Source organism: Streptomyces sp. NPDC025784 (genome assembly GCF_055558435.1).
Genome location: NZ_JBVHMN010000006.1, coordinates 1 through 56701, shown reverse-complemented (window position 1 = coordinate 56701; position 56701 = coordinate 1). Strand labels below are relative to the sequence as shown.

At 69.8% G+C, this 56701-nt stretch carries 49 protein-coding genes and 1 pseudogene (1 of these 50 cut by a window edge); 17 read left to right on the top strand and 33 right to left on the bottom strand.

Annotated features, from left to right (window positions below):
• Both ACZ4IF_RS15635 and ACZ4IF_RS15630 read left to right on the top strand, forming a co-directional pair.
• A protein-coding gene (locus ACZ4IF_RS15635; RefSeq protein ID WP_467563147.1) for a LysE family translocator crosses the window boundary here: on the top strand, positions 1 to 101 show its 3' portion. The gene continues 523 nt to the left of window position 1, outside the view; the window shows 101 of its 624 coding nt (coding positions 524-624); its start codon lies beyond the left edge, outside the window; the stop codon is at positions 99 to 101.
• A gap of 25 nt (positions 102 to 126) precedes the next feature.
• Positions 127 to 915, top strand: coding sequence for an alpha/beta fold hydrolase (locus ACZ4IF_RS15630; protein WP_467563145.1), 789 nt, complete (start codon positions 127 to 129; stop codon positions 913 to 915).
• Positions 916 to 1280: 365 nt separating this feature from the next.
• On the opposite strand, the gene ACZ4IF_RS15625 is transcribed toward ACZ4IF_RS15630, so the two are convergent.
• From ACZ4IF_RS15625 to dxs, 3 genes are all read right to left on the bottom strand, one after another.
• Entirely contained in the window at positions 1281 to 2732 is a 1452-nt protein-coding gene (locus ACZ4IF_RS15625; protein WP_467563143.1) for an FG-GAP and VCBS repeat-containing protein, read from the bottom strand.
• Between the two features lie 301 nt (positions 2733 to 3033).
• Complete coding sequence (locus ACZ4IF_RS15620; protein ID WP_467563141.1) at positions 3034 to 4593, bottom strand: SLAC1 family transporter; 1560 nt, start codon at positions 4591 to 4593, stop codon at positions 3034 to 3036.
• Between the two features lie 51 nt (positions 4594 to 4644).
• On the bottom strand, positions 4645 to 6594 hold the full coding sequence (gene dxs / locus ACZ4IF_RS15615) for a 1-deoxy-D-xylulose-5-phosphate synthase (protein ID WP_467563139.1): 1950 nt from the start codon (positions 6592 to 6594) through the stop codon (positions 4645 to 4647).
• Positions 6595 to 7109: 515 nt separating this feature from the next.
• Between dxs and ACZ4IF_RS15610 the strand changes: the two genes are divergently transcribed.
• Positions 7110 to 7514 carry a MarR family transcriptional regulator gene (locus ACZ4IF_RS15610; RefSeq protein WP_467563137.1) on the top strand — a complete coding sequence of 135 codons (405 nt, stop codon included), beginning with the start codon at positions 7110 to 7112 and terminating at the stop codon, positions 7512 to 7514.
• Between the two features lie 149 nt (positions 7515 to 7663).
• Here ACZ4IF_RS15610 and ACZ4IF_RS15605 read toward each other — a convergent pair whose 3' ends face one another.
• From ACZ4IF_RS15605 to ACZ4IF_RS15595, 3 genes are all read right to left on the bottom strand, one after another.
• Entirely contained in the window at positions 7664 to 8470 is an 807-nt protein-coding gene (locus ACZ4IF_RS15605; protein WP_467563135.1) for an SCO4651 family lipoprotein, read from the bottom strand.
• Between the two features lie 444 nt (positions 8471 to 8914).
• Entirely contained in the window at positions 8915 to 9445 is a 531-nt protein-coding gene (locus ACZ4IF_RS15600) for a hypothetical protein (protein WP_467563133.1), read from the bottom strand.
• Positions 9446 to 9794: 349 nt separating this feature from the next.
• The gene (locus tag ACZ4IF_RS15595) at positions 9795 to 10697 is read right to left on the bottom strand and encodes a helix-turn-helix domain-containing protein (RefSeq protein WP_467563687.1); all 903 of its coding nucleotides are present in this window, start codon (positions 10695 to 10697) and stop codon (positions 9795 to 9797) included.
• 112 nt (positions 10698 to 10809) lie between these two features.
• Between ACZ4IF_RS15595 and ACZ4IF_RS15590 the strand changes: the two genes are divergently transcribed.
• Positions 10810 to 12330, top strand: a complete 1521-nt coding sequence (locus ACZ4IF_RS15590; protein WP_467563131.1) for an alpha/beta hydrolase — start codon at positions 10810 to 10812, stop codon at positions 12328 to 12330.
• A 114-nt stretch (positions 12331 to 12444) separates the two neighbouring features.
• Here ACZ4IF_RS15590 and ACZ4IF_RS15585 read toward each other — a convergent pair whose 3' ends face one another.
• A complete protein-coding gene (locus ACZ4IF_RS15585) occupies positions 12445 to 14148 on the bottom strand; it encodes a GAF domain-containing sensor histidine kinase (protein ID WP_467563129.1) in 1704 nt (567 codons plus the stop codon).
• 339 nt (positions 14149 to 14487) lie between these two features.
• Between ACZ4IF_RS15585 and ppdK the strand changes: the two genes are divergently transcribed.
• Both ppdK and ACZ4IF_RS15575 read left to right on the top strand, forming a co-directional pair.
• Positions 14488 to 17175 (top strand): pyruvate, phosphate dikinase, encoded by a 2688-nt coding sequence (gene ppdK, locus ACZ4IF_RS15580; protein ID WP_467563127.1) that lies wholly within the window; start codon positions 14488 to 14490, stop codon positions 17173 to 17175.
• A gap of 634 nt (positions 17176 to 17809) precedes the next feature.
• Positions 17810 to 18274, top strand: coding sequence for a pyridoxamine 5'-phosphate oxidase family protein (locus tag ACZ4IF_RS15575; protein ID WP_467563125.1), 465 nt, complete (start codon positions 17810 to 17812; stop codon positions 18272 to 18274).
• A gap of 44 nt (positions 18275 to 18318) precedes the next feature.
• Here ACZ4IF_RS15575 and ACZ4IF_RS15570 read toward each other — a convergent pair whose 3' ends face one another.
• The 12 genes from ACZ4IF_RS15570 to ACZ4IF_RS15515 form a co-directional block, all read right to left on the bottom strand.
• The gene (locus ACZ4IF_RS15570) at positions 18319 to 19155 is read right to left on the bottom strand and encodes a universal stress protein (protein ID WP_467563123.1); all 837 of its coding nucleotides are present in this window, start codon (positions 19153 to 19155) and stop codon (positions 18319 to 18321) included.
• A gap of 115 nt (positions 19156 to 19270) precedes the next feature.
• Positions 19271 to 19894, bottom strand: coding sequence for a pyridoxamine 5'-phosphate oxidase family protein (locus tag ACZ4IF_RS15565; RefSeq protein ID WP_467563121.1), 624 nt, complete (start codon positions 19892 to 19894; stop codon positions 19271 to 19273).
• Between the two features lie 144 nt (positions 19895 to 20038).
• The gene (locus ACZ4IF_RS15560) at positions 20039 to 21109 is read right to left on the bottom strand and encodes a zinc-dependent alcohol dehydrogenase family protein (RefSeq protein WP_467563119.1); all 1071 of its coding nucleotides are present in this window, start codon (positions 21107 to 21109) and stop codon (positions 20039 to 20041) included.
• 423 nt (positions 21110 to 21532) lie between these two features.
• Positions 21533 to 22033, bottom strand: coding sequence for a flavodoxin domain-containing protein (locus ACZ4IF_RS15555; protein ID WP_467563117.1), 501 nt, complete (start codon positions 22031 to 22033; stop codon positions 21533 to 21535).
• A gap of 16 nt (positions 22034 to 22049) precedes the next feature.
• Positions 22050 to 22781: a CBS domain-containing protein gene (locus tag ACZ4IF_RS15550; RefSeq protein WP_467563115.1), complete on the bottom strand. Its 732-nt coding sequence runs from the start codon at positions 22779 to 22781 to the stop codon at positions 22050 to 22052.
• Positions 22778 to 23125: a hypothetical protein gene (locus ACZ4IF_RS15545; RefSeq protein ID WP_467563113.1), complete on the bottom strand. Its 348-nt coding sequence runs from the start codon at positions 23123 to 23125 to the stop codon at positions 22778 to 22780. Before ACZ4IF_RS15545 ends, ACZ4IF_RS15550 begins: the two co-directional genes overlap by 4 nt.
• Before the next feature lie 172 nt (positions 23126 to 23297).
• A complete protein-coding gene (gene gap / locus ACZ4IF_RS15540; protein WP_467563111.1) occupies positions 23298 to 24311 on the bottom strand; it encodes a type I glyceraldehyde-3-phosphate dehydrogenase in 1014 nt (337 codons plus the stop codon).
• Between the two features lie 31 nt (positions 24312 to 24342).
• Positions 24343 to 26724 (bottom strand): phosphoketolase family protein, encoded by a 2382-nt coding sequence (locus tag ACZ4IF_RS15535; protein WP_467563109.1) that lies wholly within the window; start codon positions 26722 to 26724, stop codon positions 24343 to 24345.
• A 164-nt stretch (positions 26725 to 26888) separates the two neighbouring features.
• Entirely contained in the window at positions 26889 to 27755 is an 867-nt protein-coding gene (locus ACZ4IF_RS15530; protein ID WP_467563107.1) for a universal stress protein, read from the bottom strand.
• A 5-nt stretch (positions 27756 to 27760) separates the two neighbouring features.
• The gene (gene adhP, locus ACZ4IF_RS15525) at positions 27761 to 28783 is read right to left on the bottom strand and encodes an alcohol dehydrogenase AdhP (protein WP_467563106.1); all 1023 of its coding nucleotides are present in this window, start codon (positions 28781 to 28783) and stop codon (positions 27761 to 27763) included.
• Between the two features lie 23 nt (positions 28784 to 28806).
• Positions 28807 to 29712: a universal stress protein gene (locus ACZ4IF_RS15520; protein ID WP_467563104.1), complete on the bottom strand. Its 906-nt coding sequence runs from the start codon at positions 29710 to 29712 to the stop codon at positions 28807 to 28809.
• A gap of 154 nt (positions 29713 to 29866) precedes the next feature.
• Entirely contained in the window at positions 29867 to 30490 is a 624-nt protein-coding gene (locus ACZ4IF_RS15515) for a hypothetical protein (RefSeq protein WP_467563102.1), read from the bottom strand.
• 478 nt (positions 30491 to 30968) lie between these two features.
• Here ACZ4IF_RS15515 and ACZ4IF_RS15510 point away from each other — a divergent pair, with 478 nt between their 5' ends.
• Positions 30969 to 31844, top strand: a complete 876-nt coding sequence (locus tag ACZ4IF_RS15510; protein ID WP_467563100.1) for an RNA-guided endonuclease InsQ/TnpB family protein — start codon at positions 30969 to 30971, stop codon at positions 31842 to 31844.
• A 25-nt stretch (positions 31845 to 31869) separates the two neighbouring features.
• Here ACZ4IF_RS15510 and ACZ4IF_RS15505 read toward each other — a convergent pair.
• A pseudogene (locus ACZ4IF_RS15505) lies at positions 31870 to 32022 on the bottom strand (pyruvate formate-lyase-activating protein); the annotation flags it as partial.
• Positions 32023 to 32117: 95 nt separating this feature from the next.
• On the bottom strand, positions 32118 to 32327 hold the full coding sequence (locus tag ACZ4IF_RS15500) for a hypothetical protein (protein WP_467563098.1): 210 nt from the start codon (positions 32325 to 32327) through the stop codon (positions 32118 to 32120).
• Positions 32328 to 32522: 195 nt separating this feature from the next.
• On the opposite strand from ACZ4IF_RS15500, the gene ACZ4IF_RS15495 reads away from it, so the two are divergent.
• The 3 genes from ACZ4IF_RS15495 to ACZ4IF_RS15485 all read left to right on the top strand — a co-directional run bounded on the left by ACZ4IF_RS15495 (position 32523) and on the right by ACZ4IF_RS15485 (position 35404).
• Entirely contained in the window at positions 32523 to 32987 is a 465-nt protein-coding gene (locus ACZ4IF_RS15495; RefSeq protein ID WP_467563096.1) for a Crp/Fnr family transcriptional regulator, read from the top strand.
• Positions 32988 to 33019: 32 nt separating this feature from the next.
• On the top strand, positions 33020 to 33727 hold the full coding sequence (locus tag ACZ4IF_RS15490; protein WP_467563094.1) for a CBS domain-containing protein: 708 nt from the start codon (positions 33020 to 33022) through the stop codon (positions 33725 to 33727).
• 486 nt (positions 33728 to 34213) lie between these two features.
• Positions 34214 to 35404: an IS110 family RNA-guided transposase gene (locus ACZ4IF_RS15485; RefSeq protein WP_467563092.1), complete on the top strand. Its 1191-nt coding sequence runs from the start codon at positions 34214 to 34216 to the stop codon at positions 35402 to 35404.
• Between the two features lie 398 nt (positions 35405 to 35802).
• On the opposite strand, the gene ACZ4IF_RS15480 is transcribed toward ACZ4IF_RS15485, so the two are convergent.
• Complete coding sequence (locus ACZ4IF_RS15480) at positions 35803 to 36390, bottom strand: Rv1733c family protein (protein ID WP_467563090.1); 588 nt, start codon at positions 36388 to 36390, stop codon at positions 35803 to 35805.
• A gap of 224 nt (positions 36391 to 36614) precedes the next feature.
• Here ACZ4IF_RS15480 and ACZ4IF_RS15475 point away from each other — a divergent pair, with 224 nt between their 5' ends.
• Both ACZ4IF_RS15475 and ACZ4IF_RS15470 read left to right on the top strand, forming a co-directional pair.
• A complete protein-coding gene (locus ACZ4IF_RS15475) occupies positions 36615 to 37310 on the top strand; it encodes a response regulator (protein ID WP_467563088.1) in 696 nt (231 codons plus the stop codon).
• Positions 37311 to 37608: 298 nt separating this feature from the next.
• Positions 37609 to 38580 (top strand): Acg family FMN-binding oxidoreductase, encoded by a 972-nt coding sequence (locus ACZ4IF_RS15470; protein WP_467563086.1) that lies wholly within the window; start codon positions 37609 to 37611, stop codon positions 38578 to 38580.
• Between the two features lie 272 nt (positions 38581 to 38852).
• Here ACZ4IF_RS15470 and ACZ4IF_RS15465 read toward each other — a convergent pair whose 3' ends face one another.
• Entirely contained in the window at positions 38853 to 39488 is a 636-nt protein-coding gene (locus tag ACZ4IF_RS15465) for a hypothetical protein (RefSeq protein WP_467563084.1), read from the bottom strand.
• Positions 39489 to 39733: 245 nt separating this feature from the next.
• Positions 39734 to 40432 carry a hypothetical protein gene (locus ACZ4IF_RS15460; protein WP_467563082.1) on the bottom strand — a complete coding sequence of 233 codons (699 nt, stop codon included), beginning with the start codon at positions 40430 to 40432 and terminating at the stop codon, positions 39734 to 39736.
• Positions 40433 to 41091: 659 nt separating this feature from the next.
• Here ACZ4IF_RS15460 and abc-f point away from each other — a divergent pair.
• The 3 genes from abc-f to ACZ4IF_RS15445 all read left to right on the top strand — a co-directional run bounded on the left by abc-f (position 41092) and on the right by ACZ4IF_RS15445 (position 45411).
• Complete coding sequence (gene abc-f, locus ACZ4IF_RS15455) at positions 41092 to 42726, top strand: ribosomal protection-like ABC-F family protein (RefSeq protein WP_467563080.1); 1635 nt, start codon at positions 41092 to 41094, stop codon at positions 42724 to 42726.
• Between the two features lie 80 nt (positions 42727 to 42806).
• On the top strand, positions 42807 to 44462 hold the full coding sequence (locus ACZ4IF_RS15450) for an ABC-F family ATP-binding cassette domain-containing protein (RefSeq protein WP_467563078.1): 1656 nt from the start codon (positions 42807 to 42809) through the stop codon (positions 44460 to 44462).
• Between the two features lie 439 nt (positions 44463 to 44901).
• Positions 44902 to 45411: a YcxB family protein gene (locus tag ACZ4IF_RS15445; RefSeq protein WP_467563685.1), complete on the top strand. Its 510-nt coding sequence runs from the start codon at positions 44902 to 44904 to the stop codon at positions 45409 to 45411.
• A 113-nt stretch (positions 45412 to 45524) separates the two neighbouring features.
• Here the strand turns inward: ACZ4IF_RS15445 and ACZ4IF_RS15440 are convergent, their stop codons facing one another.
• The 5 genes from ACZ4IF_RS15440 to ACZ4IF_RS15420 form a co-directional block, all read right to left on the bottom strand.
• On the bottom strand, positions 45525 to 46376 hold the full coding sequence (locus ACZ4IF_RS15440; protein WP_467563076.1) for a class I SAM-dependent methyltransferase: 852 nt from the start codon (positions 46374 to 46376) through the stop codon (positions 45525 to 45527).
• A 110-nt stretch (positions 46377 to 46486) separates the two neighbouring features.
• The gene (locus ACZ4IF_RS15435; RefSeq protein ID WP_467563074.1) at positions 46487 to 47275 is read right to left on the bottom strand and encodes a hypothetical protein; all 789 of its coding nucleotides are present in this window, start codon (positions 47273 to 47275) and stop codon (positions 46487 to 46489) included.
• 709 nt (positions 47276 to 47984) lie between these two features.
• The gene (locus ACZ4IF_RS15430) at positions 47985 to 48647 is read right to left on the bottom strand and encodes a hypothetical protein (RefSeq protein WP_467563072.1); all 663 of its coding nucleotides are present in this window, start codon (positions 48645 to 48647) and stop codon (positions 47985 to 47987) included.
• A 133-nt stretch (positions 48648 to 48780) separates the two neighbouring features.
• Positions 48781 to 49305: a DUF1877 domain-containing protein gene (locus tag ACZ4IF_RS15425; protein WP_467563070.1), complete on the bottom strand. Its 525-nt coding sequence runs from the start codon at positions 49303 to 49305 to the stop codon at positions 48781 to 48783.
• Between the two features lie 1720 nt (positions 49306 to 51025).
• Complete coding sequence (locus ACZ4IF_RS15420; RefSeq protein WP_467563068.1) at positions 51026 to 51160, bottom strand: hypothetical protein; 135 nt, start codon at positions 51158 to 51160, stop codon at positions 51026 to 51028.
• A 290-nt stretch (positions 51161 to 51450) separates the two neighbouring features.
• Between ACZ4IF_RS15420 and ACZ4IF_RS15415 the strand changes: the two genes are divergently transcribed.
• Complete coding sequence (locus ACZ4IF_RS15415) at positions 51451 to 51630, top strand: hypothetical protein (protein ID WP_467563066.1); 180 nt, start codon at positions 51451 to 51453, stop codon at positions 51628 to 51630.
• 125 nt (positions 51631 to 51755) lie between these two features.
• Positions 51756 to 52508 carry a phosphotransferase family protein gene (locus ACZ4IF_RS15410; RefSeq protein WP_467563064.1) on the top strand — a complete coding sequence of 251 codons (753 nt, stop codon included), beginning with the start codon at positions 51756 to 51758 and terminating at the stop codon, positions 52506 to 52508.
• Positions 52509 to 52555: 47 nt separating this feature from the next.
• Here ACZ4IF_RS15410 and ACZ4IF_RS15405 read toward each other — a convergent pair whose 3' ends face one another.
• The 4 genes from ACZ4IF_RS15405 to ACZ4IF_RS15390 all read right to left on the bottom strand — a co-directional run bounded on the left by ACZ4IF_RS15405 (position 52556) and on the right by ACZ4IF_RS15390 (position 56307).
• The gene (locus ACZ4IF_RS15405) at positions 52556 to 53221 is read right to left on the bottom strand and encodes a hypothetical protein (protein ID WP_467563062.1); all 666 of its coding nucleotides are present in this window, start codon (positions 53219 to 53221) and stop codon (positions 52556 to 52558) included.
• 17 nt (positions 53222 to 53238) lie between these two features.
• On the bottom strand, positions 53239 to 53439 hold the full coding sequence (locus ACZ4IF_RS15400) for a hypothetical protein (protein ID WP_467563060.1): 201 nt from the start codon (positions 53437 to 53439) through the stop codon (positions 53239 to 53241).
• Positions 53440 to 53800: 361 nt separating this feature from the next.
• Entirely contained in the window at positions 53801 to 55408 is a 1608-nt protein-coding gene (locus ACZ4IF_RS15395) for a M48 family metallopeptidase (protein WP_467563058.1), read from the bottom strand.
• 308 nt (positions 55409 to 55716) lie between these two features.
• A complete protein-coding gene (locus tag ACZ4IF_RS15390) occupies positions 55717 to 56307 on the bottom strand; it encodes a hypothetical protein (protein ID WP_467563056.1) in 591 nt (196 codons plus the stop codon).
• Positions 56308 to 56701 lie beyond the last annotated feature (394 nt).

Genomic DNA, 56701 nt, shown 5'->3' with positions numbered 1-56701 from the left:
GGCGCGCCTTGGTGTCGCGGCCGACGGTCCTGCGAGGGCTCAGTGTGACGACCGGCGTCGTCCTGCTCGGGCTGGGCGCCGCGGTGGCAGCGGGTGTCTGAGGGCCGGGCCACGAACAACGAGCCGATGACCCACGCAACGGCGCCGGACGGAACCCGCATCGCCTATCAACTCCGTGGTCAGGGGGCTCCGCTGGTCCTGCTGGCGGGCCAGGCCAACAACCACCACTGGTGGGACACGGTTCGCGCCGACTTCCATCCCGCTCGCAGCACCCTCACGCTCGACTACCGCGGCACCGGCGACAGCGACAAGCCCGACAGCCCCTACAGCACCGAACTGTTCGCCCAGGACGTCATCGCCGTCCTCGACGAACTCGCCATCCACCGGGCCGACGTCTACGGCACGTCCATGGGCGGACGGGTGGCCCAGCAGCTCGCGGCCCGCCACCCCCACCGAGTGGGCGCCCTGGTTCTCGGCGGCACCTCACCCGGCGGCCCGCACAGCGTCGAACGGGGCAACGACGTCCGCCAAGCCCTGGCGCAACCTCAGCCTGGAGCCGCGCGACAGGCCCTGCTGGAGCTCATGTACACCCCCCAATGGCTCGCCTCCCATCCCGGCCCGCACCACACCCTCGGCGACCCCGGCATGCCTGCCCACGCCCGGCACCACCACCTCGCGGCCAGCAACCGGCACGACGCCTGGGCCATCCTGCCGGGCATCAGCGCACCCACTCTGGTCGTCCACGGAAGCGACGACCTGCTCAACCCCACCGCCAACGCACCCCTGCTCACCGGGCGCATCCCCGATGCCCGACTCCACCTGATCCCCGAAGCCCGGCACGCCTACTTCGAGGAGTTCCGCACCCACGCCAGCCCCCTCGTCCTGGACTTCCTCACCACCGCGCACAAGCCGTAAGTACAGCGCAGCCGATACTCGGACACCCTGCTCCGTGAAGTGGGCCGATCGTGATGGTGTGTCCACCAACACCCAAAGGCCCCGGCTTTCTCCTTGGCCGTGCGGTGTGTACTCGCGCCCGTGCCGGACACTCACGAGCAGCCGAACCAGTGCCCGACGGGGCGCTCGGGGCAGGTACGGCACGCGAAGACGTAGACGCCTCCGGCGTCGCCGAGGCATAGTCCGGCGGGGTTGTGGGCGTCCTCCTTCCACCGGCGGCCGCCCGAGTCTTCCCGGTCGGAGCGCTGGATGCAGAGCCCCCGCCCCCGGGTTCGGTACCGGCAGGCGAGGGCTGGCTGTGGATCGCTGCTCAGCGGTCGGCGGGTTCAGCGTGCGAAGGGCCCGCCCAGTCGCGCGTACGACAGCTTCAGCGACGTCACGGAGTACGACTTCGAGCCGGTCGTCGTGATGCCCGAGCCGGAGCCCTTCAGCAGGTGCACGAGGCCCCAGCGGTCCTCGTTGCCCAGCTGTTCGTTGGTGTCGATCATGAGGTCCGCGCGGCCGTCGCGGGTGTAGTCGGTGAGCTTGAGGAACGAGCCGAACTGGTCCTGGGTCTCGGCGGTGCCGGTGATGCCGGAGGTGTCCTGGGTGTAGGACTTGGCGCCGGTGCCGGACAGGCCGCCCGAGCGGCCGAACAGGACGGTGACCGCGCCGGCGTCGCGCTTGGTGCCGAGGTCCTCGCCGCGGGCGCCGACGGCGAGGTCCGCGTATCCGTCGCCGTTGATGTCGCCGGCGGCGATGGCGGAGCCGAAGTAGTCCTCGTTCTCGGAGGAGCCGGGCACGCCGGTGGTGTTCTGGGTGAACTTGACCGGCTTGCGGGCGGTGTCGGGGCCGCTGGAACCGCCGTACTGGACGGTGACGTAACCGCGTTCGCTGTCGCCGGTCTCGTAGCCGCGGCCAATCGCGAGGTCGCCGTAGCCGTCCTTGTCGAAGTCGCCGACCGAGAGGATGTCGCCGCCCTGGTGGCCACCGTCGTCGGGCACCCGTATCGCGCCCGCCTGCTGGGTGAAGGTGCTGCCCCCGCGGTGGAAGTAGGCCCGCAGGTCCGCGTCGGTGTTGCGCTGGAGGTCGGCGCCGAGGATGTACAGGTCGGTGGCGGCGTCGGCGGTGACCCGGCCGGCGACCAGGTTGGGGGCCCACAGGAGGCCGTAGGAGTTGCCGAGGGAGTCCCAGCCGCTCCTCCCGCCTGCACGCGTGAAGGGGCCCTTCAGGAGGACCACGCCCGCCCGGCTGTTGCTGGTGACGGCCAGGTCCTGGTCTCCGTCGCCGTCGAAGTCGCCGGACACCACGTCCTCGCCGAACGCGTCACCCGAGCCCTCGTACTCCTGCGGGACGGGCGAGTTGAAGACCGTGCCCGAGCCGAGGCCCGTCGCGCTGCCCCAGACGACGGTCAGCCCGCCGCGCATCTGCACGTCGCCGACATCCTCGCCGGGCGAGGAGACCACCAGGTCGGCGTAGCCGTCGCGGTCGAGGTCGGCCGTGGTGGCGGCGGTTCCCCACCCGTCCTCCGCCTCCACCGCGCCCGGGATGCCCGTCGAGTCCTGGTGGATGACCTGGACGCGGGTGCCAGGACCGGACGACGTGCCGTAGACGACGGTGACCCGGCCGTCCTTGCCGTGCGTGCCGCCCAGCATGACGAAGTCGCGGTAGCCGTCGCCGTTGAAGTCGTCGGACAGCTTGGCGGGGGCCGCCGACGCCCCGGGGGCGGTCAGGAGCGGTGTGCCGACTGCTGCCGTGAGAGCCACGGCAGCAGCGAGGGTGGTACGTCTGGCGTGCATGGGTCTCCGTTGTCGAGAGCGTACGGTGCGCGACCTGATCTTGATCTGATCGACTGCGCTCTACGACGAACGCGGCGGCCGAATGGTTGTACGTATTCTCCGGGGCAGTTGTAGGTGCATACGGCGCTCATGTGTACGGGCATTACGCGCGGATCCCCACGGGGCTGAGACCCGTCCGGAAACTGCTGTCGATGCGCCGCGGGCCGTGACGTGGGCGGCGGTCGATCATGAGGGGATGCTGAGCTCGCGCATGCGGGCAGGAGCCCTCCCTCCACGCGACGGAACCGGAAAGTGCCGTCGACTACGGAAGGGTCCCGGTGGGCGTCGAGCCCGTGCTCTCCGGGCGGGCTGCCTGCCTCGCATCGGTACCGGATCCGTACTCGGCACCGGCGCCCCGCCTGGGCGTGGAGCGGCGCCGGAGCGCGGCAGTCACCATGCCGGCGAACGCGACGGCCCAGACGGCTGCGGCGACCCAGACTTCCCAGCGGCCGATGGTGGTCATCCACGATGTTCCGGTCGCGCGTCCCAGTTCGTGGGTGGTGACCGCGTACATACCGATGGGGAAGACGAGGTTCCACCAGTCGAGCCCGTAACGCAGCGGAATCCGGCGCAGCGCGTGCCGCCATAGGCCCAGGGTCAGCAGGAGCGGGATCAGCCAGCTGGAGAACGCCCACAGGACGACGGACGATCCGACGATGACCGGACGCGACAGCAGCGTGTCGCCGGACGGCAGCGAGATCAGCCGCACGCCGGCGAGCACGGTGATCGCGGCGGCCCCCATGAAGATCCACACGGACGTCATGAGGCCTTCCGGCTGCACCGGCCGGGCCAGCAGTCTGGCCAGCACGATTCCGGCGGTCAGCAGGTACTGGACCAGGCCGACGGCCCAGCACACCACCGCCAGCACGGGCAGGACGTGGCCCGGGGTCACCTGGGCGAGCGAGGCCGCCGCCACCGCCACCGACTCCGACCCCACCGCCCACAGGAACCAGGTGCCGTTCACGTGGTCGAGCGACGGACTCCGCTTCGACGTGGTGATGAGCCCGAGCGGGATGCCGTAGTCCAGCAACAGCCACCCCAACGCTCCGAACGCCAGGAACGCGCCCGCCACAGCGGTGTGCCCGTCCGGCACGAAGCGCGCGGCGAGCACGTTGGCGGAGATGGCCACGGTGAGGAAGGCGAAGCCGCGCGGACCGAGGAGATCCGCGACGAACCGCTCGCGATGGCGCAGCAACCGCCAGCCGTAGGCGGGCACCAGCACCACGAAACCGGCCAGAGCCACCCAGAGCAGTGCGGCGGAGGCGGTGCCGGCGCCGTTGACGTACAAGGCCGTGGAGACGATTCCGGTGCCCATGACGAAGGCGAGCGCCCCCGCGTTGAGGTTCGCCACCGCCGTGGAGACGGCTGCGCGGTGTCCGGGCGGTCGGGGAGCGGCACCGGTACGCCCGGGCTCTGACCGGCTGTCGGGACCGCAGGCATCGTGATCGGGATCGACCCGATCGCTGAGCCATTCGGCGAGGACCAGGGCATGGCTCCGGCCCAAGTCCCGCGTGGCGGTCAGCAGGGTGAGGTTGCTGTGCTCTGCCAGGTCCCGTAGTCGGGCCGCCGCCTGCCGGTGGCCTTGATCGCCCAGCTCGAGGAGATAGCGGCGGCGGAATTCGTCGAACTGCAGAGGGTTGTATCCGTACCAGCGCTGCAGCGCGGCGGACGGGGCGACGCCCCGCATCCACTCGTCGACAGGCGCGCCCCGCCGGCGGATGCCTCCCGGCCAGACCCGGTCGACCAGTACGCGATTGCCGACCTCCCCGTCCTCGGAAGGCCTCTGCTCGTAGATGCTGCGGCAGGTTATCTGCTTGGCCATGAGGCACCCTCCGGCCGCTTGCGGTAGATCCATTTTAGTGGAATACGCATTTCAGTGGCTTTTGGGCGCACTGGCTGCGCGGGGACCGGGGGACACGGCGGTCACGACGGCCTCAACGATGGTCTGCGCGATGGCCTGCGCGGTCAGGCCCGCTTCCGCGAGTATCTCGGCCCGTGTGGCCTGCGGAGGAAACCCGTCGGACACTCCCAGGGCACGCACACGCGTCCGGAGGTCCGCCGCATGCAGGGCCTGGGCCACCGCTGCCCCCACTCCTCCGCTGAGGACCCCGTCCTCGACCGTGACGACCAGGGAGTGTTCCGCAGCGAGCGCGAGCAGCTCGCGGGGAAGCGGCTTGACCCACCCTGGGTCGACCACGGTGATCTGCACGCCCTGCTCGGCGCACAGCCCTGCCGCTTCGAGGGCGACGCGTGCCATCGCTCCGACCGCGATCAGCAGGACGCCGGTTTCGGGGGTCTCACGCAGTACGTCGACCGTGCCGGCGCTGCCGACCGCAGGAATCGCCGGACCGACCCCGCCGCGCGGGTAGCGCAGGACCGTCGGCGCGTCGTTGACCGATACGGCCTGCCGCAGCTGCTCACGCAGTGTGTGCGCGTCGCGGGGAGCCGCGATACGCAGGCCGGGGACGGCTTGGAGCATCGCCAGGTCCCACAGCCCGTTGTGGCTGGGGCCGTCGTCACCGGTGACTCCGGACCGGTCCAGAACGAGGGTCGCACCGAGCCGGTGCAGCGCGAGGTCCATCAGCACCTGGTCGAGCGCGCGGTTCAAGAAGGTGCCGTACAGGGCGATGACCGGGTGCAGCCCCGCCATGGCCATCCCGGCGGCCGAGGCGACCGCATGCTGCTCGGCGATCCCGACGTCGAAGAACCGTGCGGGATACCGCGCGGCGAAATCGTTCAGGCCGACCGAGCCGGGCATGGCCGCGGTGACGGCCACGACACCCGGGTGCACCTCCGCCAGTTCCATCAGTTCCCGGCCGAACACTGCGGACCATGTCGGTCCGGCAGGCCGCAGCGGGCGCCCCGTCCTCGGGTCGATGACGCCGATGCCGTGCAAATGGTCCTCCTCGTCCTGCTCGGCAGGCGCGTACCCGTGCCCTTTGCGTGTGACGCAGTGGACGACGACAGGCGCTCCATGGGCCTTGGCCCGTACCAGGGTCGCTTCAAGGGCGGCGATGTCGTGGCCGTCGACGGGCCCGAGGTACTCGAGTCCCAGCTCGACGAAGAGCGGGTGCGGCATCACGGAGTCCGTGTGGGACTCCCTGGTACCCGCCCGCAGACGCCCCTCGATGCCTTCGTCGGCCGCATGCGGAGTGCGGTGCAGCGCCCGACCCGCCGTTCCGGCACCTTCGAGATCATGTCTGCCCCGGCCGGGGAGACGCTCGTGGCCGGGGTGTGCGCGCAGGGCCGCCAGGTGCCGCGCGAGTCCGCCGACGGTCGGCGCGTACGAACGCCCGTTGTCGTTGACGACGATCACCAGGGGCCGGTCGGGCGCCTCCGCGATGTTGTTGAGGGCCTCCCAGGCCAGTCCGCCGGTGAGCGCCCCGTCACCGACGACAGCGACGATGTGCCGGTCCGTCTCCCCGGCGAGCTGTCCGGCCTTGGCCATGCCATCGGCGTACGACAGGGCCGCCGACGCGTGGGAGTGCTCGATGTGGTCGTGCGCGGACTCCTCCCGGCTGGGGTATCCGGAGAGCCCGCCGCGCTGCCGCAGGCCGGAGAACTCACCGGCCCGCCCCGTGACGATCTTGTGGACGTACGTCTGGTGCCCGACATCCCACAGCAGCCGGTCGCGCGGGGAGTCGAAGACCCGGTGCAGCGCCAGCGTCAGCTCCACGACGCCGAGGTTCGGTCCCAAGTGGCCGCCTGTGGTCGCGACATGCCGGATCAGGAAGTGGCGGATCTCCCTGGCGAGCCGGTCCAGATCTCCGTGGCTCAGACTCCTCAGGTCCGCGGGCTGGTTGATGCCTGCCAGCAGGCTCATTCCGCTGCTCCTCCTCGATACTGCCGTGCCCCCCGGCGGACGAACGGTGGGCAGCTCACGAATACCTCTCTGGGCACCGCTCCCTTGCTCACCGGATGGCCGATGGCATGACTGACCTCTGCTTCGAGCGGCGGCGGGCGGAGCCGACCACGGGCGCGGGATTTTCGGGAAAAGCCGTCCTGGCACATGTGTGCCCTTCCCGTCATGTGTTCGAAGATCTGGTTCTCGTTCACGCACCGACCTGTGTGACCACGCCGCACGGACGACGCTAGGACCCAGGCAGGGCAGGCACAGCCGGCTCTCCGTGCCGCATCAGCCTCACATCCGGACATGCGCCGAGCAGATGCCCGCCCTCCGGGCCCGTCGGCGCCGCATGACCGGAGCACGCGAACGACGCCGTGTCCCGATCCGAGGGCCCCATGTCCGCACGGCCCGCCATCGGTGCCGTACGGAACCTGGTTGTGAACGTCAGGCCGTGGGCTCGCGGCCGGAGGAACCACTCTGGGAAGAAGGCCATGGACGACTGCGATCCGTCGGACAGCACAGGGCAGCCTCCGCCGATCCTGTGGACTCTGGGTCTCCTGCACGGCGAGTTGAGGACACTGCACGGTCTGGCGCTGCACGAATACCTTGTTCTCGGCGCCCTCGCGGAGGCCGGGGGCCGGCCCGTGCCCGTGGCCCGGCTGACCGCGTTCCTTCAGGAATCGGGGCACCGGATGTCCGCCCTGCTCAAAGGTATGCAGGCGGCCGGACTGATCGAGCGCGATCGCCGTGACGGAGACCGCAGGACCGTCGAGGTGACCCTGACCGACGCAGGCCGTGCCAGGTTCACGGACGCCGAGAAGACTGCTCGGGCGGTGCTCGGGCGGTCCTTCGTCCCCGGACGTGTCGCCACTCGACGGTCACCAGCCCCCGGCTAGCCAGGCCCGCGCGAGGCGGCCCGGCCCTTCTCGTGCGGGATCGTCCGGAGAGCATCGGGGACCGGGCCGCGGCCGCAGGTCGGTCTCAGCGCATCCGACTCGACGGCACGGGACGGTCCCTCGGGTCGGGGACTCGGGTACGGGGCGGCTCAGCCCAGCAGCACTCCGCTGACGCCGGTGACCGGGTAGGTGTCAGCGGACTTCGGGACTTTCGGCTTCACCGGCTCACCGAAGTCCGCGAGATCCATGGTCGCGGTCGCGCCGGAGCCCGACATGTTCAAGGCCATACGGGTGCGCACGAGCCGTCCCTTGTCGTCGACCCATGCGTCGACGAAGACGGGGATGTCACTGCCGACAGAGGTGCGGACCTGGTCCATCTTGTCCCGCACGTCGTCAGCCATCCGCAGGGTGAGGGCGGCGTGGCCCAGCACGCCGCGGTAGTGCACGGCACGTGCCCCGCGGACGGTTTCCGAGCCCACCTTCGACACCTTGCGTATTGCGGACACCTGTCGCAGGACATGTTCTGGATCGTTGAGGGGAGCCCGCAGGGCGTAATGGACTTCCGCCTTGTCGCGGGCGACGACTCCCCAGGTGCCGTCGTCGGTCCCAGCGGTGCCGCTCACGTAGATCTTGCCGTCCGCGAAGACTTCTTCGCTGTGGTCGATACCACCACCGGGGAAGTCGACCGCGATGCTTCCCCGGTCCGCCGCGAAGTCGAAGTCACCGGTGACGGTGAGCGTGTATGTGCGGCCGTCGCCTGTGATGTCGATCCGCTCGTCGACACCGGCGCTGCCCTTGCCGACGGTTTCGACGGCCTTGCGCACGGCGTCTTGGTACGCGGCCGAAGAAGCCGGCGCCGCGGAGGCGCGGGCGTCCTCGGCGTCGTCCGAGTCGGCAGTGGAGCATCCGGCACACAGCAACGCGGCGGCGGTGGCCAGCAGGACGGGTCTGCGCATCGAGAACTCCAGGAATCGTGGCGCCGCACTCGGGCGGACCGATCGGCCTGGACGGTCGTCCCCCGGTGCGATGTCTCCCGCCCGGACGGAGCCGTCTGCATGATCCGGCGCGCGGAGGCTTCAAGCACCTCCCGCGCAGTGATCATACAAGCGCAGTGCTGGCGTGCTGCAGCGCGTGCCAGGCCATCGCACGTCCTGCCCCGCCCCGCCCGCCAGTGACCGCGGCACTGGTCGGCGCCCGCTCCTCGGGCCGAGCAGACATCGGGAGACGGTCCCTTCTGGCTGAGCGTGCCGTTTGCCCATCGCCCTGGCTGTGGAGGCTACGGTCCACCACCTGGACCTGACGATGGACCACCCGCACGCACGGGGACCGGCGCCCGAGGAACTCGCCGCTGTACGCGCGACCTGGACGATCTGGTGCCCGAGGCCAGGGCGCTGGGCGCGTCACACGTCCCGGCAGGCTTTGGCCTTGAACTCGGCCATGGAGACGGTGACTGCGGATTCGTCGCCGTCGTCCGAGATCCGCTGGTAGCGGACCTTTCCTGGGGTGAGCCGGTCCCGTTCAGCCAGAGTGAAGGAAACGCTGCTCGATGACCACGAGTTGTCCTTGGTCCAGCCGTAGAGGGTGTAAGTGGATCTGGTGGTGAGCGGAGCGAGGGATCTGGTCGCGGTCCAGCCGACGGCAGGAGAATCGAGGGTCCACGTGGCGAGACCGGCCCCGAGGGGGCGGTGGGCCGTCCACGAACCGACCGTCACCGTCTTGTCGACGTCGGCATCGTCCACGTAGAGGGCCGCACCATCGATGTGATGTCCGCAGACCATCATGACACCGAGCAGACGGCCGTCGCCGGTGACAGAGATGCCGGCCACGGCGTCGACGGGCACCGTGCACCCCGAGGCTGCGGCCAGGGCAACGCTGACCGCGAGGGCGGCGACGACGCGCCGCAACACCGGCCGTGCAGTGATCGACCCCATGCCAGTCCCCCTGTCCGGAAGCGCGCATGAGCCCCCAGTTCCCTGGATGGTAGAGAGCGATCGGCGGCGGGCCATAGCCTCGCCACCGACCCGTTGCGCACTCGTTGTTGTCCCGATTGGTTCCGCCGCGCCTTGGAGGTCGCGCGGCGCTCGCGGTGCAGCAGGTGGTCGATGAGGCTGTCCAGGGGCAGGGGCAGGGGCAGGGGCAGGGGCAGGGGTGCCCAAGTCGGGGCGGTCGCGCATCGACGTCCTCGCCGCGCGACCTGGCCCGCCATGCGTCGGAACGTCACAGCGGCGACGCCGATCTGGCGGGCAACGGCGGACCGGACGGAGGCGGCGGCCTCTGGGCTCAGCCCGCCAGGTGGGCTGTCGAGCTGTCCAGCGCTGCGCACAGCCAGTCGTGGGTGGCACCCGGGGTCGGTTGCGTAGGGCCGTTGAGTTCGGCGGTGAGGTTCCAGTAGTGGTCGATGCGGGGGTCGGCGGCCAGCAGCCGGCTGAGCCGGTGTCGGAAGTCGGGAGTGTCCCGCGTACCGCGTGAGCGGGCGTAGGCGGAGACGAAGCAGTCGAGTGCCTCGCCCTCGTGCGGTGACCGGTCCGCGCGCAACTCCTTCGCGGCCAGCTCGTACGCCTCGCCGAGACCGTCGTAGAGCACCGCCGCGCGTCCACCGTCCGGTCCGTGCGCCGCGGGCTGGCCCTGGCGGCCCTTGCCGGGACAGGGGGCGCTGACGAAGGCGTGCAGGCGTGCGAAAGCCAGCACCTGGGCCGGCGTGGGGCCTTCGGGGAGCTGTGGGACCGCCTGTTCGACGATGGCGGAGACCAGCCGGGCCGGGAGCCTGGGCGGCAGCCAGCGTCGCCAGAACCGCGCCAGCGGGGCGGTGTTGGGCGGGACGGCCACGGAGCCGATCAGCCGCAGACGTTCGGCGCGTTCGTCGGGGGCACAGTCCTGGAGGAGTAGAAGCGCTGCCTCCTGCCAGCGGAGGGCTGTCAGCCGCGAGCCGATCTCCCGGAGCCGCCCCGCGACGACGTCCTCCAACGTGTCCTCCTGGTCGAGGACCCGGCCCACCTCGGGAACCGGCAGGTCGAGGGTGCGCAGAGAGCGGATCAGATGCAGTCGTTCGAGCGCCTCGGGGCCGTAGCGGCGGTGACCCCCGGAACTCCTGGCGCCCTCGGGCAGCAGGCCGCGGTCGGAATAGAAGCGGACGGTCTTGACGGTGACGCCCGCGCGCTCGGCGAGCTCCCCGATGCTCAACATGTGCTCGGGCGACACGACTTGAACCTCCCTCAGGGGGAGTTCCTACCGTACCGGCGAGCGCGGAGCGCCGGTACGGCAGGCCCCGCGGACCACCGAGTGCGAGGAGACGGCGATGACGGCATTCATCCTGGTGGCGGGCGCCCACACAGGCAGGTGGATATGGCAGGAGGTGGCTGACCGGCTTCGGGAGTCGGGGGCCCAGGCGTACCCGGTGACCCTCACGGGCATGGGGGAGCGGGCCCCTGCGGCGGGACCCGACACGGATCTGGAGACGCATGTCCGCGATCTGCTGCGGCTGATCGACCAAGTGGACGCGCCGAAAGTGGTGTTGGTGGGTCACTGCTATGGCATCCACCCGGTGCTCGGCGCGGCCGACCGGCGCCCGGAGCGGATCTCGCGGATCGTCCACCTGGACGCCGGTATGCCTCAGGACGGCGACCAGGCCCTCGCCCTGCTGCCCGACGAGGCGACCCGCGACCGGCTGTCGGGCCCGGCGGCAGCAGCCGAGGACGCCTGGCAGGTACCGCCACCGTCTCGCGACGAATGGCAGCGCTGGGGCAGCGTCGCAGGACTCACGCCCGAGATGCTGACCCGGCTGACGGACAAGGCCGTACCGCAACCGGCGGGGACACTCACCCAGTCGCTCCGACTGTCGGGAGCGGTCTCCGCGCTGCCGGCGACGGGCGTCCTGTGCGTCGCGAACGGTTCGAGCATCGCGATGGTCGAGGGCCTGGTGGGTTTGGGAGACCCCCGCTTCCAGGTGCTGACCGACCCCCGGGTGAGCTTCTTCGAACTCGACACCGGGCACTGGCCGATGCTCTCCCGGGCCGACGAGGTGGCGGACGTCCTCCTCCGGGCCGCCGCGGGAGAAGGACACCGGGTGTCCGCGACGGTGAGCGAACAGCCAGGACACCTGCGTCCCTTCCTGATCGATGTGCCGAAGCGGCCTCGCGAGCGGGTGGGACGGGTCGACCTCCACCTCCCGGACGATCTCTCCGAGGACGAGCGCCCCCGGCCGGCGGTGGTGTTCGTCCACGGCGGCCCGGTCCACCCCGACGTGCGGCCCACTCCACGGGACTGGCCGGGCTTCGTCGGCTACGCCCAGTACATCGCGGGCAAGGGTGCCGTGGGTGTGACGGTGGACCACCGGTTGCACGATCTCGCCGACTACGGGCGGGCCGCCGAGGACATGGCCGAGGCGGTCGCTCTCGTACGGGCCGATCCGCGCGTCGACGAAGACCGCGTGGCGCTGTGGTTCTTCTCCGCCGGCGGGCCGCTCTCGGCGCAGTGGCTGGGGGCGCCGCCGCCCTGGTTGCGGTGTGTGGCGGCGACCTACCCGATCCTCGCTCCGCTGCCGAATTGGGGGCTCTTCGACTCCCGGTTCCGCCCGGCGGTCGAGGTGCGCACCGCCGGCCGGCTGCCGATCGTGCTGACCCGGGTGGAACTGGAGCGTGCGGAGATCGCGGCGACCGTCGAGGAGTTCCTCGCCGCCGCCAAGGAATGCGACGCCGATGTCGAGGTGATCGACGTACCGCTCGGCCACCACGGCTTCGAGACGATCGACCACACGGAGTCGGCGCGCCGGGCCGTGGAACGAGCGGTGGGGTCCGTACTGGGGCACCTGAAGCGCTGACGCGTGGCCGGCCGACCCGGCGACGTCGTCCCGCCCGGGAGGTTCCGAACGTCGCGCCTCGGCCAGGTCAGTCGCACCGCGAAGACGCCTCCTCGGTCGGTACGCGGCGCCCGGCTATTCCGCGGGCACCGGCACCCGCCAGACCAACGTGGTGCCGCCCTCGGGAGGGCTGATCAACTCCAGTTTCCCATGCAGTTGTTGGGCTCGCTCTCCCATATTGCGCAGTCCGCTGCGGCGCCCCTCGGGCGGGATGCCCACGCCGTCGTCGGCGACGGTGAGACGGACCTGGTGGGAGTCGCATGTGAGGACGATGTCGGTACGGCCGGCGTGAGCGTGCCGCGCGATGTTGGTGAGGGCCTCGGAGAGGACGGCGACGACATGGTCGGCGATCTCCCGCGGTACGTCGGTGTCCAGCAGGCCCTCCATCCGGACGCTTGGCGCGAAGCCGAGCACGGGGGTGGCCTCACCGACGACCCGCACGACCTGGGCACGCAATCCCGCCCCGACTGCTCCGTCACGCTCCCGCAGGCCGAAGATCGTCGATCTGATGATCTTGATGGTCTCGTCGAGGTCGTCCACCGCGCGCACGACGCGCTCAGAGGCCTCGGGGTGCTCGATGAAGCGACCGGCGCTCTGCAGGGTCATGCCCGTGGCGAACAATCGCTGGATGGCCAGGTCGTGCAGATCGCGGGCAATGCGGTCGCGGTCCTTGAGCACTGCGACCTGCTCGGCGTCCTGTCGTCGTTCCGCAAGTTCCATCGCGATGGCGGCCTGTGCGGCGAAGGCCTGCAGGGTCTCGGTCTCCGTCGACGTGAACGCCGGTCGACCGGACTCCCGCGCCAGCAGAAGCACGCCGCGCGCACCCGCCACGCCTGTGCCGATGGGCACGGCCACGGCCGGGCCGAGTCCCTCGAATCTTGGTGGTTCCAGGGAGATCCGGTCGTCATGGCCGACGTCCGTGCTGGTGACGGAGGCCGCGCTGGAGAAGGCCAGCCCCATCAGGCTGCGGTCCATGGGCAGCACGAGCCCCTGGTGGGCTTCGGAGTCCAGCCCGACGGCGATCTCCACGGAGAGCGCCTCGGCGTCGTCCATGGGCACCGCGACCGCGGCCAGCGCCGAGCCGGTGATCTCCCCGGCCCGCTCGGCGATGAGCCCGAGCACCTCGGCCCGCCCGCCGCCGGACATCAGGTTGTGGGTGATCTCCGCGTTGGTCTGCAGCCAGCGCTCGCGCAGCCGGGACTCCTCGTACAGGCGGGCGTTGTCGATGGCGACTCCGGCCGCCACGGCCAGGGTCGACAGCACCGACTCGTCCTCCTCGTCGAACTGCGTCCCGCCCCGCTTCTCGGTCAGATACAGATTGCCGAAGACCTGCTCGCGCACCCGGATGGGAACCCCGAGGAAGGTGTGCATCGGAGGATGGCCCGGTGGGAAGCCGTACGAGGCCGAATGCTCGGAGAGCTTCGCGAGCCGCAGCGGCTCGGGACGGCGGATCAACTCCCCCAGGATGCCGTGCCCCTGCGGGAAGGGACCGATCCGGGCGATCTGCTCCTCGTTGACCCCGACCGTGTGAAAAGCGGAAAGCCGCGTACCGTCGGGTCCGATCACACCCAGGGCCGCGTACTCCGCATCGACCAGCACCGACGCGGCCTCGACGATGCTGTGCAGCGCCTGCTCCAGCTCCAGCTCGCGGCCGACGGAGAGAACGGCTTCCAGCAGACTGTGCACCCGGTCCCTGGTGCCGCGGGCCGCGTCCAGCCGTGCCTGCAGCTCCTCCAGCAGCTCGTCCAGCCTCAGTTGCGGCAACCGTATGCGCGCCATCTGAGGTTCCTCGGGGCTTCCCACCTGCGTCTCCTCCGGTCTCCCGGGCGGGCGGACACCGACCGCTCCCGTATCTGCTCACGCTACCGGGCCACGGAGCGTGAGGGTAAGGCTTACGATCCGGCCGCAGGCGGTCCGGTGGTCGCCCTCGCTGTGAACGAAGGCCGAACGGGCGCCTACGTGGACCGCCGAGAACGATGCGTTGGGGCCGTTCGGCCCTGTCGGGGGGACCGACAGCACCTGCCCTGTCCGTGGGCCCTGTTCGACGCTGGAGCCGCGTCGCGATCGAAGAGCGCAGGAGAGCCCGACCGAGCCCACCGAGCCGAGGAGCGCACCGTCATGGTCCGTTACGTGTACGACTTCCGCGAGGGCCGCCGCGACATGGCGGATCTGCTGGGCGGCAAGGGCGCGAACCTGGCCGAGATGACCCGGCTACGTCTGCCGGTCCCACCGGGCTTCACCGTGACCACCGACGCCTGCCGCGCTTTCCTCGGGTCCGGTGTCGAGCCGGAGGGCATGGCGGACGAGGTCTCCCGGCACCTGTCCGCCCTGGAGGACTCCGCCGGACGCCGACTGGGGCAGCAGGACGACCCGCTGCTGGTGTCCGTCCGATCCGGAGCCCGGTTCTCCATGCCGGGCATGATGGAGACGGTCCTGGACATCGGTCTGAACGACGACTCCGTGGTGGGCCTCGCCAAGACGTCCGGCAGCGACCGCTTCGCCTGGGACTCCTATCGCCGTCTCGTCCAGATGTTCGGCAGTACGGTCATGGGAGTCGACGCCGCCCGCTTCGAGGAAGCCATGACCCGGCTCAAGGAGACCTGCGAAGCCCCCGACGACCTGTATCTCGATGCGAACGACCTGGCAGGCCTGGTCGAGACGTACAAGCAGCTGATCCTCGACGAGACGGGCCAGGCATTCCCGCAGTCCCCAGCTGAACAGTTGCGCCTCGCGATCCTCGCGGTCTTCCGCTCCTGGAACGGCGAGCGCGCCCGGCTGTACCGCCGGCGTGAGCACATCCCCGACGACCTGGGCACGGCCGTCACCGTGCAGCGCATGGTGTACGGCAACTTCGGCGCCGATTCCGGCAGCGGCGTCGCCTTCACCCGCGACCCGGCCACCGGCAGGCCCGGCCCGTACGGCGACTACCTCGCCAACGCCCAGGGCGAGGACGTAGTCGCCGGCATCCGCAACACCGTGCCCCTGACCGAGCTCGAACACATCGACGCGCGGTCGTACCGGCAGCTGCGTGACCACATGGCGACTCTGGAGCGGCACTACCGCGACCTGTGCGACATCGAGTTCACCATCGAGCGCGGCACTCTGTGGATGCTGCAGACCAGGGTCGGCAAGCGCACCGCCGAGGCGGCGTTCGCCATCGCCGCCGAGCTCGTGGAGGAAGGGCAGATCACGCCGGAGGAGGCGCTGGCCCGCGTCAGCGGGGAGGGCCTGGCACGGCTGATGTTCCCGCGATTCGACGCGGACGCCACTGGCGAGCCACTCGCCCACGGCCTTCCGGCCTCCCCGGGCGCGGCGGTCGGCGCGGCAGTCTTCGACTCCGCCGAGGCGGTACGGCGAGCGGAGACCGGCGAGAAGGTGGTGCTCGTGCGCCAGGAGACCACCCCCGACGACTTGCCCGGCATGGTCGCCGCCGAGGCTGTGTTGACCAGCCGCGGCGGCAAGACGAGCCACGCGGCCGTCGTCGCCCGGGGCATGGGCAAGGTCTGCGTGTGCGGCGCGGAAGACCTCGCCGTGAACACTGAGGCCCGGTGTTTCGCCACGTCCGACGGCACCGTCGTCCAGGAGGGCACGGTCATCTCCGTGGATGGCTCCGCCGGAGCGGTGTACGCGGGCGCGGTTGCGCTGGTCGCCTCCCCGGCAATGCGGTACCTGGAGACCGGTGAGCGGACCGACGGCGTCACAGCGGCAGTCGCCGTAGCCCTTGAACAGGCCGATTCCGTACGACGGTTGGAGGTACGCGCCAACGCCGACACCCCCGAGGACGCGCGGCGCGCCCGCCGGTTCGGTGCACAGGGCATCGGGCTGTGCCGGACCGAGCACATGTTCCTCGGTGAGCGCCGCAAGCTGGTGGAGGAGATGATCCTTGCCCGCACCGACGCCGATCGCGACCGGGCACTGGCGGCACTGCTGCCGCTCCAGCGGCAGGACTTCACGGACATCCTGGCGGCGATGGACGGCCTGCCGGTCACCATTCGTCTTCTGGACCCGCCGCTGCACGAGTTCCTGCCCGATCGCACCGAACTGGCCGTACGCGTCGCCGCCACTCAAGCACGTGGGGAGCAGCCCGACCCGCACGAGGCCGAGTTGCTCGAAGCGGTGAACCGCATGCACGAGGAGAACCCGATGCTCGGCCTGCGAGGCGTCCGCCTCGGCCTGGTGGTCCCGGGCCTGGTCGCCATGCAGGTGCGGGCCGTCGCCGAGGCCGTCGTGGCCCGCACACGCGCCGGGGGCTCACCGCAGGCCGAGATCATGGTGCCGCTTGTCGGCGCCGTCGAGGAACTGCGTATCGAACGCACGGAAGTGGCGCGGGCGCTCGCCGAGGTGTCCGAGGAGTCCGGTGTTCCCGTGCGGTGCCCGGTCGGCACGATGATCGAACTGCCCCGCGCCGCGCTCACCGCGGGCCGCATCGCCGAGGAGGCGGAGTTCTTCTCCTTCGGTACGAACGATCTCACCCAGACCACCTGGGGCTTCTCCCGCGACGACGTCGAGGCGGCCTTCTTCTCCGCCTACCTCGACAAGGGTGTCTTCCCCGTTTCCCCCTTCGAGACGATCGACCCCGACGGCGTGGGCCGTCTGGTCCGTATCGCCGTCGACGAGGGCCGCGCCACGCGACCCGGCCTGAAGATCGGCGTCTGCGGCGAACACGGAGGCGACCCCGACTCCGTCCACTTCTTCCACACCATGGGACTCGACTACGTCTCCTGCTCGCCGTTCCGGGTCCCGGTGGCCCGTCTGGAAGCGGGCCGGGCGGCACTGCCGTCGGCCAAGGGCAGCGACAGCCGATGAACCCGACACACCGACGGGACAGCGATGACGAACGACCAACGGGAGCGGAGCACATGACCGACGGGGACGTCAGCGCCCACGACACCCACGACAGCGTCCAGATACGGGCGAACGGTGGCGTGGAGGACGAAGCACTCTCGTACATCCGGTCCAAGGTCGACGCGGCTCTGGCCCGGCCCGGGCTCGAGGCCGTCAGCGGTCGAGTGACGGTCACGAGGGACATGGCGCACCATGTCCTGCTGCCTTGGGCGGCCGGGGCGGAGATCGAGATCGACGGCCGGCTTGTCGTCGTCCACGCGCGTGAAGCCGACGCGCATCAACTCGCCGATCGCCTGGGGGAACGGTTGCGAGCCCAGGCGGTGCGCGCGGCGCACCGCGCCGGCACGGCTCGCAGGACTGCTGGGCCGCCTCCGTGGCGAGGCGGAGCCCCGGGCGGAGGCGGCAGCCGCGGAAGTGCCCCGTCGACGCGTGAGGGTCGTACGGGACCCCCACCGGGGACCACTGGCCCTTGGAAGGGGCCGTAGGCCGGGAAACAGTGAAGGCACGAGCGGCACCGTTCCCCCGCGGTGCCGCTCCCGCCGTATGCCGACCGAGTAGTGAGCACTACCTCGAACGCCCACCAACGGAAGCCGTCATGGTCCACGACAACCACTGGCCCTTCGCTGCGGAGCCGCGTCGCAGCATCGAACTCGACAGCGCCGAGGCGCTGCGTCTGCTGGGCAGCGTGTCCCTGGGGAGGGTCGTCTTCACCCGGCACGCCCTGCCCACCGTCCGCCCTGTCAACCACGTCCTTGTCGACGGCGACGTCCTCATCCGGACCCATGAGGGCGCCGACCTGGCCGCGTACACCCGGCGGACCGACGGTCCCGGTGTGGTCGTCGCCTATGAGACCGACGCCATCGACCCGGAGACGCACCTGGGCTGGAGCGTGGTGGTGACGGGATACGCCCACCTGGTCACCGACCCTGGTGAACTGGTCCGTTATCAGGCGGTGTTGCGGCCGTGGGTGGACCGGACCATGGACCTGGCGGTCCGGATTCGGCCGGACCTGGTCACCGGTGTTCTGCTCACGACAGGCAGCCGCCCGGACGGGGTCTGATCCACGTCCGGGCGCCGGCGGATGCGAGGAGACACCGGGGGTGGTCACCCGGTGGGGACGAGGAGCACAGGGCAGTGTGAGCGGTGCAGCAGGGCGTGGGCGACCGGCCCGAGACGGGCGCCATGGCGGCCACCCGGTCGGCGCGATCCGATGACGACGACGGCGGCACCCCGTGTGGCTTCGACGAGTGCGTGCGCCGGGGCGGTGCGGACCGTTCGACTCTCGACCTCCACGCTAGGGTGTTCCTCTCGGATCCGGGAGATGGCGAAGCGGGAGACCGCCTCTTCCGACCGTTCGTGGAGAGCCAGCCGCTGCTGGCTCGGGCTCGTCGCCGGCATCACCGAGGGCAGTTCGGGGGGCGTGTGCCGATGCGTCCACGCGTGCAGGATCCGGAGCCGCGCACCACGCCGTTCCGCCTCCTGCAGTGCGTAGAGAGCCGTTGCGGTGTCGACGTCGCTCTCCAGACCGAGCAACACGTCGCGGTGGTCGACGTCTTGCGCGCGATCTCCCCGTACCACGAGTAGCGGGCCGTTCGTGTGCGCGGCCAGGCGCGGGCTCACCGCCCCGAGCACGAGGCCGGCGAAACCGCCCAGTCCCCTGGTGCCCACGACGGTGAGGGCCGCGTCGGCACTCTCCCGCGTCAACTCCCGGACGGCGTCTCCTTCCGCCGCAGTGACCACCACGGTCAGGGTCGGATACCGTCCGTGCACGCGCGCGCAGGCGGCGGCCAGGACGGGTCCCGCTTCGTCACGATCCGACACGGCGTAGACCACGCGCAGCGCGGTCCCGCGACGGGCCGCCTCGTCCGCTGCCAGGTCCAGCGCCCGGGTGGAGATCAGTGAGCCGTCCACACCGACGGCCACGTGATGGTGATGAGTCATGGCCCTGCTTCCTTTCGCTGCTCGCTCTGTCAGTGCGCTTCCACCAACGATGCTCGTACTTCGTCGCGGCGCACAGCAGGGGTCGAGGGCGCCGCCGACACGACGAACGGCCCCTTCAGACAGGGCCGTTCGGTCCACGCGCAGGGCCGGGGGAGAGTGACGCGTCGTACGGCGCGGTGCGGACGCGGTGAAGACACCGCGGAACCAGGGTCTGCTCGAACTCGACCTCACGCTCTCCGCCCAGGCGCCGGTCAAGGTGAGGTCGACGCCCGGGTGTTCGGGGGTCCCCCTGGCTGTCCTCCCAGTTGGCGTGGACCTGAGCTCCAACCCGTAGACCGTGCGACCGGCGACGAATTCGCGACCGTTCACCAACTCGCGCTCGATACGGACGAAGACCTCCTGAGGCCGAGGCGCCCGGGAGCGCGGCCCGGTCCGCACCAGCCGTTCGTGGTCGGACGGTTCCTGGACAGCCCTGCCCCGTGACGACGACGCTCCAGCCGGAATGCGCTGCGGCGTCGACCTCGTCCGCCTCGAAGGCGACCACCTGGCCGTCGATCGCGTGGACGAGGTCCGAGGTGGCGTAGGTCCGTACGACCGCCGCATCGTCGTCCAGAGTCGTCGGCTCCGCGGCGAGCTCCGACACGGTGGTCTCCAGGGCCGGGGCCAGGCTGAGCGTCGTGCCCCCGTTCGGTGCGGCGCCGGGATGTTCCGCCAGGTGCTTCAGGTAGGTGGACGCCATACCCGGGTGGTCATCTCGTGCCGGGTGAGGCCGAGTTGTGCGCGCCGGACGGGGGAGCCGGTGTCCCAGATCGCCCAGCGACCGCTCCGCAGTCCTTGCGGTGTCGGTTCCGGTCCGCTCGGGCATGGTCGTCACGTTCGTCGATCAGATCGCGCGCACGGCGACGGTCTCGTGCTGCGCTCCTCCGAGCACGACCTTGAGGGCGCCGGTGTCGGCGGCGCGGGCGAAGACGTCGTACGCCTCCTCCATGTGGTCGAGCGGGAAGGTGTGGGTCACCAGCTGCGTGGTGGGCAGCCGTCCGGCAGCGGCCATCCGCAGCAGGGTGGGGGTGGAGTAGGTGTCGACCAGGCCGGTGGTGATGGTGACGTTCTTGATCCACAGGTCCTCGAGGTGCAGGGTGGCCGGTGCACCGTGCACGCCGACGTTGGCGACGTGGCCACCCGGTCGAACCATGCGAGTGCACAGCTCGAAACTCTCCGGGACGCCTACGGCCTCGATCACGACATCCGCTCCGAGCCCGTCCGTCAGGTCGGCGATCAGCTGTTCGGGAGTCTCCCCTGGGTCAGCCACTGCATCGGCGCCGAGCTTGCGGGCGGCCTCCAGCCGGGCGGCGGCCAGGTCCACGGCGACGATCCGCTCGGGGCTCAACAGACGAGCCGTTGCGATCGCAGCCAGACCGATGGGACCGGCGCCGACCACGACGACTGTGTCTCCGGGACGCACACGTCCGTTCAGCACCCCGACCTCGTACGAGGTGGGGAAGATGTCGGCCAGCAGGACGGCATCCTTGCTGTCCATGGTGGCGGGCAGGGGGTGCACGGACAGGTCGGCGTAGGGGACGCGGACGTACTCGGCCTGGGTGCCGTCGATCAGGTGGCCGAGGATCCAGCCCCCGCCGTCACGGCACTGACCGTACGTTCCCTGACGGCAGTAGACGCAGCGACCGCACGCGCTGATGCAGGAGACCAGGACCCGGTCACCCGGCCGTACGGTGCGGACGTCGCTGCCGGTCTCGACGATCTCACCGACGGCCTCGTGCCCCAGCACGGTGCCGGGGCGCACCTCGGGGACGTCGCCCTTGAGGATGTGCAGGTCCGTGCCGCAGATGGTGACGGTCCCGACGCGCACGATCGCGTCGGTGGGTTCCTTGATGGCCGGGTCCGGGGCCTCTTCCCAGGCGGACTGTCCGGCGCCGTGGAACACGAAGGCTTTCATGGCGCTCCTCACTCCACTCGATCGGCTGCGGAGCCCGGTTCCGGCTGTGAGGTCCCGGCGACCAGTTGGAGCCTGACGCCGCCCCCGCGCAGGATTTGCCCCGCAAGTCCAGCGTGGACTCCGTGTGGGCGGACGGCTTGGGCCGGTCGGGCCACATCGCCGGCCTGACGGCGCCGGTTGCGCGCGGCATCCGCACGGATGTTCCGGGGCCCACCGCGCCCAGCCTCCAGGGACGGTTCGGCCGTTCGCGCTGTCCGGCCGCGTGCACGAGGCACTTGTCCGTGCTTCGAACGTCGGCCGCCGCTCGGCCGCCATAGGCCGAACAACCCTATGACAGCCGTGAATTCAGCGCGCCCGTAGATCGACATGGAGAAGGGCCTCGGCGCCCGGGAATCCGAGCGCCGAGGCCGCTCCCGTTCGTCGCTACTTGCCGCCCGACAGCTCTCCGGCCACGCGGGCGGCCCACTCCTCGATCCGGTCGAAGTCCCGGAAGTCCCCACCCTTCCCGGAGCGCAGGATCATCCGGGCCACGAACCCCTTCGCGCCGTCCTCCAGGCAGCCGCCGAAGGTGACGTGTTCCCGGGCGTCCAGCTGCGTCATGGCCTTCTTCACGCCGGACACGGGCGGGATGTCCCGCTCCGAGGCCGAGGCGTCCAGGGGGCCGCTGCTGAAGAGCCAGAGCGGGCGTGCGGCGAGAGCCTCACGGTGACGCCGGACGAAGCGACGGGCGTCCTTGTGCCAGCGTCCTGCGTACAGGCCGCCGCCGACCACGACGGCGTCGTACGAGGACACGCTGTTCACTGACCGGGCGGGGAGGGCATCCACAGTCAGCCCGTCCTTGCGCAGGACGTCCGCGACGGCCTCGGCTATACGCGCGGTCGACCTGTTCGTGGTTCCGTATGCCACCAGCACCTTGGCGGTCATGGTGGTCCGCCTCCTTTCACAGCCGGCGCAGCCAGTCGTCGGCCACGCCGTGCAGGGCCTGTTCGTCGGGCTGCAGCCGTGCGTCATCCAGCCGATAGGTGAGCTTGTCGACCACGGCGACCGCACCGTCGATCTGGCGGGTCATCGAGACGGCGATCTCCGTCTCGCTCTTGCGTTCCATCTGGCCGGTGAGGGTGACGACCCCTTCCGTGACGGAGACGTCGATGCTGCGCGGCGGTATCCACAAGGCGTTCGTCAGCACCTGCTGGACGACCTGCTCGCGGATCTCCGCGTCGGGCCGCAGGAAAACCTGGAGCAGGTCACGACGGGTGACGATGCCGACCAGCCGGTCGGCATCGTCGAGGACCGGCAGCCGCTCCACGCGCCGCTGGGCCATGGTCCGGGCGGCCTCGACGATGCTGTCGTCGGCGTGCACCGTGACCGCGGGTTCCGTCATCAGCTGTCCGGCAGTGCGGGCCCTCGCCTTCGCGGCCTGTAGCCGGGCCTTGCGCGTGAGCGCCGCGAGCCGCCGACGACGCGGAGGCTCGAAGGGGTCCGGGGTCGCAGCCTGGCGCACCATCAGGTCTGTCTCGGAGACGACCCCGATCACCTTGTCGTCCTCGTCGACGACCGGCAGCCCGCTGATCCGTCGGTCGGCCAGCAAGCGTGCGACCTCTTTGAACGGGGTACCGTACTCGGCCCGGACGACGTCAGTCGTCATGACGGTGCCGACCTTGTTGTGTTTCATGGCTTTTCCTCCTCGGCGCAGGCGGCGCAGATAGGGGTTGTGGGGCCGACGCGGCAGCAGGCGTCTCGGGATGCGGTCTCGAGGAGTTCACCGGCCGAGCGGGTCGGTGCGATGCCGGCTCGGGTGAACAGGGCCTGGCGGGTCATGGTGCGGGTGGCGGCGTCCGCGGTGCGCGAGCGGCGGCTCGTGGAGGAGAACCTGAGCTGTAGGTTCTCCGGGAACATCTCCTCGTAGAACCCGTTCAGTTGATCGTCGTCGACCGGCGCCGCGGGGCGGAGGCACACGGTGGTGCCGTCCGCGAGCAGGGCGTGGACCGGCGATCGATTGAGCACGTCGTCCGTCATCGGGAATCTCCTCCAGGCCTCTTACGGCACTTCGAGCATCCAGCGGATCGGAGAGGGGTCCCAGGGGCTGTCCGGGGCCGCTCGGGGACCGGTCGGCCCAAGGTTCTCCGCTGGTCGTTCCAGGCATGCGGAGGGGACCGGTGATCGGTGGCACCGGTCCCCTCCGGAGTGGTCAGTCGTCGGCGACGAGGGCCGTGAGGTCGAGCAGCCGGTTGGTGTAACCCCACTCGTTGTCGTACCAGCCGAAGACCTTGACGAGGGTGCCGTTGGTCTGTGTGAGGGCCGGGTCGAAGATGCAGGAGGCCGGGTCGCCGATGACGTCACGGGACACGATCGGCGCCTTGGACACACGCAGGATGCCATTGAGCGGGCCCTCGGCGGCCACGGCGAACGCCTCGTTGATCTCGCCCATGGTCGCTTCGCGGTTCAGGACCACGGCGAGGTCGGTGAGGGAACCGTCCTCCACCGGCACCCGGACGGCGATCCCGTCCAGTGCGCCCGCCAGCTCCGGCACCGCCAGGCCGACGGCGCGGGCGGCGCCCGTGCTGGTCGGGATGATGCTGAGCGCCGCCGAGCGGGCCCGACGCAGGTCCTTGTGCGGGCTGTCGAGGAGGGCCTGGTCATTGGTGTAGCCGTGGATGGTGGTCAGCATGCCACGCTCGATGCCGAAGTTCTCGTGCAGCACTTTCACCATGGGGGCAGCGCAGTTGGTGGTGCAGGAGGCGGCCGAGATGATCCGGTGGCTGTTTCGGTCGTAGGTGTCGTCGTTGACGCCCATGACGATGGTGGTGTCCGCGCCCTTGCCGGGCGCCGACAGCAGCACCGAGTGGGCGCCGCCCTTCAGGTGCAGGGCGGCCGAGTCGCGGTCCCGGAAGTGTCCGGTGGACTCGATGACGATGTCGGCGCCGTAGTCGGACCAGCGCAGGGCTGCCGGGTCGCGTTCGGCGGTGACGTCGATGCGCCGGCCGTCGACGGTGATCGAGCTGTCGTCGTGGACGACCTCGCGTCCGATGCGTCCGAACGTCGAGTCGTACTCCAGCAGGTGGGCCAGGGTGGCGGGCGCGGTGATGTCGTTGACAGCGACCACCTTGACGTCCAGGGTGCCCGCCTCGGCGCGGTCGAGGGCCGCGCGCAGGTAGGCGCGCCCGATACGGCCGAAGCCGTTGATGCCTACGCGTACAGTCATGGCAGTGAACTCCTTCGCGGGTCAGGGGTGTTCAGGCGTTCCAGGTCCAGTCGGCGACCTCGGGCAGATCGGTGCCGTGCTCGCGGATCCAGGCGTGGTGGCGGGTGCGCGCGTCGGCCATCGTCTGGCGTACCGCCGCGGCCCGTACCGCGAGGCCGGGGACGCGGTCGATGACGTCCATGACCAGCCGGTAGCGGTCCAGGTCGTTGCGGACCACCATGTCGAACGGCGTGGTCGTGGTGCCCGACTCCTTGTAGCCGCGCACATGCAGGTTCCGGTGGCCGGCGCGCCGGTAGGCGAGGCGGTGGATCAGCCAGGGGTAGCCGTGGTAGGCGAAGATCACCGGCTTGTCCCGGGTGAACAGTCCGTCGTACTCGAAGTCGCTCATCCCGTGCGGATGTTCCTCGCGCGGCAGGAGCCGGGTCATGTCGACGACGTTCACGACGCGGACGGAGAGCTGCGGGAGGTGGCGCCGCAGCAGTTGTGCCGCGGCCAGCACTTCCTGGGTGGGGACGTCGCCGGCGCAGGCCAGGACGACGTCCGGTTCGGTGCCGTTCTCGGTGCCCGCCCAGTCCCAGATGCCCGCGCCGCGCGCGCAGTGGTTGCGGGCCTGGTCCATGGACAGCCAGTCGAAGCAGGGCTGTTTGCCCGCCACGATCACATTGACGTAGTCGCGGCTGCGCAGTGCGTGGTCGGAGACGGACAGCAGCGTGTTGGCGTCCGGCGGCAGGTAGACACGGACGACCTCGGGGCTCTTGTTGAGGACGTGGTCGACGAATCCCGGGTCCTGGTGGGAGAAGCCGTTGTGGTCCTGGCGCCACACGTGCGAGGTCAGCAGGTAGTTGAGGGAGGCGATGGGGGCGCGCCACGGCAACTCCCGTGACGTCCTGAGCCATTTGATGTGCTGGTTGACCATCGAGTCGACGATGTGCACGAACGCCTCGTAGCAGGAGAACAGCCCGTGTCGGCCGGTGAGGAGATAGCCCTCCAGCCAGCCCTGGCACAGGTGCTCGGAGAGGATCTCCATCACCCGTCCGTGCCGGTCGAGGTGTTCGTCCACCGGCAGGTGCTGGGCCTGCCAGGCCTTGCCGCTGGCAGCGAAGACGGCCTGCAGCCGGTTGGACGCCGTCTCGTCCGGGCCGACGACCCGGAAGTCACGGCGTCCGGAGGTGTCCTTCATGACCTGTTCCAGCAGGTCACCGAGAATCCTCGTCGGTTCGTGCAACGTCGTGCCCGGCTTCTCGACCGGAACGGCGAAGGTGTCGATGGAACGGATCGGCAGGTCGCGGACGAGGAGGCCGCCGTTGGCGTGTGGGTTGGAGCCGAGCCGCCGTGCACCGTCGGGGACGCAGGCGAGCACGTCCGCGACGGGCCGGCCCTCGGCGTCGAACAGCTCCTCGGGCCGGTACGAACGCAGCCACGCCTCCAACTGCCGTAGATGTTCCGGATTTTCTCGGACCCCGGCGAGCGGCACCTGGTGCGCACGCCAGGTGCCCTCGACCGGCTCTCCGTCGACCTCGGCGGGTCCGGTCCAGCCCTTCGGGGTGCGCAGCACGATCAGCGGCCAGTGGACACGCCCGGGGACGCCGTCCTCTCGGGCCGACCGCTGCATCAGCGCAATGCGGTCCAACGCCGTGTCGAACGCCGCGGCCATGTCCCGGTGCACCTGGATGGGGTCGTCGCCGCTGACGTGGAGGGGCTCGTGACCGTATCCGCGCAGCAGGGTGTCGAGCTCGGACTCCGGGAGCCGGGAGAGCACGGACGGGTTCGCGATCTTGTAGCCGTTGAGGTGCAGGATCGGCAGGACGGCCCCGTCGTGTACCGGGTCGAGGAACTTGTTGGAGTGCCAGGAGGCGGCCAGCGGCCCGGTCTCCGCCTCGCCGTCACCGATCACACAAGCGACCAGCAGGCCGGGGTTGTCGAAGGCGGCGCCGTAGGCGTGCGAGAGCGAGTAGCCGAGCTCACCGCCCTCATGGATGGACCCCGGGGTCTCCGGAGCGACATGGCTGGGCACGCCGCCCGGGAACGAGAACTGCCGGAAGAGCCGTTCCATGCCCGGGGCGTCCCGCGACACGTCAGGGTATGTCTCGCTGTAGCTGCCCTCCAGCCACGAGTTGGCGAGCACGGAGGGGCCGCCGTGCCCGGGGCCCCATACGCACAACGCGTCGAGGTCTCGAGCCTTGACCACGCGGTTGAGATGGGTGTACACGAGGTTCAGCCCGGGTGAGGTCCCCCAGTGGCCGAGCAGCCGCGGCTTGATGTGCTCCGGCCTCAGGGGCTCGGTGAGCAGCGGGTTGGCCATGAGGTAGATCTGCCCTGCGGCCAGGTAGTTGGCAGCGCGCCAGTGGGCGTGCAAACTGCGCAGTTCCTCGTCGGAAGGCGGGTTGGCGTCGAAGTGTTCGACCTTGGGCATGGTTGACTCCGGAAGTCATGGACTGGGTCGTCGGACGAGGAGGGGCAAGGCGACGGCGGCGCTGCCGCACACGAGCCACGAGCGCGAACTACTGGGCTCGCCCAGTGATCTGCCGGCCTACGTTCCCGACCACGCGGCGAGTATGTGAGCTACCACGTTCGGGATCACGCCGGTTCGGGCACGATGACGACCGGGCAGGCGGAGTGGTTCAGCACACCATGGGCCACGCGGCCCATCTGGAGCCCGAAGTGCCTCGGGCGACGCCGGGCCCCGATGACGACGAGGTCGGCGTTTCCCGAGGCGTCCACGAGAACGGTGCGGGCGTGGGCCTCGGCCGTGCGGCGGTGTACCTCTACATCGGCGGGGGCCTCCTGGAGCGCCTCCGTCAACGTGTCCACCGCCTGCTGTTCGTGCAGCCGGGCAGGTTCCCCGGCCAGCAGCGGATGGTCTGCGGTCTCGTGTGCGGGGCACCTCCAGGCCCGTACGGCCTCCACCGACACTCCGCGCCGCCGTGCCTCGTCAACGGCGAAGCGGACAGCCGCCGAGCCCCACGGCTTCTCCCCGACTCCCACGACGATGCGGCCGTACGTCCCGGACGTGGCCGGGTTGTCGCCCCGCACGACGATCATCGGGCAGTGCGCGTGCCCGGCCACGGTCAGGCTCACGGAGCCCAGCAGCGCCTCGGCGAGACCGCTGCGGCCTCGAGTACCCGTCACCAGCAGGGAAGCGGTCCGGCTCTCCCGCACCAACACGTATTCGGGTTCCTCGGGAAGCACCTCCGCAGAGATCTCCAGATCGGGGTGTCGGCCACGAGCCCGCGATACAGCGGCATCGACGATGTCCTCGGCCATCACCTGCTCGGAGGGCTTGCCCAGGTCCTCGGCGAGATGGGTGCCCTCGTACCGCTCCCACTGCGAGGCGTTCACGAGCCGTAGCGGCAGTCCGCGCAGTGCGGCCTCGTCCGCCGCCCAGTCGACGGCCCGCAGGCTCGGCTCGGAGCCGTCGACGCCGACGACGATCGGGAGGTCCATGGCGCTCACCGTCCCGTGCCGAACTCGAAGACGATCCGCCCCTTGACCTGGCCGCGCAGCACCTCGTCGATCGACTCGTTGACAGCAGACAGCGGGCGGGTCTCGCTGATGACCCTGGTCCGGCCGGCGGCGTGCAGTTGGAAGACCTCCCTGAGGTCCTGCCGGGTGCCGACGATCGAGCCGATCACGCTCGTCCCGTTCAGGACGGCCTCGAAGATGGGCACTCGGACCGTGCCGTGTGCCGGCAGGGCCACCATGACCAACTTGCCACCGCGCCGCAGGCCTGAGCCCGCGGCCTCGAAGGCCGCGTCGTTCACCGCGAGGGCAAGGGCCGCGTGGGCACCCCCATGTCGCATGAGTACCTGGCCGACATCGTCCTTGCGGGCGTCGATCACGATGTCGGCGCCGAGCTCGGTGGCGAGTTCGAGCTTCTCGTCGGTGACGTCGATGGCGGCGACGGTGGCTCCGGCGATCTTCGCGTACTGCACGGCCAGGTGCCCGAGCCCGCCGACACCGGATATCGCGACGAGCTGCGCGGGCCGCACGCCGGCGACCTTGAGCGCCTTGTACGTGGTCACGCCTGCGCAGGTCAGCGGAGCGGCATCCACGGCACTCACGCCGTCCGGCACGGGCTGGGCGAAGTCGGCCCAGGCCAGCATCTTCTCGGCGTACCCGCCGTCACATCCGTAGCCGGTGTTGATCTGCTGCTCGCACAGCGTCTCCCAGCCGGACAGACAGTGCTCACACCGCCCGCAGGTCTTGCCGAGCCACGGCACGGCGACCCGCTGTCCGACGGCCAGGTGGGTGACGCCGTCGCCCAGCTTCTCGACGAGACCGACGCCCTCGTGGCCCGGGACGAAGGGCGGGTCCGGCTTGACGGGCCAGTCGCCGTGGGCGGCGTGGATGTCGGTGTGGCACAGACCGGACGCCTCCAGACGGATGGCGACCTGGCCAGGGCCGGGCTCGGGGTCGGGGCGCTCCTCCATGACCAGGGGCTCACCGAAGGCTCTGACGACCGCTGCCTTCATGATTTCTGCTCCTCAGGGGTGAGTCAGCCGTGCGGGACGACGGCGACGGGGGCGGTGGAGTGGTGCAGAACGGCGTGGGTGACGGAGCCGATGTGGGCGCCGAGCGGGCCGCGACGGATGCGGCGGCCGACGACGACCAGGGAGGCCGCGCGGGAGGCGTCGACGAGGTGGCTGCCAGGAGTGCCGTAGAGCGACTCCTCGGTGACCTCGACGTCGGGGTGCTTGTCGCGCCACGGGCCCAGGACCTGGGCCAGGTCGGTGTCCTCCTGACGTGCCAGAGCCCCGTGCAACTCCAGGTCGGTGGCCGGCCCGTAGGCGTAGTACGGGGGTGGGTTCCAGCCGTGCACGACCCGCAGGGAAGTGCCACGGCGGGCGGCCGCCGCGAAGGCGAAGGCGATCAGGGCGTCGTCGGGGCTCGCGATGTCGAGGCCGAGGACGACGGGTCGGAACGCGGTTGCGGCGGACGGGATGCCGGCCTGGTCCATCTCGTGTTCGTCTGCGGCCTGTTCCCCGGCGCGGACCAGCACGACCGGCCGCTCGGTGCGCGCGAGGACCGACAGGCCGACCGAGCCGACCATGAACCCGCCGACCCCGCTCAGTCCACGGGAGCCGAGGACCAGCAACTCGGCTTCCTGCGCCGGGCCGGCCAGGACGTCGGCAGGCCGGCCCGTCAACTGCTCGGTGGACACGTCGAGTCCGGGGTGACGCAGTCGTATGCCCTCGGCTGCCTCACGAGGGATCCCCTCGGTCCCGTGCTGATGGGCCTCGGGGCCGAGAAGCGGTGCCTGTGCCATGGGGCTCGGTACTGGCTCCCGGACCTGCACCAGCTTCAGTGGCAGGCCGAGCAACTGTGCCTCGCGGGCCGCCCATTCGGCCGCAGCGCGGCTCTCGGGAGAGCCGTCGAGGCCGACGGTGACGGTGCGCGTCATGGTCTCCACATCCTGGATCGGGGGTTCCGATTCGAGCTTCGTCTTCGCATGAGGCACGCGGCAGGGGCCGCAGGTCCCTGCAGGGGGATCGAACGGCCCTGCCCCGCGGCTCGGCACGGCGGCCCCACCGAGCGGCCCGCCGTGCCTGTCGCGGTCACCGCAGCCAGCGGCTGTGGCGGACGAGCGGGAGCTTGGCCCAGATCCGGCCGAGACCGAGGGTGTCGCCGGCCGAGGCGGCGGCCAGGGCGATCAGGACGACGGCGTAGATGAGGTGGTAGTCCACGAACGGGTTCGTCGACATGCTCGCCGAGCCGTCCGAGAGGTGCTTGGCGGGCGGCCACTCGGCGATCCACATCAGCGCCATCATGAAGGTGCCCGCGACGGCGGCAAAGCGCAGCGCCACCCCCGCGATCAGCGCGACCCCGATCCCGAGCAGACCGAGCATGAACAGCCAGTCCGCCCAGGGGGCGCCAGCCCAGGAGTGGAACGTGGACTTCATGGGCCCAGCGGCGACGGAGCCGAGGAAGCCCTTGGTCGGCGAGCCGCCGTCGATCCAACCCTTGCCGGAGGGCGTGGCGTAGCCGAGGCCGAACGTCTTGTCGAGGAAGGCCCACAAGAAGACGAATCCGGTGAGCAGGCGCAGGGACGAGAAGGCGTAGGCCTGCGCGGTGTTCGTGTCGGTGCGTGCCGACACGGCGGATTCGGAAGCGGACCGGTCCCTGCGGAAGGACGGCAGGTGGAGGCCGGGACTCCGGTGAGAGTGCTCGTGCATGGCCATGGCGGTGATCCCTTCGAGGAGGAGCGGATCTCTGTCCGTTCGGTATCTGACGCCCCTCACTCTCGTCTCGTCAGGGCACCGCTACCGGATGCCGAAGGTCTGCGCCCGTGGGGCTGAACGTCCCTGTCTGCAGGGTCCGTTGGGGGTCGCGACACCAGCGGCGGTGGGCGGGCGCCGACCCAGGTCGAGGAACCAGAGGGGCAGGCGTATCCAGCCCGACCCGGACAGGGATGACGACTCGGCTTCCATCGAGGAGGCCCCGGTCGTCAGCCGGTGAGGGATCGGATCCCTGGGAGCAGTGCAGGGATGATCAAGGATTCTCGACTGTCAGTCCTTCCGGCCAGGTTCGGGTGCATGACGACAGCAGCGCGGATTTCGGGGGGGCCTGGCCCGTTTCACGTTCCGTTCCGTCTGTCGGCGGCGGCTCGTCGTGCCCTGGAAGCGGAGTGGGCGCGGTGCCGGTGGGTGGAACGAGTGGGTGGCCAAGTCCAAGGCGGTGCACCAGCAGAGCAAGGCGATGGGTGAGAAGTTGACGTGCGGTCCGGCGCAGCGCGACAGGATGCAGCCCCGGGCGCGGAGGGTGACGCCGTGGCTGGCGCAGGGCGCGAGTGTTGTGCAGCAGCAGGTGATTCGTGACTTCGCCAGGTCCCGTGGGAAGGCCTTGAAGGACATCAAGGACGGTCTGCCGCTCCATCGGCGTGCTGGGATGCCGCGCTGGAAGAAGAAGCGGGATGGCCGGCCGAGCCTGAACTACACCCGCCGTGGTTTCGGCCTCAAGGACGGCCGTCTGCCGCACCCGGGGTACGGCCGCAAGGCCGCGCAGGGACTTGCCCGCTATCAGCGGATGATGGCCCGCCGCCGGCGCCCGAAGGGACAGCCCGCGTCGAAGGGATATCGCAGCGCGCAGATGAAGATCGCGAAACTGCCCAAGAAGGTGGCCCGGCAGCGTGAGGACGCCGCCCGCAAGTGGGCGAAGTCCGTGATGCGCGACCATGGCGTCGTGGCGGTGGAGGACTTCAGGCCGCAGTTCCTCGCGAGGACCACCATGGCCCGTAAGGCGGCCGATGCCGCCATCGGTGCCACCAAGAAGGCGCTGATCGAGATGGGCCGCAAGCACGGGCGGAACGTCCGCCTGGTGCATCCCGCGCACACCACCACGGACTGTGCGCAGTGCGGAGCGAGAACCAAGCACGCGCTGCCTCTGTCAGAACGAACGTATGCCTGCACCGCGTGCGGGGCCGTGTCCCCCCGGGACAAGAACTCCGCCCGCGTGATGCTCATCCGGGCAGGTCTGGACCCGGACGGTGTCGAGGGCGTGAGACCGCCTGGGCTGCCGGCCCAGGCGGCAGCCTGAGCCGTACATCCCCACTCAACCCTGTTCAGTAGGCCGCCAGGCCATGCGCGCGGAACTGCTCCCGCACCCGCTCGACCGACTCCTGGACCGGACTCGGGGTGTCGTTCAAAGGGAACGGAACGCCGAGGGCTTCGTACTTCGCGGCGCCGAGCTGGTGGAACGGCAAGACGTCCACGCGGGTGGGCATCATCAACCGGGCCCACCGGGACCGCTGACCGGGAACAGGCCGACGCGATCACCAGGAGAGGGCGAGGTCGCGTCGGTCTGTGCGCTTCAGTGATGCATCAGGGTCTGCTTGGGCTGGTTGGGAATGCGAAGTGCCCCGTCCGGGCGACCGGCGGGCAGCTGACGTTGCCGACGGCGTTGCCGCAGTCGCAGGACCAGCGCATCGAGGGCAGCGCTCACCACGAAGGTGGCTGCCATGGAGATCACCAAGAGAAGGGCGAACGACTTCCAGAAGTCGGGAGTCAGTGAGGTACCCACAGTGCTCACCTCCTCCGACGGGGGGTCGTCTCACACCTTCATGGAACAGCCGAGCCAACCTGGACACAGGGTGCCGGAGGTCTTCCTGCCGGAGCCGAGCGGCCCGATCGATGGCCCCGGGTGGCCCATGGCCCTGCTGCCGGACGTGGACACACGCTGGCCATGCAGTTCCTACATCGCGTCGGGAGGCACGCCGTGATCACCACCCCTACACCCAGCATGTTGCGCGGGCTACCCGCCGACCACCGGCAACGGCTGATGCGCGTCGCCCGCGAGGTGGCGTTTCCGCAAGGCACCCGCCTGTTCGAGGAGGGCGGCAAGGCCGACCGGTTCTGGATCATCCGCAGTGGCACGGTCGAGCTCGACATGCATGTGCCCGGTCGTCGCGCCGCAGTTGTCGAGACCCTCCGGCACAACGAACTCATCGGCTGGTCCTGGCTGTTCACACCACACGTGTGGCACCTGGGCGCCGAGGCGGTCACCCCGGTGAGGGCGTACGAGTTCGACGCCACCGCCGTGCGTCTGATGTGCCAGGAAGACCCGGCCATGGGCAACAACATGGCTCAGTGGGTCGGTGACGTGCTCGCCCACCGCCTGCGTTCCTCCCGCACCCGGCTGATGGACCTGTACGGCCCGTACGGCGCCGGCGTCCATGTCTGAACCCGCCCCGGTCGATGCGAGAAGGAGTCACCATGCACGGCACCCCGCACATCGTCAGCGACGTCATGACCCGAACGGTCGCCGCCGTCGGCCGCAAGGCCACCTTCAAGCAGATCGTGCGGCTGATGCAGGACTGGAAGGTCAGCGCCCTGCCGGTCCTTGAGGGCGAGGGTCGCGTCGTCGGCGTCGTCTCCGAGGCCGATCTGCTGCCGAAGGAGGAGTTCCGCGACAGCGACCCCGACCGGTACACGCAGCTGCGGCGTCTGAAGGACCTGGCGAAGGCCGGCGCGCTCACCGCAGAGGAGCTGATGACCTCCCCGGCCCTCACCACTCGCCCGGATACCATCCTCGCCAAGGCCGCCCGCACCCTGGCGCACTCCAGGATCAAGCGGCTCCCCGTGGTCGACGAGCTGGGCATGCTGCAAGGCATCGTCAGCAGGGCCGACCTCCTCAAGGTGTTCCTGCGAGACGATGAGGAGATCGCCGAAGAGGTACGCCGCGAGATCGTGGCCTACCTTCTCCCCACCCCGGGCTCGACAGTCCGCGTGGAAGTGCACGACGGAGTGGTCAAGCTTGCCGGCCACGTCCGCGACTCGTCTCTGATTCCCGTGGCCGCCCGCCTCGTGCGCGCCGTCGAGGGCGTTGTGGACGTGGACTTCGAGTTGGAAGGCCGCGGGCCGGACGACTCATCGAGCACTTCGGTGGCACCGGGAGGTACAGGAAGTTCCGGTCCGGTGTAACGGTGTGAACAGCGTTCGTGCGTGTGGCCCCGCCTCGACGACGGGGCCACACGCACGAGCATCACGCCTTCGGCAACGGATGCCGGGCGGGCGGCGCGGAAGCGGAGGGCAGAGCTGGAGATGTCGGCGCCGGACGGGTGAGCGAGCATGACAGGTCTCTTGGTGGAGACGGTTCTCTTGGCCGAAAATCCGTCTGTGAGCGGCTTCGTCCGCTTGCCAGGTCAACTGCCTCGGCTGCGCATGAGGTTGGAAAGGGCTCCCTACGTTGTTCTGCGGGACGTGGTGAGCCCCTCGTATGGTTCACCCACCCAGGGGTGCCGGGTGTGGTTCAAAAGGCTCTGCCCCAGTGGCTTTCAGTGATTGGCCGCCCGGCGCCCCACGACGACTCGGCTGCCAATTAGGAATTGCGAATGATCGCTGAGTAGGGAATCGACAGCGAGGTCGTCCGTCGGGAGGCATCAGCAGCACACCGCACGGAGGCACCACATGGCCATGATCTGGTCCGGCATCGACGCAGGAAAAACTCATCACCACTGCGTTGCGATCGACGAGAGCGGCCGTCGGCTGCTGTCACGACGCGTCGCCAACGACGAACCCGAACTCCTCGAACTCCTCACCGACGTCCTGGCCCTGGGAGACGAGGTGACCTGGGGCATCGACCTGGCCGACGGCGGTGCCGCCCTGGCCATCACGATCCTGTTCGACCATGGCCAGCCGGTGCACTACATCTCCGGCCGGGCCATCCACCGCGCCTGCGAGAGCTACCGTGGCGAGGGCAAGACCGACGCCAAAGACGCCGCCGTCATCGCCGACCAGACCCGTATCCGCCGCGACCTGCAACGCTTACGCACCAGCGACGAGACCGTCACCGACCTCAAGATCCTCACCGGACGTCGCACGGACCTGGTCGCCGACCGCACCCGCACCGTCAACCGGCTCCGCGCTCAGCTCACCGATATCTTCCCCGGCCTGGAGCGGGCACTGGACCTGACCAACACCGGCCCGCTCACCCTGCTGACCGGCTACCAGACCCCGGCCTCCCTCCGCCGGACAGGCAAAAAGCGGCTCGAGACCTGGCTGCGCAACCGCAAGGTCCTGCGCGCCGACCGGCTCGCCGAGATTGCTCTGGAAGCTGCCGGACGCCAGCACACCAGTCTGCCCGGCGAGAAACTCACCGCTCAGATGGTGCACACGCTCGCCCGGGAAGTGACGGCCCTCAACCAGCAGATCGCCGAGCTCGACAAGACGATCGAGGCCCGGTTTCGCGAACATCGGGACTTCGAAGTGATCACCAGCATGCCCGGCCTGGGCGTCATCCTCGGTGCCGAGTTCCTGGCCGCGACCGGCGGTGACATGACCGCCTTCGGCACCGCAGACCGCCTCGCCGGCTTCGGCGGCGTCGCACCCGTGCCCCGCGACTCGGGCAAGATCAGCGGCAACCTTCGTCGCCCGCGCCGCTACAACCGCCGACTCCAACGCGTCTTCTACATCTCCGCGTTGTTCAGCATCCGCCACTGCGAGGACTCCCGCCGGTTCTACGAACGCAAACGAGCCGAAGGCAAGCGCCACATCCAGGCCGTCCTCGCCCTGGCCCGCCGCCGCGTCAACGTCCTTTGGGCCCTCCTCCGCGACGGGCGAACCTACGAACCCGTGCCGCCCACCGCCCTCGCGGCTTGACAGACAGCATTAGGAATCACTGAGTCGAGGCGTCAGCTGGCGAGGGGGGCCGGCCAGCTCGTGCAGGAGCCGGCGCAGCTTGTCGCCGATCGTGGAGTGCGCGGTCAGCTGCGCGCGCGATGCTCGACCAGGCCCCACGCCGTTGACGTCCTCCCACTCGGACTCCGTCATGTCGTGGACGGCTTCGGGCCGCTGTCGGGTGAGCAGGGTGATGATCCGGACACGGCTGTCGACGGCGGTGGTGGCGCCCCAGCCTACTGAGCGCGGTCAAGCGGCATTTACGTCCGCTACCGGCTCCGTCGGCGCCTCCGCATGAGGGTCCGCTACGCGGCGCTCCCGCTGAAACCGGTAGGCCGTCGCTGGTCCGTCCAGGTGCGTCCACTCTCGAAGACCGCTGTTCAGCTGGTCTTGCGCCCCCACTGCGGTCCCACCTGATCCCACTCGACGCCCCACTGCTCCGTGGCCCGCCGTTCCATCCGCAGACGGACCATCAGTCCGCCTGTCAGAACCAGCAGCCCACCCGCGAGCCCCGCCCCCGCACCGGCCAGCCCGACGCGTGCCGTCGCCTCCGCCGATCCGATCGGCCCGGACACCAGGTGCCCCCGTCCATCGGTCCACACAGTGACAGTGGCTCCGGCGGTGCTGCCGCCCTTGACGGTCGTCTCGTCGGTCCGCAGGACACCGTGGTTGTCGGTCCACCGCACTTTGGCCGTCACGTGGTCGTACTTCACGCCGGTGGTGACGTCCCGTGTCCCGCTCGGTGCGTCGCTCACCATCACGGCCGACACCGGCCTCCGCCCCATCCGATCGTGCTCTACCGCACCATCCACAGCCTGCGCCACGACCGCGCCGCCCACGGCTCCGCCGACGATCGCCGCCGCCCAGGCAGCGAGGACGATCCGCGCTTCGACCACGTCACTGTGCCGTCGCAGCGGATTGCGCCGCCACCGCCAGCCCCTGACCTTCGTGTGCCCTTCCTTCCGCATAGGTCACACCCCCTCCTGAGTACTACGAACCTGAGTACGGCAAGGAAGGTCTCACCAACCGACCGTCGGACGGCAGGGGCCGGCGGACCGTGACCATGGGGCCGGACAGGGTGGATCTCGAAGCCGAGTGGGGCCGGTCGGCCCTATGCCATAGGGGTCCGGCGAGCAATGATCGTCGTCACGGGCACCCGCAGCCCGTCCGTCACCGGGAACAAGGGGTGGACATGACCGAGACACGCACCTTCACGGAGCAGGATCCGATCCGTGTCTTCCTGTTGGACGACCACGAGGTCGTACGACGCGGCATCACCGACCTGCTCGACGCCGAATCGGACATCTCGGTGGTCGGCGACGCCGACTCGGTCGAACATGCCCTGGTCCGCGGCCCGGCCCTGCGGCCGCACGTCGCCGTGCTCGACGTACGGCTCCCGGACGGCGACGGCATCACGGTCTGCCGGGAGCTGCGCAGCCAAATGCCCGAGCTGGCCTGCCTGATGCTCACCTCGTTCGACGACGAGGAAGCCCTGCTGGACGCCATCATGGCCGGGGCCTCGGGTTATGTCCTCAAGCAGATCAGAGGCTCCGACCTGGTCTCGGCCGTGCGCACGGTCGCGTCCGGCCAGTCCATGCTCGACCCCACGACCACCGCGCGCCTGATGCGCTCCCTGCGCGATCCCGCCGAGCCTCCCACCGTCGCCCCGGAACTGGCGAGCCTGTCGCCCCGCGAGCGGGAAATCCTCACCCTGATCGGGGAGGGGCTGACCAACCGCCAGATCGGGAAGCAGCTCTACCTGTCGGAGAAGACGGTCAAGAACCACATCTCGCGACTGCTCGCCAAACTCGGTGTCCAGCGTCGCGTCCAGGCCGCGGTCATGGCCTCCCACCTGGAGCAGCCGGACACCGGCGACCGCCCCAAGTGAGTCCCGGCTAGGGGTTTCGTTCGGATCGGCTCGGATCGGGCCGCGGCGTCCGGTGCGGTGCCTCGCAAGGCGGAGGATCACCGGCGTACCGGGCGTACCCGGCTGGTCCGACAACGCGGCGAGGTGCCGTGCCGGGCGTCGCGTACCCGAGCCGATCCGACCGAAAACCCCTAGGCCGTCCAGAACCCACGCCGGGGCCGGACGGCCCCTCCCTCTCCCCGCATGCCGGAGACCAAGCTGGTTCGGTCACCGAGAAGTCCCGAAGCCACCCTTGGCGGAGGACGGGGAGGAGCCCCCGATGCGTACCGCAGTCCTCGACGCAACGACTCTGGAGACGTTGGTCTCCGCTGCCGTGGCCGCCCCCTCGATCCACAACACCCAGCCCTGGCGCTTCCGCCTGGACCCGGACACTCTCACGCTGGAGATCCGCGCGGCGGCGCAACGCGGCCTTCGCCACATCGACCCGACCGGGCGGGCACTGCACATGTCCGTCGGCTGTGCGGTGTTGAATCTGCGGATCGCGGTGGCGCACTTCGGCTGGGAACCGGTGGCCCGACTGCTCCCGCGCCCCGACGAGCCGGACCTGCTCGCCACCGTGCGCCTCGGCGGCTCCGCCAGGCCCTCCTCACACACTTCTCTCTACGACGCAGTGTGGCGCCGACACAGCAGCCGCTTCCCCTTCTCGGAATGCCCGCCGCCCAGTTCCGTACTCACGGAACTCGCCGAGGCAGCGCACTCAGAAGGAGCCCTGCTGCACCGCCTTACGCCCGTGAGGGCCAACAGTGTCCTGAATCTCACCAGGGAGGCAGAGCACCGCAACACAACGGATGCGAGCCGGGCCATGGAGAGCCGCCGCTGGGTCGGCGAGGCGCAAGGCACCGGCCTGGGCATGCCGCCCGAAGTACTCGGCCCCCAGGACTTTCTGGACCGCATCCCGATGCGGGACTTCCGCGCCCATCGACACGTGGAGGTGCTCGCCGCCCAGCCCTTCGAAAAGCGTCCGTCGATCACCGTGCTGTCCACCGCGCACGACCGGCGCACGGACTGGCTCCGAGCCGGCCAAGCCCTGGAACGGGTCCTGCTCGTCGCCACCACTCAGGGCATCCGGGCATCGCTTCTCCACCAGGCACTGGAATGGCCTGACCTCCGTGACCAACTGGTGCCGTTGACAGACGCCCGTCGCTCTCACGCACAGATGGTGATTCGCCTCGGGTACGGTCCCCAGGGACCGAGCACGCCCCGCGCCGGCAACGCCCTGCTGCCGCAATAGGCCCTGTCTGACCTGCTGAAGCGAAACTTGAGCTACGAGGTCGCTACAGAGGAGCCCGGGCACAGACATTCTGTGCCCGTCCAGGACATCGACCTGCGGTCAGGAGCGCATGACAGCCGGAGCAGGCACTGAGGGGCTGCCGCAGCGGACCGGTGGCATCAGAACTGAGTTCTGGCAAGATCTTGCGCGGCGGTCGCAGAGCCGCCTCCGTTGTCCCGTCCCACCGGAGCCCGAGGGACCGCAGCGGCGGATTGCGATGACGCCGCCGGCGGTCACTGTTTCCGCTCTCCAGGGGTGAACGGGCCGGTGGCGGGAGCTACGCATGTGTCAACAATGGTGTTCTTGCCGGCTGCCGAACCCTCCAAGCAGAGCCGTCCGCCCTTGTCACGCAGGTCGAGGAAGAACCGTGTAGTCGCACCGGACTTCTTGAGGTCGTGTATGCGCTCGTCGACGTAGCCGAGATCCTTCAGGATCGTCCTGACCTTGGTCGGGGTGGGATCCACCAGATCCCAGAGGGCCTGGGCAATGCGCTCTTCATGGAGGGAGCTCGCGCACCAGTCCCGAGCGTTCAATTCCACCTCCGGACCTGCCGTGGGCGCGACGGGCTCCACGTCCGGCGACACCTCGACCGAACCGGGCGCCAGGGTCTGCGCCGGACCGCTCGGCGGTGTCTGTGGCAGGGCACTGGGGGGACACGACTGCGCGACCTCGTCCAGCATCGCCGTGAAGGCCGCGCTGGAACGGACCTCAGCAGTGTCGGCAGGCTTGCTTTGCGGCCCGCGGGCGCTTGTCTCCTCGGTTCCGCAGCCGGTGAGCGCCACAGCGGCAATAGCGGCTGTCACGAGTGTGAGCCGCGGGCGGTGCTGGGAGCGGGCAACGGCGCTGGTCAGGGGAGAGGTTCGTCTCATGCGCCAAGTCTGCGATCAAGTGCTCCCGCTGCACGTGAGTACGCGTACTCACGTGCAGCGGGAGGACGCGCTCAGATTTCGATGAGACGTGACCAACTTCGTGGGTGAGATGGCGCGGACGTATGGGCTTGTCGGTGGTGGGGCTTTGGCCGGGCAGGTCGGTCCGGGTGCCGGCGATGCCGGGCTGGAGGCCTTTGAGGGGAGTTGCCGGACCGGTTCTGGCCGGCGGGGCTGGGGCCGGCACGTCACCAGGTGGTCCAGGGCAGGCGGGTGGCTTCGATCTCGAGGTCGCAGAGCAACGCCTCGACCAGTGGGCGGGGGCCGCAGACTTTGGTGCCCCAGAGGTCGTAGTCGGTGCAGACGATCCAGGAGCGGTCCGCGGCCCACAGGTTGGACGGGGTGTACAGGATGTTCGGGTGGTCGAAGAGGGACTGGGCGTCGCCCAGGCGGCCCGAGCGGACCTGTCCCTTTTCGAAGTCCCGCGTGACGATGGGGTTGTAGTACGCCAGGCAGGCGGTATCCGCTCCCTCGGGGCTGTGCGTGCTGAGGAATCTGATCAGCTGGTCCCATGTCGGCCTGTCAAGGCTGCCCTCGGCGGGCCATTCAATGGAACCGGGCCGGATGTCCGCCTTTTTTGCGGAGGGGAAGCAGCGAGAGCAGGGGTACAGGCCCTGCGGCACGACCGGATCGCCGATGCGGGAGGCCAGTTCCGTCCATCGCAGCCGCTTCCAACTCGGGCCGGGGTGCTCGTCCCGGCTCTGGGCGTCGTTGACCGAATCCTCCGCGGTTTCCCCGCGCTCATACATGCCGCCGAGCACCCAGGCGGCGTCGGGCCGCCCGGGTGCCTCGTAGCCGGTGAGGCCGTCGTCCTGAGCGAGCTCGGCGAGCCAGTCGGTCTCGGAGGCGGACGCGACGGGCCACAGAGCGAGGATGTCATCGCGCATTCGCCCAGCCTACGAGACCTGGGCGCGACCAGCTCCGAGACCCGGTGAACCATCCGGTCACAGCACCAGTCGGCCACGCAACGGCAACGAAGAGCAGTTCCGCAGGAAGGCAAGGGAATGCTCGGCTCGTTCGCGCGGGGCACCGCCCGCTCTCGATTCTGACGGTGGGGAGCTTCTCCGCTTCCTCACTTCGGCCACCCACGTCAGTCCCAGACCGAGCCGGACCGTGGTCCGAACGAGACACCGTCATTGTCACAGTCTCGGACCAGCACGATCGGGCCGCCGGGGTGCCGCCGGGCCGCGACGAGGGGATCGCGGTCGTCGGTTCAGGCGAAGCTACGCCGCCCGCCGCACCTGTTGTCGTCGTCTCGTCCAGCACATCGTGGTCCGGATGCCCTGCGCTTGCCGGCCCGCTGGAGGGGGATGGGAAGAGGCGATGAGAACAGGTCGCTATGCTGGCGGGCGACATAGGTCGTACATCGAGGAGTTACAGACGTGGTGGGTGACGACGACATCTCCGGGTGAGATCCGGATGTGACGGCCACCGGCCGGCGCTCAGGAGCGCTGCCGAGGTGGTCCGTTTCGTCGTACCTCCTTCTCCCACGTCTGCCCAGGGCAGAGGTCTACGCTCTGCCCTCAGTATCTTCGAGGTCACTTCCATGTCCGACGCTGCTGTCGTCTGCTCGAACGTCTCCTTCACCTGGCCCGACGACACCCCCGTCTTCCACGACCTGTCCTTCTCCGTGACCCCTGGTCGTACGGGCCTGGTCGCGCCCAACGGCTCCGGAAAGAGCACTCTGCTCAAGCTGATCGCCGGTGAGCTGCAGCCCGCCACGGGCTCGGTGTCGGTGAACGGCAGGCTCGGCTACCTTCCGCAGACCCTGCCCCTGACCAGCGACCTCACCGTCGCCGAGGTGCTCGGCGTCGCCGCGGTGATCCGCGCCCTGGACGCCGTGGAGTCCGGGGACGTCGACGTGAAGCACTTCGCCACCATCGGTGACGACTGGGACATCGAGGAGCGCACCCGCGCCCAGCTCGACCGCCTGGGCCTGGCCGACCTCACCTTGGACCGCAGCCTGAGCACACTCAGCGGCGGCCAGGTGGTCTCCCTCGGCCTCGCCGCCCAGTTGCTGGGGCGCCCCGACATCCTCCTGCTGGACGAGCCCACCAACAACCTCGACCTCCAGGCCCGGCACCAGCTCTACGACGTGCTGTCCGACTTCAACGGCTGTCTGCTCCTGGTCAGCCACGACCGCGCGCTGCTCGACCGCATGGACCGCATCGCCGAACTCGGCAGCGACGAACTACGCCTGTACGGAGGCAACTTCACCGAGTACGAGGAGGCCGTCCGCGTCGAGCAGGAGGTCGCCGAGAAGAACGTCCGCAACGCCGAGCAGGAACTGAAGCGGGAGAAGCGGGAGCTGCAGCAGGCCCGCGAGCGCGCCGAGCGCCGGGCGAGCAACGCCGCCAAGAACCTGAAGAACGCCGGTCTGCCCAAGATCTTCGCCGGCACCATGAAGCGCGGCGCGCAGGAGGCCGCGGGCAGGTCCGGCACGATGCACGCCTCCCGGGTCAGCGATGCCAGGGCCCGCCTCGACGAGGCCGGGCGGGCCCTGCGCGATGAGCAGAGGCTCACGCTGGAGCTGCCCGACACCCAGGTACCCGCCGGCCGCAACCTGTTCCTCGGCGAGGGCATGCAGGTCCGCCTCGGCGACAAGGACGTGTTCGCGGCCGACGGCCTCGACCTGAGCGTCCGGGGCCCCGAGCGCATCGCGCTGACCGGACCCAACGGCGCAGGCAAGACCACTCTGATGCGGCTGGTCACCGGCGATCTCGCCCCGGAGAGCGGGGAGATCAAGCGCAACGACGGGAGGATCGCCTACCTGTCGCAGCGCCTGGACCTGCTGGACCTGGATCGCACGGTGGCGGAGAACTTCGCCGTGTTCGCGCCCGAGCGGCCCGAGGCGGAGCGGATGAACCTGCTCGCCCGGTTCCTCTTCCGGGGCGCGCGGGCCCATCTGCCGGTGGGTGTGCTCTCCGGCGGCGAGCGGCTGCGCGCCACCCTGGCCTGTGTGCTGTGTGCGGAGCCGGCTCCGCATCTGCTGCTGCTCGACGAGCCCACCAACAACCTCGACCTGGTCAGCGCGGGCCAGCTGGAGAGCGCGCTCAATTCCTACCAGGGCGCCTTCATGGTGGTCAGCCACGATGAGCGGTTCCTCGCCGAGGTCGGGATCAGCCGCTGGCTGCGGCTGGCCGACGGGCTGCTCAGGGAGACGGCGGCACCGGTGGTGTGAGCCGCCGACGTGTGACCTGGCCCGCGCCCGAGGCGATGCGCCCGGCGGGCCGACCATCGATCACGCCAGGACGGTACTCCGTGCCCCAACCCGCTCTGCTCGCCCACGACCTCGTCCGCGTCCTCGGCGGCCGTCGCGTCCTCGACGGCGTCTCCCTCGTCGCCGCTCCCGGTCACCGCATCGGCCTGATCGGGGAGGACGGCGTCGGCAAGTCCACCCTGCTGCGGCTGCTCGCCGGCGTGGACGAACCCGACGCGGGACGTGTCACCCGCCCCCGCGACCTCGGCTTCCTCCACCAGGAGATGCCGTTCGACGCGGACTCGACGGTCGCCGCCGTACTGGACGAGGCGCTGCGCGAGACCCGTGAGGACCTCGCCGAACTTGACCGGCTCGGCGATGAGTTGGCCCGCTTGCCCGAGGACGACCCCGGCCACCGGGAACTCCTCGACACCTACGGCAGGCGTCTCGAACAGGCTCAGGAGCGGGAGTCCTGGGACGCCGACCGCCGCGCCGCGCTGGTCCTGGACGGGCTCGGCCTCGGCGCCGTCGGCCACGACCGGAGCCTCGGCTCGCTCTCCGGCGGGCAGCGCGGCCGGCTGGCCCTGGCCGCGCTGCTGATCCGTCGGCCCACCGCGCTGCTCCTGGACGAGCCGACCAACCACCTGGACGACGACGCTGCCACCTTCCTGGAGGGACAGGTCCGGTCCCTGCCCGGCACCGTGGTGGTCGCCGGCCACGACCGGGCGTTCCTCGACGCCGTCAGCACCGACCTGATCGACCTCGACCCGGCTCTGGACGGACCCGTCCGTTACGGCGGCAACTACAGCGCCTACCTGTCCGAGAAACACGCCGAGCGCTGGCGCTGGGAGCGGCGGTACGCCGAGGAACAGGAGGAACTGGAAGAACTGCGCGAGTCGGTGGGCGTGACCGCGCACCGGGTCGCCCCGGACCGCGGCCGCGTCGACAACGAGAAGATGGGCTACGGCCACCGGGCCGGCCGAGTGCAGCACTCCATCTCCCGTCGGGTGCGCAACGCCACCCGGCGGCTGGAGGAGCTGGAGCGCACCCAGGTCACCGAGCCGCCGCGCCCCCTGCGATTCGCCGCCGCGGACTTGGCGAGGGAGGCCGAGGAGAGCACGGAGCCGCTGGTGGCACTGCGGGACGTACGGGTGCCGGGACGGCTGGCACTGGACGCCCTGGAGGTGGCGGCGACCGATCGGCTCCTGATCACAGGCGACAACGGGGTCGGCAAGTCGACGCTGCTCGCCGTCCTCGCGGGACGGCTCCCGGCCGAGGGCGAGGTGCACAGTCGGCGCCACTTGACGGTGGGGCTGCTCACTCAGGACACCGTGTTCCAACGGCCCGAACGCACGGTAGGCGACACCTATGAAGCGGCGGTGGGTTCGGCGCGGGCGGCGAAGGTGCCGCTCGGCTCGCTCGGCCTGATGCACGGGGACGACCTGGACAGGCCGGTCCGGGAGCTGTCGGTGGGGGAGCGCCGCCGACTGGCGCTGGCACTGTTGGTGGCCCGCCCGCCCCACCTGCTGCTGCTCGACGAGCCCACGAACCACCTTTCCCCCCGCCTGTGTGACGAACTGGAGGAGGCACTAGGCACCGGACCAGGTGCCATCGTGGTCGCCAGCCACGACCGCTGGCTGCGCCGACGGTGGCAGGGCCGGGAGGTTCGACTGGCCCTTGGGTCCGACCGGCGGACGAGCGACACCAAGACTCGCTGACCGGAGGGATTGCGACGCCGTGACGAAGTAGCAGCCTGAGTACGGGTGTTGCCGAGGTGATCCCGTCTTGTGCAGGACTTTCCCCCAGCAGGGATGGTCTGGAGTGCTGCATCAGCGCAAGGTCACCCTGGCCGAGTGCGTTCAGCTGGAACTCGTCTCCGGGGCGGTCCAGTTGTGTCCCGAGGGCGCCATGTTCGACGCGATGCTGGGGGGATGGCGGGCGCAGCAGAAGTCGCGAGGGCTGCGGGACGACGGCCGACGACCGGGAACGACTGATCCGCCGGTTCCACGTGCTCGCGAACGCAGCCGTTTCGGCTGTACGGCCTTCGAGCAGGGCTGCCCCCGGATTGCGAGCAGCCGCGCGTTCTACGATGCGAACGCACTCAGAAACCCCTTCGATCGCAGGTCAGCAGGGGCGGTAGCATCACGCCTCGTGAACATGGACATGCAGACGGTTGAGCTGACCTACCACCCCACCGCGAAGGACTTCACGGCGGGGCTTCTGGCACGCAGGAAGGTCAGCCCTGCGGGGCGGCGGGGGCTGTGGCTGATGGCCGCCATGCCCGTCTTCGCCGCCCTGATCGCGGCGATCGACCTGCCCCGGGGCAGGTTTGAGGTCTTCCCCACGGTGATGCTGCCCGTACTCGCGGTCCTGCTCTTCTTCACGCCCCACCTCCAGGCGCGCTCGCTCGCCAAGGTCGCAGCACGCAATGGGCTGTACCGTGCGACCGTCGACGAGTCCGGGGTGACGACGGCGCACGACGGCGCCACGACCACGGTCAGGTGGGCCGCTCAGTCGCGCTTCCGGGAGACGAAGGACGTGTTCGTCATGTTCAGCGACGACAAGAACGCGACGTGCTTCAGCATCCTGCCCAAGCGCGGGATGCAGAACGAAGAGTCACTGGACGCCCTGAGGGCGATCCTCGACCGCAACCTGACCCGCCTCTAGTACTCGGCAGCACTCCGACGTCTTCCCTGTCGCATGACTGACTGGCCGCGCAGAACCCGGCTCTACTCATCAGGCGTCCCTGCCATCGATCATCCGGGGAACCGGGAGGCGCTCTACCGGCGGACGGCCGAGATCAGTCCGCCGGGCCACTCCTCGCGCCGCGGCGGGGTGCTGATCGGGCGGCCGTAGGCGGCAGCGCGCTCGCGCAGGGTGTGGCTGTCAGCCTCCCAGCCGTGCCCGGCCAGCCAGCCCACGGGGTCGTCGGGCATCTCCGAGACCCACATGGACGCCGCCGATCCGGGAGCGGCGTCCGCGCCGAAGCGCTCGATCACGCCACGCGAGCCCAACGTCAGTCCCAGCCGACTGCCTGCCGCCGACTGCGCGCCGATCCGGGCCAGCAGCAGCTCCACGGCGTCCTCGGGCAGATAGATCAGCAGTCCTTCGGCGATCCACACGGTCGGCTCCGCCGGGTCGTGCCCTGCGGCGGCCAGCGCGCCCGGCCAGTCGTCACGCAGATCCACCGCGACGGTGATCCGCTCGCAGCGTGCGACGGCCCGCTCCTGGCGCAGCACCGAAGCCTTGAAGGCCAGTGGCTCGGCGGTGTCGACCTCGAACAGCCGGGTGCCCTCAGGCCAGTTCATCCGGAAGGCCCGGCTGTCCATGCCGGTGCCGAGCAGCACGACCTGCCGGACCCCGGACGCGGACGCCTGCTGCAACAGGTCGTCGAGGAACTTCGTCCTGATGACGATGGAGAACGACACGGCCGGCCGTCGGCGTCGCGCGGCCTCGTCATCGGGCAGCGGCGGCGAGGAGGGCCACAGGCCGCCGGCGGTGGCGAAGGCCTGTGCCAGCGGGTCGCGGAACAGCGCGCTCTCCCGCTGGGTCTCCAGCGCCCGCACCCTGGCCACCCCCACCGCCGTGGCCCACACGCCCGACGGCTGCACCCGCTCCTGCCCATCAGTCATCGCGCCAGCCTAGATGACCGATTCCAAGGGGCCCGATGAGGGGAGTCAGGTTCATGCGTGGCCGGCCGGTCATGCGCGCGCCGGCCGCCCACGACCTCGTGGAAGCCGGATCAGGCGCGCAGGGTGACACCGAAACGGCTCTTCATCCGCCGCAGTTCCCACAACGAGACGGCGGTCACCGACAGTGGTCCGCCCAGCGTGGAGCAGAACTGGACGATCGGTGGACCCCCTGGCAGGCCGTCGCCGATCAGGCTGAAGGCCGCGAACACCCAGACCAGCGCCACGGTGAGGACGGGCGGCAGCATCGGGTGGACCTGGGCGCTGTTGAAGGCGCTGCGGGCCGAGTACAGCGACGCCATGAAGAAGAAGGGAAAGCCCCACACGATCACGATCATCGAGGCGACGACCAGTATGTACTCCCACCAGTCCTTCCCGTCGTCGGCGTTGACGATCAGGGCCGTCGGGACGAGGACTCCGCCGATGACGACCAACGTCAGCACGTACCAGCCGACCGCTTTGAGCGGAGCGCGCAGCCGGGAGCGCAGATGCGGCCGCAGGCGCGGGGGCGCGTAGTAGATGAATCCGACGATGACCAGTGGCGCGGCGATGATCAGCACGAACGGGGCGACGATGAGTTGGGCGGCACCGCCATACGCCGCGTCCTCCCAGCGGTTCGGGTCCACGTTGTAGGCGAGGATCAGGGCGAGGGTGGCGGCGGCACCGAGTATCGTGCGGGCCACCTGGACGCGGTCCACGGCACGGTCCACGATCCGGCCTTCACCCTCCTGCGCGAAAAGCCTGGTGGCGACGCGGTGCGCGGAACGCAGGATCGCGCCGACGAGCCCGAAGGGAGCGCCGAACGACAGGCAGCCGCGGCGGCGCCGGACGGCGGGCCGCACCGGCTGGGGGCCGTAGGGGGAGGGGTTCGGATAAGGAGGCTGGTTCGGGTACGGGCCCGGATTCGGTGGTGGCGGACCGTACGGGCCGCCCTGCGGTGGTCCGTACGGAGCGCCCCAGCCGCCCTGGCCTCCCGGTCCGTTACCGCCAGGTTGACCCGGGCCGTTTCCCGGCCCCCATCCTCCCGTAGCCATGCCGCTCCCCGTTCGCGTTCGGCCAGTTGCTCTGTGTGTGTCCTGTGGTGCCACGGCGCAGTGTAGTGGCACATCGGGTGACAGCGGCCGCGCTCGTTGCCGGTCACACCGCCTTGTCCGTCGCGCCACATACGTGATTACCCGTCAGCGCCCCGGTGAAGCGCTCAGGCCCGTCAGGGCAGACCGGATCGAGGTCGCAGGGCCGCGGGGCCACCAGTCGGCGTAGCCCTGTTCCGAGACGTACGCGTACCACAACCCGCCGCGTTCCAGGCGGAGTTGGACACGGTCTCGGGAGTGGGTGAGAAGGTTGCGCCGGGGACGGAAGACCGGCGGGCCGGCGGCGAGTTGAAACGGGCCGGCGCGGTCGAAGCGACTGGCCGCGGGTCCCAGGTCTCCTTGGGAAAGGCGAGCCCTTCGATGAATCACTGCCGTCAGGCCGCGAGGGCGCGGGCCAGTTCGGCGGGGTGCGGTCGGCGGCGGAGATACTCTGAGCGCCGGTTCGCAGTGGCATTGCCGCTCACCGTTCAGCGGTGCCGTTACCACCGTCAATCTCGTAGATCCGCCGTTGAAGCCGTTCACCGGCCCAGTCCAGCCCGACGCCCAGGTCGAACCAGCGCCGATCCTTGCGGACTTCGGGTGGTGAGAGGTTCACCGCGGCCCAGGAGAACACCCCCAGGAGGATGGAACGCCCGTTCCGCGTTGTGCGCACGGACAACGCAAACGACGCGGCGAGTGCCGCGCGGGTGACCAATATGAACTCGTCGTTCTCAGAATGTCGACGCCCACCGGTGAGAAAACAGGGCGTTTCAAGGACCTTTACCCACTCGACCACTGCATCTGCCACCTGGGCGCGCAAGGACTCTTCGATGCCCTTCCGGACGGCGGTCGCGGGATCATCACCGAGCCAGCCAAGCCAGTGATCAGGGTCAGTGAGCTTGCTGAAGTCGTCCTGTGGCACCCCGTGACGGGGATTCGCCTGGTACTCACCTGTCAGTTTTCCATTGCTGTCCACCAACCACGCGCCGCGGATTGCCTCGGGAGGTACGTAGCCGTTCGGGTCGTCGATATACGTCGGGTCGATCTCTGTGACGCTGCCACCGGGGTTCTCAGCAGCCGCCGCATGTAGAGCCGGCTCGTTCGGTATGCCCCTACGCCGGCTTCGCGAGCCAAAACGTCCCACGTCCCCACTCCCACCGTTGCCCTCCCAGTTGACCGCGATTGTGCCGCACCGGTCAGAACCGCATGAGAGGGGTGAGGATGTGGGCCCGCAGAAGTTCGAACGGGATTGGGGGCGGCTGGGGTGTCGTGCTGGGTCAGTCCCACCAGAGCACGACGAGCAACTGTCGCCGGGCTGCGTCGAGATAGAACTGGCGCAGGGCGTTGAAGTGCTGCAGCAGGTACTTCCCGGGGCCGCCGATGATGTGATCGGCGCCGTGGCCGATCAGGGAGCCGGCCGTGTGGTCGTCGGATGGCAAGGCGCCGAGGAGGGCGGGGATGTCGATCTGTGCGAGTAGTTCTGCGACGCTTGCCACCTCAGTGGCGGACAGGGCGGTGGGCGCAGGTCCGAAGGGGCCGATTTGGTGCGGGTGGGTGCTGAGGAAGCCCAAGTCGATTGTGGTGTCGCCGTCGGTGGCCCGGCGGAGAGCGTCGAGGTGGACGTCGCCGAGCCCGGCCAGCTCGCCGACCCGTTCCAGTACGGCCGGCGCCCAGTCCAGGTCCAGGACGTCCGCCGACGGCGGATCCCAGTGGGGATCGCCGTCCGGGGACGCGCCGGCGGACTGGCGATAGGTGGCGAGGTGCTCCGCCGAGATGCGGGCGAGCTGCTGGGTGACGGCCATGACGGCAGTATCCGGACGACGTCCACCGGAATTTCGGCTACTTGCCGGGGGCTGTGTATGGGCGCTGCCGCTCTCATGCGGTCGTGATGTGCGAGCTGCTTCAGTCGAGGAGGCTGGTGCCGATCCCGGAGCCGGGTGCGACGTCGTAATCAGTGGGGCCGAAGACTCTGGCGCCGGTCGTGCTGAGGCAGCGGGGCCGGGCCATCGGTCACATCAGTCAGGGCGACCTCGCGAATGCAGATGGCCCCTGCCAGGCCGGGGTGGAGCAACGTAGCGCCGTCGGACGTTGCATCAATCGCCACGAGGGCAAGATCTATGGCTACTCACCGCGCCTCCCAGTACCCAGGCTCCGCACGCGGTCACGGCGCGTGGCAACGACTTCAACTTCCTTGTGCACGTTCGGCACGGAACGACGACTCGGGCCCTCTCCGAATTCGAGATCGCCCAGCGCTACTGCCACGGCTTCCAAGCCGCGTCCGCGTTCGCCAAGGGGCCTGGCTGCCGTGGATCGATGGGGAGATGGGGCTCAAGCGGGCCGTGCGGGATTCTCCACAGTGATCCGCTCTCCGTCCCACACCAGAGTGTCTCCGAGACCCGCGGCGACTGGCAGTTCGGTGCCGCGCTGTGCGATGACACCGCCAGCTCCCCAGCTGGAGATGCAGCGGTATCCGTGGCGCTCGCACCACAGCCCGGGCCCTTCGGGATGCAGCGCCCCACCGAGAGTGAGCCGATTGGGGTTTGCGATGGCCCGGTTGCCGATCATGCGGCGTATGAAGTCCGCGGACCTTTGATGCTCGACGAGTGCAGCCACACGGCGCTGAGGGCGTGCGAGCGGGTCGGCTTGCCGCTCATGCCAGGCAGCGAGCTCAGCGAGCGTCCTGAAGTTCGCCATGACACCTCCGTTGGACAGCCGTCCGCCCCGGTGCATCACGCCGGGGCGGGGCTTCAGATCACGCAGCCGCATGGGCTGATGGATACGACCCTGCTACGAGGCGCCACCGACAACTCGGCTTCATGGGCCGATGATCGTTGAGGGCGGCGAGGTCTTTCGTGTGACCACGTACTCCGCCCCACATGACGGGCATCGGTATTCATCACCCCTACCCTGCACCGGATGACGCACCAGGGCGTAGCAGTCATGCCGTGTGGGGCGATCCGGATTCGGCTTGGGTTTCGGAGTGCGCAAAGCCGCCAGCTCACCAGTGAGGACGGACTCATCGATCTCTGGTGGCCACCCGACCGGTCCCTCCTGCTCCCTGTCTGTCATGCCCGTGAGAGTGGCGCAGGCTCGGCAGGTCGGCAAGAACGCCTCAGCGGATCGACAAGCGGTGCTCGCCGGCGGGCACCGTGCATGGCGGGCCGGCCTTCGAGGGCGAGGAGCAGGTGGCGCTCGGGGTTCACGCCACGACCCAGGTGTCTGATAGCCGGCGAGCACGCGTACGCGGCAGGAGTCCCACCGTCGCAGGCCGTAGTCCGGGATGTCGAGTGGCTGTGACGGTTGCCGACTCCCGCAGGAGGAGCAGGGGCGGCGGTCGGGCGAGGTCGGGTCGACGAGCCCTGCCAGGTGGAGCGGCGGGGCGGCACGTCGGGGCGCGGGCGAGGCGGGAGGGGCTGATCCCGAGGTGGGCGAGTGCTCGCAGGTGCATGGCGTCCTTCTGCCGGCTCGTCCACCTCGTGGTGTCAGTGGGCAGCCCAGAATCGAACACATGATCGAATCTGCTTATCCGGGCTCGACCTCCTGTGCTTCCTGGAACGCCGACGAGAGCAGGATCTCGACCGTCCCCGACGGTGGATCGCCGCCGAGGAACGCCGCGAAGCCGAACCCAAGAGCGGCGCCGAAGCCCAGCCCCGGCACCGGATTGGCTCATCGAGCCGGGCCTGGACCGACACGCCCCCGCGGTCTACGTCCAGGTCGGCGGCTGCCACATGACAGGCCAGAGGTCGAAGGGTGTAGCCCGGTTCAGGCGCTGCGCACCCCGGTCGACGGCGTCCCCGCCTGCAGCCACGGCCGGCCGGACCGGGAGCTCGGGTACCTGGAGTGAGCGGCGCGGACATCCGTCCAGGCTGTCGAAGTGGGAGGCTGGGACTATGTCCGAGTGCGTGCCCGTGGTCGTACATTCGCCGGATCCCGAGGGTGGCAGGCGAGTGGTGATCCGCGGTGAATCGGTCGGCACGGCCTACCACCTGCTGGAACTGGTGGAGTTCCTGCGCCTCGCGGGCCTGCCCGAGGCGGACACGGCGATCGACGACCCCGAGCTGATCGATTGGCAGGGCGGCGGACCCGACGTGTGGACGCCGCCAGGTGATCCGGCTCAGGACTCCTGACACAAGTGGTGGGACCTGGTCAGAGCTCGGTGTGGTGCGCGAGGGCGCTGGGTAGCGGTCGGCCGTGTATTCGCACGCGACAAACCCGGCGACGGCGGCGATCGTCCCCGGGATACTGGTCGCCCATGGATGAGGTCGAGGTCGTCGTCGCCCATTCCGAGCGTGCGACAGTGCGCGTCGGCGACGTGTTTCTGAAGGTGGACGCCGATCAGGCGCGCATCGACGTCGAGGTCGAGGTGATGTCCCTGGCGCCGGTCCCGACCCCGGAGGTCCTGTGGCGGAAGCCGCCCGTGCTCGCCATCGCCGCACTTCCGGGGGCGACGCTCGGGCACCTCGGCGGGCCGTCGACCGGGTCACCGGCGGCGTGGGCCGCGGCGGGCGCCGCGATCCGGAAGTTGCACGACGCGCCGCTGCCACCCCGGCCCGGCCGGGCCGGCCGGAGCATCGTCGCGCTGACGGCGGAACTCGACGACGAGTGCGAGTCGCTCGTGACGAACGGTGTCCTGCCCGCCGACCTGGTCACCCGCAACCGCCAGGTCGCCGAGGCCGCGTTCCGGCCGTGGACTCCGGTGTTCACGCACGGCGACCTGCAGATCGAGCACGTCTTCGTCGACGGCGACGAGGTCACGGGCATCATCGACTGGTCCGAGGCGGGCCAGGGTGATGCCCTGTTCGACCTCGCCACCTTCACGCTCGGACATGAGGAGCACCTCGACGACGTCATCGCCGGCTATGGCACCGATGCCGACGTCGACGTCGACGTGATCCGCGCGTGGTGGTCTTTGCGAAGCCTGCTGGTGGTTCGCTGGCTTACCGAGCACGGCTTCGACCCCTTCGCGCCGGGCTGTGAGGTCGACGTGCTGAGATCCCGGATGTGAGGCGGCCCGGGCACGCCGTGTCGGGGTACGTGCGGTGTTCGGCCATGTCAGTACCAGCGGACTTGGCCGGCAGCCCCATGGCCCGAGGAGGCGGCGTGGCGGAGAACGCGGAGCGGGCCGTCAAGAAGCTCGTCCGCGTCGTGATCGGGGTCGTCACCCAAGCCGGTCATCCAGGCGTGGATGCGCGCGATCGCGTCGCGACGTGGAGTTCCGCTCAGGGCGAGGGTCTCCTCGACCGCGGGCAGCTGAGTGCGGACTTGCTCGGCATCGAGAAGGAAGTCCCCGAACCGGCCCGGCAGGCGCAGCGTCGCATCGGGACCCAGTGCGTAGGCCAAGGCGGAGAACGGGCCGGCCTTGCGCGCTGTGGCCACGAACAAACCCTCCTCCACCTCGGGAGGAAACCGATCCATGACCGCGTCGCGCAACTCCTCCGCGTGGTCGGAGCCGTCGTGGCAGGCGTCGAAGAAGGCGCTCAGCCGGAAGGCGTCCTCGTCGGCGCTCCATTCGCCGGGAGAGCTCGTCGACGGAGTGAACAGGGACGACTGCGCCTTGCTTCGCCACCAGGCCAGCTCCCCAGGAACGTCACAGTGCACCGTTGTCGGCGCCGGGTCCTGGCCCCGAGCCCTCAGCAAATCCCGTACCTCCTGTTCAGGCACCGCGCCGACGATCCACACTCCTGTGACGCTCAACTCGGTCTCCTTCTGGTCTTCCACCCGAACCCGGGCTCGTCTCAGCCGTCGGCATGACCGTTGTCCGTACTGCGGGTCCACAGGGAGAGGTCGCTGCTCGTCGCTACGGCGATCGTTCGGCCGGAGGGGGAGAAACGGGCCGTACGGAAGGTGGAGTAGTTCGAGTGGAAGATGTGTCCCCGGTCGTCTCCGTGTGGACCCGCGTGGGGGTGCCCGCCGTCGCGGGTGATCGACCGGCTCACCGATGGACTTCTCCCTGTGCCCCTGCGCCCGTTCTGGCCTTGGGCTCCCACGAGCTTCTACGAGGCTCCCGGACTCGTCCAGCATGTCTCAGACGAAGGAGGGGACAGCGGGTCCAGTGCCTGGGCAGGCGCCACGCATCGCGGTGCCCTCGCCCTTCTGGTCAACGCCTCCGTCGAATGGGGCCGTTTCGACGGGTGACATCGCGAGGAAGCGCCGTAGCCTCGCCTCAGACACCGGCAGAGATCTGTGAACGCGGCTTGGCTGTCCATGTCAAGCCGCGCTCGCAAAGCCAATTGTTGAAGCCGACAAGGATCGCTTCATTGACCGGCGATCGCGACCGGAAGTCCGGTCGCACGGCGGCTATGCAGGGAGGCGGCGGGGGGCGAGCAGGGTGCGCAGTGGAGCGGTGTCGGGCGTGTCGGCGACGGCCGCGTCGATGGCGTCGTCCATGCCCTTCTCCCACGACTCGGGGAGGATCAGTCCGGGCTGCCCCGACCAGCCGATGTCAGGCTTGGCGTGTCCGGACTCAGCGAGGCGCAGGTGGACCATGCCCGCGAGCCCGTCGAAGATCCTGGGGCGAATGAAGTTGCGGGCGGACGGCCCGATCAGTCGCGCCGCCTGATGAGGTTTGGGCATGCGGTCGGCGACCTCCATCCAGAGCAGGCCGCGGTCGAACGCGTCGAGTATCTCCTCCAAGTTGGGCAAGAGGTCGTCGGCCACCTCGCCCGTCGTGGCATCTCGGCGTACGGTCACCGTGCCACCTGCGTCGTGCGCCGAGGAACGAAGCGCCCTGGCCACGGCGACCCGCAGCGGCCGGGACCAGACCTCGGCGTCGGTGATCGCGCGGGCCATGGTGAGATCGTCCCAACTCATGCGCCGCAGCCTCGCCGACTCCTGCGACAGCGTGCACGCCTCCAGCGCGGCGAACACCTGGTCCGAGTCGCGCAGCAGGGTCAGCCCGACCGTCTCATCGGTCGACCGGTCCGGTCGGTCGTCGTCGGGCAGCTTTTCGATCAGGGCGATCCGTTCGGCTGTCGGAGGGTGCGAGTCGTATGGGTGCGGCCGCGGCGGCCGCTGACCGGCGGAGAGCGCAGCGAGCCGCTCCCCGGTCCGGGCGGCGAGCAACCGACGAAAACCGCCGTGCACCTCGCCGACGGGCGGTAGGGCGCCCAGCGAGCTGCCCATCGCGGCGTAGGTCTCCAGGTAGTGGGTGTACGCGCCGTCGAGCACCGGAAGGGTGCGTAGCGCAGCGGCCGTCGCCTCACGGCCCGCGTACCGGGCCGCCATCTGGTCTGCGGCGAGCTCCTGGTGGCGAGCCACGGACTGCGTGGTCCGCAGAAACATCCGGGCGTAGCCGACGTACAGGGCGCCGATCGCGTGGTGCAGCCTGGTGCCGCCCTCCTGAAATGCCTCAACCGTGTGCATCAGTGCTTCCCGGCCGCGCATCGTGACACCCCCGAGCCGGGTGTCGAGGTTGCCGTAGTGCCCGAACTCGTGAGCGAGGACGGCACGCAGCTGCGGGACGGTCAGCCCGGCGAGCAGCGGCAGGCCCAGGAACATACGGCGTCGTCCGTGCAGCAGTCCCAGCAGGCGGCTCTGTTCGGCAACCCCCGCGTTGACCTCGGCGACCAGGTAGAGCTCGTCCGGCGGCCGCTGCCCCGTCACTTCGGCAGCGGCCCGTACCTGTTCCCACAGCTCGGGCTGCTGCTGAGGAATGACCGGCACCGCGTGGGGGACCGGACCCAGACGGCCGGCCCGTAGAAAGGCGAAGAAGCCACGCACAATCGCCGCCGCCAGCAGGACGGTGACGGTCAGAACCATGCCCTGGACCCAGGCGGCCCGCGCGGTGACCAGCCGTGTCATCACGAGCCAGTCGAACACCGCCGTGGCCGACAGCAGAACCACGCCCATGAGGAAGAAGCCGAGCAGCAACGCGAACGCGCGGACAGCGCGCAGCCGAAACGTCATTGAGAAACCCCCACCCACATGGTTCACCAGCCCGAACACGCCAGAAGCGCTCGCGGATACTACCCGCAGTCCGACGGCCGGGTTCCGCCGCTCCCGATCGACCGAGATGGACGCGCGCTGCCGCAGAGCCCGCCAGACCGTCGGCCACGGCCCTGGAGGCGGGAAGAACCCACTCCTGGGTGCGAACAACTACAGCACCACTGATGCGGTGTGTGAACGCGCCTTGATGATCCACGCCAAGCCGCGTTCACAGACCTTTCCAGTCCAGCAGTTTCAAGGGGTCGACCGGACTGATGGAGCCGCGCTCCTCACCAGCCGACCTGGGCGTCTCCCAGCACGGTGCTGCCGAGGTGTGCGGCGAGTTTCTCCGCCCGTGGAAGATCGCCCCACTTATCCACGTGGACGAAGACGGTGTGGTGGTCGGCCGGCCGAGACCAGTCGATCTCGTCACCGTTGAAGAAGACCTCCACGCCGTCGTATTTGGCGACGCCGGGCCGCTCCGCCTCGGCGTCGTCCGGCCATCTGCCGCCCCAACCGATCGAGGCCATTCCCTTCCCGACGGCTCGCACGAACCGCTCCTCCAGGGTGCCGGCCTCAACGTAGTGCAGGGTCTCCAGAGGCAGCTCCGGCTCCAGCGCGGAGTCCTCCGCGGTGGTGATCGTCAAGCTGAACTCCGCGTAGTCATGTGTCACGGGGTCCATCGGGGGATCGACGTAGTGGAACTCGGCGTCGGGGAGCACCGCCGCCATCCGCCGCGTGTCCTCGACAGTCAGCACCTCGGCCATCAGGGTCACCTTGTCGTCGTGATACTCCAGCAGAGCTTTCAGGCGCAGCGCCTGCGTCCATGCCTCGACGGCGTCACTGGTGCGGAAGACGGGATACGCCTGTGAGTTACCCATGCGCCCCACTCTCACACGGGGCAAAAATGCGCTGCAATCGGGTTTCCGCCGGGGCTGTCAGCGGTCACGCCTTTCCCCGCGATCCACACGATCAGCGTCACGTAATTCCCCACCCGCACGGTCACGCTTCCCACGGGATGGCGGTTGCGAGTGCATGCCCTACGACAGGGGAAGGCCGAACCCCGCCCCTTCCTGCCCTTCACATGACCAGGGGGTCGGCCGGTGGCCAGGGGTAGCCCAGTTGCTCGGCATCATGCGAACCTCCCCAGACCTCGGCGCTGGCACGGGGATCGCCTGCGGTCAGAAGCCGTGTCTCAACCGATCACGGAACGTGCAAGTCGAACAGGTTTCTCGCCGGGGTGATCTTCTGGCGGTCGACGCATGAAGACAGGGC

Excerpts from the sequence above, each read along its gene's own strand:
- ACZ4IF_RS15555 (WP_467563117.1), bottom strand. The coding sequence starts at position 22,033 with ATGACCGCCAAGGTGCTGGTGGCATACGGAACCACGAACAGGTCGACC.
- ACZ4IF_RS15465 (WP_467563084.1), bottom strand. The coding sequence starts at position 39,488 with ATGAGACGAACCTCTCCCCTGACCAGCGCCGTTGCCCGCTCCCAGCAC.
- ACZ4IF_RS15620 (WP_467563141.1), bottom strand. The coding sequence starts at position 4,593 with ATGGCCAAGCAGATAACCTGCCGCAGCATCTACGAGCAGAGGCCTTCC.
- ACZ4IF_RS15550 (WP_467563115.1), bottom strand. The coding sequence starts at position 22,781 with ATGAAACACAACAAGGTCGGCACCGTCATGACGACTGACGTCGTCCGG.
- ACZ4IF_RS15545 (WP_467563113.1), bottom strand. The coding sequence starts at position 23,125 with ATGACGGACGACGTGCTCAATCGATCGCCGGTCCACGCCCTGCTCGCG.
- ACZ4IF_RS15585 (WP_467563129.1), bottom strand. The coding sequence starts at position 14,148 with ATGGCGCGCATACGGTTGCCGCAACTGAGGCTGGACGAGCTGCTGGAG.
- ACZ4IF_RS15595 (WP_467563687.1), bottom strand. The coding sequence starts at position 10,697 with ATGTTGAGCATCGGGGAGCTCGCCGAGCGCGCGGGCGTCACCGTCAAG.
- ACZ4IF_RS15625 (WP_467563143.1), bottom strand. The coding sequence starts at position 2,732 with ATGCACGCCAGACGTACCACCCTCGCTGCTGCCGTGGCTCTCACGGCA.
- ACZ4IF_RS15610 (WP_467563137.1), top strand. The coding sequence starts at position 7,110 with ATGGACGACTGCGATCCGTCGGACAGCACAGGGCAGCCTCCGCCGATC.
- ACZ4IF_RS15425 (WP_467563070.1), bottom strand. The coding sequence starts at position 49,305 with ATGGCCGTCACCCAGCAGCTCGCCCGCATCTCGGCGGAGCACCTCGCC.
- abc-f (WP_467563080.1), top strand. The coding sequence starts at position 41,092 with ATGTCCGACGCTGCTGTCGTCTGCTCGAACGTCTCCTTCACCTGGCCC.
- ACZ4IF_RS15440 (WP_467563076.1), bottom strand. The coding sequence starts at position 46,376 with ATGACTGATGGGCAGGAGCGGGTGCAGCCGTCGGGCGTGTGGGCCACG.
- ACZ4IF_RS15470 (WP_467563086.1), top strand. The coding sequence starts at position 37,609 with ATGCGTACCGCAGTCCTCGACGCAACGACTCTGGAGACGTTGGTCTCC.
- ppdK (WP_467563127.1), top strand. The coding sequence starts at position 14,488 with ATGGTCCGTTACGTGTACGACTTCCGCGAGGGCCGCCGCGACATGGCG.
- gap (WP_467563111.1), bottom strand. The coding sequence starts at position 24,311 with ATGACTGTACGCGTAGGCATCAACGGCTTCGGCCGTATCGGGCGCGCC.
- ACZ4IF_RS15460 (WP_467563082.1), bottom strand. The coding sequence starts at position 40,432 with ATGCGCGATGACATCCTCGCTCTGTGGCCCGTCGCGTCCGCCTCCGAG.
- ACZ4IF_RS15390 (WP_467563056.1), bottom strand. The coding sequence starts at position 56,307 with ATGGGTAACTCACAGGCGTATCCCGTCTTCCGCACCAGTGACGCCGTC.
- ACZ4IF_RS15515 (WP_467563102.1), bottom strand. The coding sequence starts at position 30,490 with ATGGCCATGCACGAGCACTCTCACCGGAGTCCCGGCCTCCACCTGCCG.
- ACZ4IF_RS15605 (WP_467563135.1), bottom strand. The coding sequence starts at position 8,470 with ATGCGCAGACCCGTCCTGCTGGCCACCGCCGCCGCGTTGCTGTGTGCC.
- ACZ4IF_RS15630 (WP_467563145.1), top strand. The coding sequence starts at position 127 with ATGACCCACGCAACGGCGCCGGACGGAACCCGCATCGCCTATCAACTC.
- dxs (WP_467563139.1), bottom strand. The coding sequence starts at position 6,594 with ATGAGCCTGCTGGCAGGCATCAACCAGCCCGCGGACCTGAGGAGTCTG.
- adhP (WP_467563106.1), bottom strand. The coding sequence starts at position 28,783 with ATGAAGGCAGCGGTCGTCAGAGCCTTCGGTGAGCCCCTGGTCATGGAG.
- ACZ4IF_RS15410 (WP_467563064.1), top strand. The coding sequence starts at position 51,756 with ATGGATGAGGTCGAGGTCGTCGTCGCCCATTCCGAGCGTGCGACAGTG.
- ACZ4IF_RS15575 (WP_467563125.1), top strand. The coding sequence starts at position 17,810 with ATGGTCCACGACAACCACTGGCCCTTCGCTGCGGAGCCGCGTCGCAGC.
- ACZ4IF_RS15485 (WP_467563092.1), top strand. The coding sequence starts at position 34,214 with ATGGCCATGATCTGGTCCGGCATCGACGCAGGAAAAACTCATCACCAC.
- ACZ4IF_RS15535 (WP_467563109.1), bottom strand. The coding sequence starts at position 26,724 with ATGCCCAAGGTCGAACACTTCGACGCCAACCCGCCTTCCGACGAGGAA.
- ACZ4IF_RS15445 (WP_467563685.1), top strand. The coding sequence starts at position 44,902 with ATGGACATGCAGACGGTTGAGCTGACCTACCACCCCACCGCGAAGGAC.
- ACZ4IF_RS15475 (WP_467563088.1), top strand. The coding sequence starts at position 36,615 with ATGACCGAGACACGCACCTTCACGGAGCAGGATCCGATCCGTGTCTTC.
- ACZ4IF_RS15520 (WP_467563104.1), bottom strand. The coding sequence starts at position 29,712 with ATGACGCGCACCGTCACCGTCGGCCTCGACGGCTCTCCCGAGAGCCGC.
- ACZ4IF_RS15530 (WP_467563107.1), bottom strand. The coding sequence starts at position 27,755 with ATGGACCTCCCGATCGTCGTCGGCGTCGACGGCTCCGAGCCGAGCCTG.
- ACZ4IF_RS15490 (WP_467563094.1), top strand. The coding sequence starts at position 33,020 with ATGCACGGCACCCCGCACATCGTCAGCGACGTCATGACCCGAACGGTC.
- ACZ4IF_RS15480 (WP_467563090.1), bottom strand. The coding sequence starts at position 36,390 with ATGCGGAAGGAAGGGCACACGAAGGTCAGGGGCTGGCGGTGGCGGCGC.
- ACZ4IF_RS15395 (WP_467563058.1), bottom strand. The coding sequence starts at position 55,408 with ATGACGTTTCGGCTGCGCGCTGTCCGCGCGTTCGCGTTGCTGCTCGGC.
- ACZ4IF_RS15570 (WP_467563123.1), bottom strand. The coding sequence starts at position 19,155 with ATGACTCATCACCATCACGTGGCCGTCGGTGTGGACGGCTCACTGATC.
- ACZ4IF_RS15590 (WP_467563131.1), top strand. The coding sequence starts at position 10,810 with ATGACGGCATTCATCCTGGTGGCGGGCGCCCACACAGGCAGGTGGATA.
- ACZ4IF_RS15600 (WP_467563133.1), bottom strand. The coding sequence starts at position 9,445 with ATGGGGTCGATCACTGCACGGCCGGTGTTGCGGCGCGTCGTCGCCGCC.
- ACZ4IF_RS15560 (WP_467563119.1), bottom strand. The coding sequence starts at position 21,109 with ATGAAAGCCTTCGTGTTCCACGGCGCCGGACAGTCCGCCTGGGAAGAG.
- ACZ4IF_RS15565 (WP_467563121.1), bottom strand. The coding sequence starts at position 19,894 with ATGGCGTCCACCTACCTGAAGCACCTGGCGGAACATCCCGGCGCCGCA.